The 57,671-nt window shown below is 36.4% G+C and carries 56 protein-coding genes (1 of these 56 running past the window's edge); 22 read left to right on the top strand and 34 right to left on the bottom strand.

All coding sequences use genetic code 11. The features are described from left to right. Nucleotides 1-878, bottom strand: the 5' portion of a protein-coding gene (locus IO90_RS17975; RefSeq protein WP_034970751.1) for a LacI family DNA-binding transcriptional regulator. It extends 130 nt beyond the left edge of the window; the window shows 878 of its 1,008 coding nt (coding positions 1-878); the start codon lies at nt 876-878; its stop codon lies off the left edge, out of view. A 391-nt stretch (nt 879-1,269) separates the two neighbouring features. Between IO90_RS17975 and IO90_RS17970 the strand changes: the two genes are divergently transcribed. The 4 genes from IO90_RS17970 to IO90_RS17955 are packed head-to-tail and all read left to right on the top strand — an operon-like array spanning nt 1,270 to nt 4,682. Further along, nucleotides 1,270-2,178: a universal stress protein gene (locus IO90_RS17970; RefSeq protein WP_034970749.1), complete on the top strand. Its 909-nt coding sequence runs from the start codon at nt 1,270-1,272 to the stop codon at nt 2,176-2,178. Nucleotides 2,179-2,187: 9 nt separating this feature from the next. Further along, nucleotides 2,188-2,634 carry a GNAT family N-acetyltransferase gene (locus tag IO90_RS17965; protein ID WP_034970747.1) on the top strand — a complete coding sequence of 149 codons (447 nt, stop codon included), beginning with the start codon at nt 2,188-2,190 and terminating at the stop codon, nt 2,632-2,634. A gap of 1 nt (nt 2,635) precedes the next feature. Further along, nucleotides 2,636-3,751, top strand: coding sequence for an alanine racemase (locus tag IO90_RS17960; protein ID WP_034970744.1), 1,116 nt, complete (start codon nt 2,636-2,638; stop codon nt 3,749-3,751). A 37-nt stretch (nt 3,752-3,788) separates the two neighbouring features. Beyond that, entirely contained in the window at nt 3,789-4,682 is an 894-nt protein-coding gene (locus IO90_RS17955; RefSeq protein WP_131450917.1) for a helix-turn-helix domain-containing protein, read from the top strand. A 53-nt stretch (nt 4,683-4,735) separates the two neighbouring features. On the opposite strand, the gene IO90_RS17950 is transcribed toward IO90_RS17955, so the two are convergent. The 5 genes from IO90_RS17950 to IO90_RS17930 all read right to left on the bottom strand — a co-directional run bounded on the left by IO90_RS17950 (nt 4,736) and on the right by IO90_RS17930 (nt 8,126). Continuing rightward, the gene (locus tag IO90_RS17950; protein WP_034970739.1) at nt 4,736-5,176 is read right to left on the bottom strand and encodes a hypothetical protein; all 441 of its coding nucleotides are present in this window, start codon (nt 5,174-5,176) and stop codon (nt 4,736-4,738) included. A 124-nt stretch (nt 5,177-5,300) separates the two neighbouring features. Then, entirely contained in the window at nt 5,301-6,044 is a 744-nt protein-coding gene (locus IO90_RS17945; RefSeq protein ID WP_034970737.1) for a porin family protein, read from the bottom strand. A 3-nt stretch (nt 6,045-6,047) separates the two neighbouring features. Next, entirely contained in the window at nt 6,048-7,094 is a 1,047-nt protein-coding gene (locus tag IO90_RS17940) for a PCMD domain-containing protein (protein WP_081871851.1), read from the bottom strand. Nucleotides 7,095-7,113: 19 nt separating this feature from the next. After that, the gene (locus tag IO90_RS17935) at nt 7,114-7,620 is read right to left on the bottom strand and encodes a hypothetical protein (protein WP_034970732.1); all 507 of its coding nucleotides are present in this window, start codon (nt 7,618-7,620) and stop codon (nt 7,114-7,116) included. A 236-nt stretch (nt 7,621-7,856) separates the two neighbouring features. Beyond that, nucleotides 7,857-8,126, bottom strand: coding sequence for a DUF1294 domain-containing protein (locus tag IO90_RS17930; protein ID WP_034970730.1), 270 nt, complete (start codon nt 8,124-8,126; stop codon nt 7,857-7,859). A gap of 224 nt (nt 8,127-8,350) precedes the next feature. Between IO90_RS17930 and IO90_RS17925 the strand changes: the two genes are divergently transcribed. Further along, nucleotides 8,351-8,998, top strand: a complete 648-nt coding sequence (locus IO90_RS17925) for a response regulator transcription factor (protein ID WP_034970728.1) — start codon at nt 8,351-8,353, stop codon at nt 8,996-8,998. Between the two features lie 430 nt (nt 8,999-9,428). Then, entirely contained in the window at nt 9,429-10,073 is a 645-nt protein-coding gene (locus tag IO90_RS17920) for a response regulator transcription factor (RefSeq protein WP_034970724.1), read from the top strand. An 89-nt stretch (nt 10,074-10,162) separates the two neighbouring features. On the opposite strand, the gene IO90_RS17915 is transcribed toward IO90_RS17920, so the two are convergent. The 8 genes from IO90_RS17915 to IO90_RS17880 all read right to left on the bottom strand — a co-directional run bounded on the left by IO90_RS17915 (nt 10,163) and on the right by IO90_RS17880 (nt 17,385). Continuing rightward, a complete protein-coding gene (locus IO90_RS17915) occupies nt 10,163-11,668 on the bottom strand; it encodes a carboxypeptidase-like regulatory domain-containing protein (protein WP_034970721.1) in 1,506 nt (501 codons plus the stop codon). A gap of 11 nt (nt 11,669-11,679) precedes the next feature. Further along, entirely contained in the window at nt 11,680-13,044 is a 1,365-nt protein-coding gene (locus IO90_RS17910) for a CsgG/HfaB family protein (protein WP_034970719.1), read from the bottom strand. Nucleotides 13,045-13,062: 18 nt separating this feature from the next. Beyond that, nucleotides 13,063-13,476: a curli assembly protein CsgF gene (locus IO90_RS17905; RefSeq protein ID WP_034970716.1), complete on the bottom strand. Its 414-nt coding sequence runs from the start codon at nt 13,474-13,476 to the stop codon at nt 13,063-13,065. 12 nt (nt 13,477-13,488) lie between these two features. Then, complete coding sequence (gene csgH, locus IO90_RS17900) at nt 13,489-14,220, bottom strand: curli-like amyloid fiber formation chaperone CsgH (RefSeq protein ID WP_051878934.1); 732 nt, start codon at nt 14,218-14,220, stop codon at nt 13,489-13,491. 11 nt (nt 14,221-14,231) lie between these two features. Further along, the gene (locus IO90_RS17895) at nt 14,232-14,639 is read right to left on the bottom strand and encodes a hypothetical protein (protein ID WP_228374717.1); all 408 of its coding nucleotides are present in this window, start codon (nt 14,637-14,639) and stop codon (nt 14,232-14,234) included. A 155-nt stretch (nt 14,640-14,794) separates the two neighbouring features. After that, a complete protein-coding gene (locus tag IO90_RS17890) occupies nt 14,795-15,613 on the bottom strand; it encodes a hypothetical protein (protein WP_034970713.1) in 819 nt (272 codons plus the stop codon). 247 nt (nt 15,614-15,860) lie between these two features. Continuing rightward, nucleotides 15,861-16,253 (bottom strand): lipocalin family protein, encoded by a 393-nt coding sequence (locus IO90_RS17885; RefSeq protein WP_165570290.1) that lies wholly within the window; start codon nt 16,251-16,253, stop codon nt 15,861-15,863. Between the two features lie 97 nt (nt 16,254-16,350). Then, entirely contained in the window at nt 16,351-17,385 is a 1,035-nt protein-coding gene (locus IO90_RS17880; protein WP_034970707.1) for an acyl-CoA reductase, read from the bottom strand. Nucleotides 17,386-17,434: 49 nt separating this feature from the next. Between IO90_RS17880 and IO90_RS17875 the strand changes: the two genes are divergently transcribed. The 6 genes from IO90_RS17875 (at nt 17,435) to IO90_RS17850 (ending at nt 24,216) form a co-directional block, all read left to right on the top strand. Then, the gene (locus IO90_RS17875; RefSeq protein ID WP_034970704.1) at nt 17,435-17,785 is read left to right on the top strand and encodes a 4Fe-4S binding protein; all 351 of its coding nucleotides are present in this window, start codon (nt 17,435-17,437) and stop codon (nt 17,783-17,785) included. Nucleotides 17,786-17,878: 93 nt separating this feature from the next. Continuing rightward, entirely contained in the window at nt 17,879-18,934 is a 1,056-nt protein-coding gene (gene serC / locus IO90_RS17870) for a 3-phosphoserine/phosphohydroxythreonine transaminase (protein ID WP_034970700.1), read from the top strand. Nucleotides 18,935-19,126: 192 nt separating this feature from the next. Next, nucleotides 19,127-20,083 (top strand): D-2-hydroxyacid dehydrogenase, encoded by a 957-nt coding sequence (locus tag IO90_RS17865; RefSeq protein ID WP_034970697.1) that lies wholly within the window; start codon nt 19,127-19,129, stop codon nt 20,081-20,083. A 2-nt stretch (nt 20,084-20,085) separates the two neighbouring features. Continuing rightward, on the top strand, nt 20,086-21,327 hold the full coding sequence (locus IO90_RS17860; protein WP_034970693.1) for a DUF1015 domain-containing protein: 1,242 nt from the start codon (nt 20,086-20,088) through the stop codon (nt 21,325-21,327). A gap of 167 nt (nt 21,328-21,494) precedes the next feature. After that, nucleotides 21,495-23,699: an ATP-binding protein gene (locus IO90_RS17855; RefSeq protein WP_034970691.1), complete on the top strand. Its 2,205-nt coding sequence runs from the start codon at nt 21,495-21,497 to the stop codon at nt 23,697-23,699. Beyond that, complete coding sequence (locus IO90_RS17850; protein WP_034970688.1) at nt 23,680-24,216, top strand: biliverdin-producing heme oxygenase; 537 nt, start codon at nt 23,680-23,682, stop codon at nt 24,214-24,216. The genes IO90_RS17855 and IO90_RS17850 overlap by 20 nt, the downstream gene beginning before the upstream one ends. A 79-nt stretch (nt 24,217-24,295) precedes the next feature. Here the strand turns inward: IO90_RS17850 and IO90_RS17845 are convergent, their stop codons facing one another. From IO90_RS17845 to IO90_RS17835, 3 genes are all read right to left on the bottom strand, one after another. Next, on the bottom strand, nt 24,296-25,198 hold the full coding sequence (locus tag IO90_RS17845; RefSeq protein ID WP_034970685.1) for a TIGR01777 family oxidoreductase: 903 nt from the start codon (nt 25,196-25,198) through the stop codon (nt 24,296-24,298). 98 nt (nt 25,199-25,296) lie between these two features. Next, a complete protein-coding gene (locus IO90_RS17840) occupies nt 25,297-26,121 on the bottom strand; it encodes a S1 RNA-binding domain-containing protein (protein ID WP_034970682.1) in 825 nt (274 codons plus the stop codon). Nucleotides 26,122-26,528: 407 nt separating this feature from the next. Continuing rightward, nucleotides 26,529-26,783 carry a hypothetical protein gene (locus tag IO90_RS17835; protein WP_034970679.1) on the bottom strand — a complete coding sequence of 85 codons (255 nt, stop codon included), beginning with the start codon at nt 26,781-26,783 and terminating at the stop codon, nt 26,529-26,531. A 294-nt stretch (nt 26,784-27,077) separates the two neighbouring features. Here IO90_RS17835 and IO90_RS17830 point away from each other — a divergent pair, with 294 nt between their 5' ends. Further along, nucleotides 27,078-28,826: a helix-turn-helix domain-containing protein gene (locus IO90_RS17830; protein WP_034970676.1), complete on the top strand. Its 1,749-nt coding sequence runs from the start codon at nt 27,078-27,080 to the stop codon at nt 28,824-28,826. Here IO90_RS17830 and hisS read toward each other — a convergent pair. Further along, nucleotides 28,823-30,178 (bottom strand): histidine--tRNA ligase, encoded by a 1,356-nt coding sequence (gene hisS, locus IO90_RS17825; RefSeq protein ID WP_034970673.1) that lies wholly within the window; start codon nt 30,176-30,178, stop codon nt 28,823-28,825. The two genes, IO90_RS17830 and hisS, sit on opposite strands and share 4 nt — an antisense overlap. A gap of 147 nt (nt 30,179-30,325) precedes the next feature. Here hisS and IO90_RS17820 point away from each other — a divergent pair, with 147 nt between their 5' ends. Then, nucleotides 30,326-30,781 (top strand): nuclear transport factor 2 family protein, encoded by a 456-nt coding sequence (locus IO90_RS17820; RefSeq protein WP_034970670.1) that lies wholly within the window; start codon nt 30,326-30,328, stop codon nt 30,779-30,781. Further along, the gene (locus IO90_RS17815) at nt 30,781-31,398 is read left to right on the top strand and encodes an alpha-ketoglutarate-dependent dioxygenase AlkB family protein (protein WP_034970668.1); all 618 of its coding nucleotides are present in this window, start codon (nt 30,781-30,783) and stop codon (nt 31,396-31,398) included. The genes IO90_RS17820 and IO90_RS17815 overlap by 1 nt, the downstream gene beginning before the upstream one ends. Before the next feature lie 42 nt (nt 31,399-31,440). On the opposite strand, the gene IO90_RS17810 is transcribed toward IO90_RS17815, so the two are convergent. The 3 genes from IO90_RS17810 to IO90_RS17800 form a co-directional block, all read right to left on the bottom strand. Continuing rightward, nucleotides 31,441-32,592 (bottom strand): MFS transporter, encoded by a 1,152-nt coding sequence (locus IO90_RS17810; RefSeq protein WP_034970665.1) that lies wholly within the window; start codon nt 32,590-32,592, stop codon nt 31,441-31,443. Nucleotides 32,593-32,822: 230 nt separating this feature from the next. Further along, a complete protein-coding gene (locus IO90_RS17805) occupies nt 32,823-35,240 on the bottom strand; it encodes a DUF5916 domain-containing protein (RefSeq protein ID WP_034970662.1) in 2,418 nt (805 codons plus the stop codon). 144 nt (nt 35,241-35,384) lie between these two features. Further along, nucleotides 35,385-37,058 carry a glutamine--tRNA ligase/YqeY domain fusion protein gene (locus IO90_RS17800; RefSeq protein ID WP_034970659.1) on the bottom strand — a complete coding sequence of 558 codons (1,674 nt, stop codon included), beginning with the start codon at nt 37,056-37,058 and terminating at the stop codon, nt 35,385-35,387. A gap of 203 nt (nt 37,059-37,261) precedes the next feature. Between IO90_RS17800 and IO90_RS17795 the strand changes: the two genes are divergently transcribed. The 6 genes from IO90_RS17795 (at nt 37,262) to IO90_RS17770 (ending at nt 43,338) form a co-directional block, all read left to right on the top strand. After that, nucleotides 37,262-37,939: a response regulator transcription factor gene (locus IO90_RS17795; protein WP_034970657.1), complete on the top strand. Its 678-nt coding sequence runs from the start codon at nt 37,262-37,264 to the stop codon at nt 37,937-37,939. A 31-nt stretch (nt 37,940-37,970) separates the two neighbouring features. Beyond that, nucleotides 37,971-39,053 (top strand): sensor histidine kinase, encoded by a 1,083-nt coding sequence (locus IO90_RS17790; RefSeq protein WP_051878932.1) that lies wholly within the window; start codon nt 37,971-37,973, stop codon nt 39,051-39,053. 273 nt (nt 39,054-39,326) lie between these two features. Then, nucleotides 39,327-39,914, top strand: coding sequence for an IS1096 element passenger TnpR family protein (locus IO90_RS17785; RefSeq protein ID WP_034970655.1), 588 nt, complete (start codon nt 39,327-39,329; stop codon nt 39,912-39,914). Nucleotides 39,915-40,181: 267 nt separating this feature from the next. Continuing rightward, nucleotides 40,182-41,936 carry an AMP-dependent synthetase/ligase gene (locus tag IO90_RS17780; RefSeq protein WP_034970652.1) on the top strand — a complete coding sequence of 585 codons (1,755 nt, stop codon included), beginning with the start codon at nt 40,182-40,184 and terminating at the stop codon, nt 41,934-41,936. A 70-nt stretch (nt 41,937-42,006) separates the two neighbouring features. Beyond that, on the top strand, nt 42,007-43,059 hold the full coding sequence (locus tag IO90_RS17775; RefSeq protein ID WP_034970649.1) for a transglutaminase domain-containing protein: 1,053 nt from the start codon (nt 42,007-42,009) through the stop codon (nt 43,057-43,059). A gap of 36 nt (nt 43,060-43,095) precedes the next feature. Beyond that, nucleotides 43,096-43,338 carry a hypothetical protein gene (locus IO90_RS17770; protein ID WP_034970644.1) on the top strand — a complete coding sequence of 81 codons (243 nt, stop codon included), beginning with the start codon at nt 43,096-43,098 and terminating at the stop codon, nt 43,336-43,338. A 35-nt stretch (nt 43,339-43,373) separates the two neighbouring features. Here the strand turns inward: IO90_RS17770 and IO90_RS17765 are convergent, their stop codons facing one another. The 7 genes from IO90_RS17765 to IO90_RS17735 all read right to left on the bottom strand — a co-directional run bounded on the left by IO90_RS17765 (nt 43,374) and on the right by IO90_RS17735 (nt 49,713). Continuing rightward, the gene (locus IO90_RS17765) at nt 43,374-43,568 is read right to left on the bottom strand and encodes a hypothetical protein (protein ID WP_034970641.1); all 195 of its coding nucleotides are present in this window, start codon (nt 43,566-43,568) and stop codon (nt 43,374-43,376) included. Nucleotides 43,569-43,579: 11 nt separating this feature from the next. Further along, nucleotides 43,580-44,182 carry a MarC family protein gene (locus IO90_RS17760; RefSeq protein WP_034970638.1) on the bottom strand — a complete coding sequence of 201 codons (603 nt, stop codon included), beginning with the start codon at nt 44,180-44,182 and terminating at the stop codon, nt 43,580-43,582. Between the two features lie 51 nt (nt 44,183-44,233). Further along, entirely contained in the window at nt 44,234-45,967 is a 1,734-nt protein-coding gene (locus tag IO90_RS17755) for a BatD family protein (protein ID WP_034970635.1), read from the bottom strand. After that, entirely contained in the window at nt 45,968-46,696 is a 729-nt protein-coding gene (locus tag IO90_RS17750; RefSeq protein WP_051878930.1) for a tetratricopeptide repeat protein, read from the bottom strand. It abuts the gene before it with no gap. A 264-nt stretch (nt 46,697-46,960) separates the two neighbouring features. Further along, the gene (locus IO90_RS17745) at nt 46,961-47,806 is read right to left on the bottom strand and encodes an ABC transporter permease (protein WP_034970632.1); all 846 of its coding nucleotides are present in this window, start codon (nt 47,804-47,806) and stop codon (nt 46,961-46,963) included. Beyond that, nucleotides 47,803-48,702 carry an ABC transporter ATP-binding protein gene (locus tag IO90_RS17740; protein ID WP_034970629.1) on the bottom strand — a complete coding sequence of 300 codons (900 nt, stop codon included), beginning with the start codon at nt 48,700-48,702 and terminating at the stop codon, nt 47,803-47,805. Before IO90_RS17740 ends, IO90_RS17745 begins: the two co-directional genes overlap by 4 nt. 105 nt (nt 48,703-48,807) lie before the next feature. Then, nucleotides 48,808-49,713, bottom strand: coding sequence for an SPFH domain-containing protein (locus IO90_RS17735; protein WP_410492600.1), 906 nt, complete (start codon nt 49,711-49,713; stop codon nt 48,808-48,810). 161 nt (nt 49,714-49,874) lie between these two features. Here IO90_RS17735 and IO90_RS18545 point away from each other — a divergent pair, with 161 nt between their 5' ends. After that, nucleotides 49,875-51,518 carry a peptide-N-glycosidase F-related protein gene (locus IO90_RS18545; protein WP_051878928.1) on the top strand — a complete coding sequence of 548 codons (1,644 nt, stop codon included), beginning with the start codon at nt 49,875-49,877 and terminating at the stop codon, nt 51,516-51,518. A gap of 71 nt (nt 51,519-51,589) precedes the next feature. Here IO90_RS18545 and dacB read toward each other — a convergent pair whose 3' ends face one another. The 6 genes from dacB to IO90_RS18740 all read right to left on the bottom strand — a co-directional run. Next, nucleotides 51,590-53,041, bottom strand: coding sequence for a D-alanyl-D-alanine carboxypeptidase/D-alanyl-D-alanine-endopeptidase (gene dacB / locus IO90_RS17725; protein WP_034970623.1), 1,452 nt, complete (start codon nt 53,039-53,041; stop codon nt 51,590-51,592). 149 nt (nt 53,042-53,190) lie between these two features. Continuing rightward, complete coding sequence (gene priA / locus IO90_RS17720) at nt 53,191-55,638, bottom strand: primosomal protein N' (protein ID WP_034970620.1); 2,448 nt, start codon at nt 55,636-55,638, stop codon at nt 53,191-53,193. 86 nt (nt 55,639-55,724) lie between these two features. Next, nucleotides 55,725-56,003, bottom strand: a complete 279-nt coding sequence (locus tag IO90_RS17715) for a Txe/YoeB family addiction module toxin (protein WP_228374716.1) — start codon at nt 56,001-56,003, stop codon at nt 55,725-55,727. Next, nucleotides 56,000-56,254, bottom strand: a complete 255-nt coding sequence (locus IO90_RS17710; protein ID WP_034970618.1) for a hypothetical protein — start codon at nt 56,252-56,254, stop codon at nt 56,000-56,002. The genes IO90_RS17715 and IO90_RS17710 overlap by 4 nt, the downstream gene beginning before the upstream one ends. Nucleotides 56,255-56,335: 81 nt before the next feature. Next, on the bottom strand, nt 56,336-57,031 hold the full coding sequence (locus tag IO90_RS17705; protein ID WP_034970615.1) for an ABC transporter ATP-binding protein: 696 nt from the start codon (nt 57,029-57,031) through the stop codon (nt 56,336-56,338). A gap of 364 nt (nt 57,032-57,395) precedes the next feature. Beyond that, nucleotides 57,396-57,671, bottom strand: a 276-nt coding sequence (locus IO90_RS18740) for a transposase (RefSeq protein WP_034965284.1), incomplete at its 5' end; no start/stop codon positions are given.

Genomic DNA, 57,671 nt, shown 5'->3' with positions numbered 1-57,671 from the left:
ACATAAGTGATATCAGCAGGAAATAACTGATATGCATCTATCTCATCAAATGCCACAACCGAAACATCAGTCGGAACTTTGATATTATTTTTTACCAGATAAGAAAGACCAGCCACAGCAAGCTTGTTACTTGAGAAAAACAGTGCAGTGTTAGCGGGATGTCCACCTAAAACATCTTTAAGTTTCGATTGAATTTCCCCTGCGATATTTTCTAAGCCAACCAAAATATGTTTGGTTGAAACCATTTTTCCTGACTCCGCAATTGTTGATTCGAAACCGTTTTGACGGTCTAGAAGATGGGGCAATTTCGTATCATAACCAACATAGATTATTTGATCAAAGTCTTTGTTGATCAAATAATTGGTCGTGTTTTCCGTAATTTCTCTATTATTTAAAATAATCCCTGGAATGTTAACACCTTTCAAATACCTGTCGATGGTCACCAATGGATAATTTTTTTCTACCAATTTCTGTAGAATTTCTTCCGAGCCTGCGACTGGTGCTACGATCATCCCGTCAACTTGTTGTTGCGAAAAAAGTTCTATCAATTTTTTAAATTTCTCTAGATTCTCGTCAGAACTTCCAATGATCAAAGTATATCCTAATTTCAAAGCTTTGTCTTCCAAATGCCTTGCAATGCTGGAATAAAAATCGTTTGAAATATCCGCTACAATCAAGCCTAATAATTTGGTTTTATTATTTTGAAGGCTTTTCGCAATTCTATTTGGAACGTAGTTAATCGTTTCAGCAATTTCAAAGATTTTTTTCTTTGTGTCTTCACTGATTCTTTGTCCCTCTTTGCGGTTGAGCACATAAGATACAGTTGCCACGGAAACTCCGGCAATTCTGGCAATATCTTTAATCGATGCTCTTTTCATTAATCTTATTTACAATGCAAAGTATTTAATAATAAATTTAATAAACAATAGTGATAATCTTTTCCCTAATTCAGAAAAAAGTGTAATTTGGGAAATTTTTCAACCATCAGATTTAGTTTCACATATTATTGAATATCAGTAATTTAATATTAAATATCATTTCTAAATTAATTTTATAATAATAAATCAATGCAGTGATGTTAAGTTTTGGTTAAACGTTTAATCCAAATTATTTTGCTTTTTAAAAATTTATATTTGAAAAATAATGATTACATTCCATTTGATGATAAAAAAAAATAGATAAAATATACCATCATCACAGTCTTTTCTAACATCAATTTTAAGGGTTTTGATAGATCTTTGCAGATTAATATATCTCACAGAAATCACTATGCAAAATTCTATCAATACAATTCTAGTAACCACTGACTTCACGGAAAAATCACAAAATGCTTTGGTGATGGCATTGAACATTGCGTCAAGGCATCATTCCCGAGTAATTGTGCTTCACAATATCGATAATTTTTTCGTGATTGACAAGACGGGAAAACAATTATTGGGAGCTGATATTGTGCAAGATAATGTAGAAAAAGCTGAGAAGGCATTGCTACTATTAGAATCATCATTAAAAACAAAATATCCGAAATTATTCATTGAATCAATTCTTAAAAATGACAGCTTGATTCACGGTATCAATGAAGTGATTGAAAATGAAGATGTCGATCTGGTGGTTTGTGGAACTTCTGGTCAGCAGAATTTTTTGCAAGTTATTATCGGTTCGCTGTCGTACGAGATTCTGACTGGTTCAAATGCATCTGTACTTTTGGTTCCAGAAAGTTGTGTGAAATATAACTTTGACAAAATACTTGTACCAGTCAGGGTTTTGGATGATTTATTAGATAAAATAGACTTATCACTTACCATTGCAGAAAAAAATAAAGGTGTCATCAGTCTTTTGGGAATCAGTGGTAAAGATGATGTGCGCGAAATCAGAAATGCTTACATAGAAGTACGAAAAACCCTCGAAGAAAGTTCTCAAGAATATCAATCTCAGTTTGTACAGACTGGCGAAAAGGCGATACAAATTTCAGAGTATTCCAAGGATGACGAGGCCGATATTATCATTCTCAACTACCGAGATGAAAACAGCTGGAAATCATTTTTCCTTGAAAACTTTTTCAAACAAATTATTAACAACACGGATATTCCTTTGTTCTTTCTTAAGAATAAATATACCAAAAAGGAAAGTGAACCAATTACCAATAACGGCTACGACATTACCCTTCCAAATCCGGGATAAGAACAATTTATGATTACATTAAAAACCTATTCAGAACAAAATACAATAGAAGAAAACCAAAAAGAAGAAATCATTCAATTTCTCTTTGAACATTTGGATCAATACGGCGATCCGCAAAACGATATTGCTGATGCGGTCGACTATTCTCAGGGCAATCAAAACAAACCAGGCGGAATCATCGTCACGGCTACAGACCAAGACAATCAGAAACTTGTCGGTGCAGTTGTTGTGAACAAAACTGGAATGGGCGGTTATATTCCTGAAAACATTCTTGTCTACATTGCCACCGACAAAACCGTGCGTGGACAAGGTATTGGAAAACTTCTGATGCAAAACGCCATTGACTCTTCTGATGGAGACATCGCACTCCATTGTGAACCGGAAAATCCGGCAATGCACCTTTACAAAAAACTTGGTTTTACAAACAAGTATCTTGAAATGCGATTAAAAAAATAAAATGTCATACATTACATTAAATTCTCATAAACTAAAATACAACTACAATTATCTCAACCAACTTTTCGAAGAAAACCATATTGAATGGGCAGTCGTCGCCAAATTACTTTGCGGAAACGAAGATTTTTTGGAATGTCTGCTGGAATTCTCTGACAAAGAAATCTGTGACTCCAGACTGACGAATCTGAAACACATCAAAAAAATTTCTCCCGAAACACAAACTGTTTACATAAAACCGCCCGCAAAAAGATTGGCGAAAAGCATTATAAAATATGCCGATGTGAGTTTTAACAGTGAGATTGACACGGTGAAAGTTCTATCGGAAGAAGCGGTTTTGCAAAACAAAATCCACAAAATTGTGATAATGGTGGAGATGGGCGAATTGCGAGAAGGCATTATGGTAAAGAATCTCTCCCGTTTCTTTGGCGAGGTGAAGACGTTACCAAACATCGATGTGGTGGGAATCGGCACTAATCTTAATTGTCTGAATGGGATTTTGCCTGACGAGAAAAAATTATTGAAACTCAATAGCTTCAAAGAAATCATTGAAGAATCTCATCAAACCAGAATTCCTTTTATTTCTGCAGGTTCATCTGTCACAATTCCTTTGATTTTTAAGAACAAAATTCATCCTGGAATCAACCATTTCCGCGTTGGCGAATCATTGTTTTTCGGAACCGATGTTTACAGCGACTCGACCATCAGCGGAATGTATCAGGATGTTTTCAAACTGACAGCAGAAATCATCGAAATCGCAGAAAAACCAATGGTTCCGGCTGGCGACGCGGGAACAAATTTGACTGGCGAAAAACCACAACACGATTTGGCCAACAAAGGGAAAACTTCTTTGAGAGCCATCGTGGATATTGGCATTTTGGATGTTGACCCGAAACAAATTGCACCGTTATCCGAAGATATCAAAATCATTGGAGCGAGTTCCGATATGATGATCTTGGACCTTTCCGATAACCACCGACATTTGAGCGTTGGTGACACTGTGGATTTTAGTATGAATTATATGGCTGTTTTGCGTGCGATGAATTCTGAATATGTTGATAAATTAATCGATCACGAAATCAGTCCGAAAGAACTTAAGATATTGGAATTTAAGAATTAGACTCTCAAAAAGATGATTTTGTTTAATATTCCTATATTTGAGTATAAATAATGAAATCCTGACTCCAAATATCCTTTCACTGACCTTAAGCAAACTCAACTTTCATTCTCCAACGAGGAATGAGTTTTTGATGATGCCCTACTCGACGTTTCGTGAGAAGTTAAATTCGGATTCACATTACAAAAATAAATTCTTTGCTGTTTTGCTTTTTAAAGACGCAGGTGGATATTTAATTGTTGATGACCAGGAATATGAACTGAAATCGCAGACATTTTTTTTCATTAATTATAATCAGGTTTATTATTTCAAGGACTACGAGGCTGAAGGCGACGTCATTCTCTTCACCAAATCATTTTACAACCACGTTTACACAGGAAACAAAATGATAAAAAGTGACACTGCACTTCACAATGTTTCTCCATTTATTTCATTGAAATCCGAAAGTTTAAAAGATATCAATCAAACATTCAAAGAACTTTCTGCCGAATACAAATCAAATCAAATATCAAGAAAAGAAATTTTGTGTCTACTCTTGAAAGTTTTTATGTTGAAATATATTAGAAACTCTGCAAAAAAAGACCTTTTAAATCGTTCCGTGGACCATAAGAAAAAACTGGTTGACGACTTTAATGAACTTGTGAACTTGCATTACAAAGAATTGAAAACCACCTCAAAATACGCAGAGAAACTCAATCTGACAGCCAATTACCTCAATGCTCTGGTGAAAGAAACAATCGATATCACTGCAGGCCAAGTCATCAAAAACCGGGTTATTCTGGAAGCTGAAAGATTGTTGCTTCACACGACTTTGTCTATTATTGAGATTTCCTATGAGTTGGGTTTCAATGACAATTCACATTTTGGAAAATATTTCAAATCTGCAAAGGAGATATCTCCCAATGATTTCAGAATAAAGCAGTTAAAGGGATAACAGGAAAACTCCTACTTCTTTAATCTAAAATTTCTACAAGAATTTCCCAAGAATCAGCTTTCCAAGGCCACTTGAATCTCTTTTGCATCCGTCCGGGACGTTTCCAAATCTTGGTAGAAAACGACTGTGCCATCGGATTTCTTTGTGATTGCCAAAGTGTGGAATATTTTTCGGAAAAGAGAAAACAGAGGTCGTTCTTTCAAAGGTAAATATCGTTCTGTAATAGCAAAATCATATTCTGACCTTGGAAAGTCTGTTTTGTTTATTTGGACATTTGAACCTGTCACCACCACTCTATTTCGAAGATAAGTTGAGATCAGTAAAATAGGCAAGACCACAAATCCAAGCAGACTGAACACGCCGATTCTCACTGTGGGTTTTTCTCCCAACATTAGTCCATATACCAAATTGTAAAGCGAACCACCAATGATAAAAGGCGCAATGAAAGCATAGAAAACAAGCGTTGATTTGGCAAGGTTGAATGTCTTTTTCATAAGTATGTATTTGATTAAAAGAATTACAATCCGTATAAAAATAGCAATTTTATATTAATTCGAAATCAAAAAGACGGGATCAATTGGTCCCGTCTTTTATACATGATTAATGATTTTCATTAAGCTAAAATCTATAAGCCGTTCCAATCTGCGCGTAAATGTTGTACATCGGGAAACTAATTCCTGTAAATGATGATGGGAAAGCCGAGCGCAAACCCCATTGCAGACTAAGATCCACCGAAAATCTCTCACCTACATTTCTGCTGACGCCGGCATAAGCTCCATAATCTAACTTTCTGACTTTATCGGAAAAATCAAAGCTGGCAGAATTCACTTCCACTTTTTCGCCAAGTGAGCCGCCATTCCGAATATAGCCGTCTGAAACAGTTCCTTTGAATCTGGAATCGAGTAAAAATGCCAAATAACCGCCCAATCTGTAATGCCATTTTTCACCAGGTGTAAACTGGATAAATACTGGTGCACCGAGATAGAGATTTTTTGATTCTGTGTAATTGATTCCACTGAAGTCGCCTTCAAACGAAGCAGTCTCCGCACCCTCGCCCATTTGTATCATCGTGTGAAAATATATCACGCGGTCTCTCACTTTCATTCCCTTATACTCCACTCTCGGACTTATTCCTACACTCCATTTCGGTCGAAATTGATAAAGAGCTTCTACACCCAAAGAAGGATTGAAACCAGGATCGTAGCTTTTGATCTCTCGAATGTTATCTGGCAAAGGAATCGGTGACAATCCTCCGATATTAAGTCCAGCAGTGACCTTAAACTCGAACTTTTCACTACTCTTTTGAGCAAATGTAAAAATCGAAAATACGATTGACAATAAGCTGTATGTATATTTTTTCATCTTTTATTTTGCTATGATCCTAAGACTATCAACCACTAATCTACTTCCAATCGCACCCCGATAAGTATCACCTTGATAACTGGATGACGCCACAATTGCAACCATCACATTATTTCCAGCTGTCCTTCCTGGAATGAATGTAAAAGGCACTTCAAACCGTTTGAAACCTGTCGTGTTTGGAACGTCGTTTGGAACTTCTGCTCTCGCAATGATTTTGTCTGAGGTGTTGATATTGGTTCCGTTCAGCCTTTCTGGTCCATTAAACATCACCGCATACAAAGAAAATCGGTCTGTTGCACCAGAAACCGGATTTCCCGCCTGATCCTGAAAGGTTGCGCCAGGTTTATAGGTGTAATACCCTGTGAATTTATCAGGCGTATCAAAATAAGGTTGCCCAAATTCTGTGGCCGCCAGCGGATTTGCCAACGCCTGTTCGGAATTGAAATCGCCTAGGAAGAAAGATCCCGGAAATAATTTGATCCCCAAAAACTCAGAAAGCTCATTGCCAGGAATTGTAGTGAGTTGTGCGCCTTTGGTTCCATTTAGCCCATCGGTTGTAGAACGTGTTGGATAAGCATCTGCCTGCGGAGGAACGCCAGACAAAGCTACACCTGGATTTCCGGAAGACCAGATTTGGATATTGTTGTCGAGTGGAAATTCGTATCCGCTTTCTTTGTTAGCAGACCAAGTTTCGAAGTTGAAAGTCCACGTGCCAATCTCCACCACTTCTATCTCATATCTTTTTTGATTTGCGCCAGACTCTGAACTAATTGTATAAAAAACTGGCTGATCAAATTTGATCAATGATCCAGATGCAGGCGATGACGTTGCTCCTTTTGACAATTTCAAAATCGGTGAAATTCCGTTTTGGTAAGCTTCGGGTTTTAGATAGATCAATATCTTGCTGTTGGCCTGATCTATGACGGTTTTGGATGTCACAAGTTGTGGGTCTATTGTGAATTCTTCCACATCAGCTTCCGGATTCAAAGGTTCATCTCCAATGCAGGAGACCATGAAAAGCATTAGGAAGAGATATACTATCTTTCTCATCTAAATAATATTTTTATTACTACTGTAGCTTCCTAACCGAAACATTCGGCTGTTCGCCTGCAGGCACTATGAAAATCGCATTGTCATTCACAGAATCTCCAATGTCCAAATAGTATGAAGCGATGATCGGGATGATGGAACTTTCATACTTGCCGTCCTTATTGTAAGCCCAATATGTGACATTCACAGTCTGAGGCTTCAGTTTCAAATCGATTTTTTTAGAAGTCAGTTTGGCGCCTGTTGCGTTGAGGCAATTGAGTTCCACAAGAGCTGTGTTGGTAACGATTTGAGGCGCATTGCTCATTCGGATGCTGTAGGCTTTTTGGGAGTTGTTCACCAGATTTGCAGAGACTTTGTAACGATCGAAGTTTTTTCCGCCGACGTTTACAGATTCTTTGTTTAAAATACTGAAAGTGACAGCCAATCCATTCACATCCACAGTTTCACCATCAGCAATTTTTTGAGCCTTCGTGAAGGAGAGGGAAACCAGCAAAATCAAGATTGCCAGAGAAGTTAGATTTTTCATACTTTATTTTATTTTTTTGTTAGAAGTTATAAATTTTGGAGTCATTTTGATCTTTGAAAAACCAGAGTATGATTAAAAAGCTAATCTTTTAAAAATCTTATTACGATAACCAAATTTTGATAACTAAATTAATTATAAAATTCAATATGATTATTATTTTCACAAAATTAATTTTAGTAATCATCTTATTAATGAATTATAAAATCTTTCAAAGTAGTTTTTATTAATGATCAGATTTATCGTGACGAATACATATCAGGTAAAAGATAAATCAGCGCAAGAATTTGAACGATGACAACCACCATCAACCTCAACCAAAAACCAGGTTTCGAAATCTTATGATTAAAGATTAACATTCCCAAAACAGAACCTAAACTTGCCCCTAAAAAACTTATCAGTAAAAGCATGGACTCAGAAATGCGACGTTGATGTTTTTTGGCTTTCCACTTATCAATTCCAAATAGAATAATACTGATGACTGAAATCGTGATGAGATAAAATATCATATTCAAAAATAACAAAATTGAACTGTAATAAAGAAGCCGACCTCGTTTGATGGTTATTAATACGTTACCTCAACAACGATTTCACCAGTATGAAAATAAAACAAGGAAACATTCATATCTTAAATGAATCGATAAGAATATTACAGTATTTGATTAAATAATTTTAATATATATAACTATTATTTATTATATTTGAGTTAGAGACAAATGACAACACAAATTTTATGAAAAAAAAATTGATAATTTACGATGCGCCCGTATTTTACACCCAAGGACTCTCCAAACTCCTTACAGACGGGCAAATCTTTGACTTAGTCTACATCTGCAACTCGAACCAGGAACTCTACGAAAACCTTAGCTACCAACCTCCCGAATTCTTAATGCTTGGAAACAATTGCCTTGGATTATCAGAAATGTACATCTTGATACAAGATTTGGTAAATAAACACCCGAATATCAAAATTATCGTCATTGGTAATTTTTTGGAAATGTCCGAAATTAGAAAACTTTTCGATAAAGGCATCAAAAGCTACCTGGACACCAATTGCGGATATGCTGAGCTAGTAAAGTCCATCACTGCACTCAACTCGGGTCTTGTTTATATTTGTGATTTCGCAAAAGAACGAATGATGGATTTTCTCAGCTACACCAAGAACCCACATCAAAACAACCTCAAAGAAACTCTCACCAAACGAGAATTGGAAGTCCTACAGCTGATATGCGATGGACTGAGTAGCAAAAATATCTGTGAAAAGCTTTTTATCAGCATCAATACCGTGGAAAGTCATCGAAAAAAAATCCTGTTAAAATTCAATGTGAAAAACTCTGCAGGCGTTGTGAAATATGCGATGGATAATCATATTTTAAGATAAAAAACTTTGGACGAGAATTTCAAGGACCTTTGCTCCGGCTCAGAAATTCTTTTTCGAATCCAAAAAACATAAGATCTTTATTTAATCCAGCATTTTCTTGCTTTTCAAAAGGATTATTAGTTTAAACCCATTGACTTTTTAGCATAACCATTATTTTAATTTCATTTAATTTATGATTACTTCGATTCAATATTTTATTAGTAGGCTTATCATTCTTTATAAAGATAAAATTCCCGAATAATTTCAACAACTACCAAAGTCCTAATTACTGTCAGAATCATTTCTATCAATAAATTAAACAGTTATTTAGTAATTATTTAGAATTAAAAAAAAATCAATGATAATCATATATTTTAAGAAAATATCTTATGGCAATTATTGTTTTTTTCATTATATTTGAGTTAAGACCAACTATAGAAAAACGAATCCTATGAAACCAAAATTAATCATTTTCGACGAGCCGATATTTTACGCAGAAGGCCTCTCGAAACTACTTACAGATGGGGAAATCTTCGAATCTGTACACATCTGTAATTCCAATGAAAAACTCTACGAACAACTGAGCTACCAACCACCGGAATTCCTAATGTTGGGTTCTGATTGCCTTGTACGAACGGAAATGTACAATTTGGTGCAAAATCTGGTTTGTAAACATGAGAATATCAAGATCATTGTCATCGGAAATTTTTTCGAAGTTGCAGAAATCAGAAAGCTTTTTGAGAAAGGCATCAAAAGTTACCTGGACATCAATTGTGGATATGAAGAGTTTGTAAAATCCATTGAGGCCTTGAGGTCTGACCTTATTTACATCTGCGATTTTGCAAAAGAACGGATGATGAATTTCCTAAGCCACATCGAAAATGACCACAAACAAAACGACCATTGTCTTACAAAACGTGAAATGGAAGTTCTGAAACTGATCTGCGACGGGATGAGTAGCAAGCAAATCTCTGAAACGCTCTTCATCAGCATCAACACGGTGGAAACCCATCGAAAAAAAATCTTATTGAAATTGAATGTGAAAAATTCTGCAGGCGTTGTGAAGTACGCCATGGAAAATCACATTTTGCAGTAAGAAAACATTAAACAAAAAAAAAAAGAATTTCAAAAACCTTTTGCTCCGGCCCAGAAATTCTTTCCTATTACAAAAATCGTAATATATTTTTACTCATAATCCGGCATTTCTGCATTACTAAAAAGGGTTGTTCTTTCCAGATCAGATTCTGAGCTACTTAAATCTATCATCATTATTGTTTTTTGCGAGATACCATCATTAGATGTGTTTGTGAAAATTACCTGTGCATTGTTTGGCGAGAATCTCGGGTCCAGATCATTGGTTCCATTTGTTTTTTCACTTTCTGCGGAAATATCGCGAACAGAATTATCCGTCAAATTGTAAATAAAAATATGAGAATCCAATTGTCTGTAATTACCATCTTGATAACCCGAAACATCGTGTGAATAGAGCAAAAGATTACCATCTACAGAAAAATCCAGCCCGCCACTTCCACCAGAAACACCCGCCAAAACTGTTTTGAGCGTATTGCCGAGCATATCGATCACATAAATCTTGGTGTTGTAACCATTGAAGTCATTTGTTTTGATTGCAATCTTACTGCTGTCGTAGCTCCAATCACATTCTGAAATAATGCTTCCATCGGGCGTTGTGTAGATCAATTCTTGTCCGCTTCCGTCTTTGTTGATTCTGTAAAGCTTATCAAAATTGGCGTAGATCAATTCTTTCCCATTCGTTTTCCACGCAAAATCCAATTCGTAATTATTGAAACCCGAAACAGGAACAGTTGTCACTTTGAAAACTTCCGATCCATCTGGCTTGGCTGTGAAAATATGCGTGTTTCCACCTTCCGTTCTGAGGAAAGCGATGATGCCGGCGTTGTTATTTTTTCTTGGTCGCCAGCTGTTGTAGGAAAGCGCCGTGAAGCCAAAGCTTGTTCCAGCTTCGTTTGTCGAAACGATATATAAATTCCCAGATTGTTTTCTTACAAAATGAAATCTGTTTGCAGGCGTTGTGTTTGTCGTAAATTTACTCACAGCGCTGAAAACCTCCGGATGAATCCCATCTGAAACAGCAACTTGCCAAAAATAGCTGACACCGAATTTGAGATCTTTCAAAGTGTAATGTTTATCCAGAAGATCTTTCACTTCCAGAACATTGGTGTTGAGATTATTTTTAACGATCAATCTGTATTTCAAAACATCAAGACTGTCTGGATCTGTCGTATTCCAAGTCAACTCCACTTCCAAAGGTTGATTTTCCGAATTATCTGTAGGACTAAGCAAAGTCGGGACGGATGGTGCTGTGTTAAGAGATTCGTCATCATCCATTTCAAATACGACCGTCACAACTTGATCTTGTGATTGCATATTGACACTTAGGAAATTGGTGAGAAATCCAGTCAGTTCGGCTTTTAAGGAATAATTACCAATCGGCATATCTTTGATTTCAAAAGTTCCATCTTGTGCACTGAAAACCGTGTTCGTTGTAGGTGTTGTAAATATTTTGACATTTGCCAGCGGTTCATTGCTTCCTCTTCTCACGACTTTCCCTTTGAGAATGCCGGATTGCGTTTCCTCTACCAACTCTTCATTACACGAAATCAGGAAGATCGAGAAAATAAAGAAGACTGTGATTTTTATAATAGTTTTCATAATTGTAGTTTTTATTTTTTTCCGAGATAAAAAATGATTCCCAGTGCCACACGGATTGCTTGATCTTTCTGTTTGCCGTTGACCAATCCATCCCAATTGTCTGTGAAGCCAAGGTCATATTGAGAGGAAAGTCTAATGGCAAAGTTCTTGTCCATCAGATATTCCAGTCCACCACCGAATTGAGCTTTGAAGAAATTTTGGTTTTCAGAAAACATAGATCCGCCACCTGCGTAGAGGAATGGTGATAATTTATATTTTGGGAGCATCAGATATTCCAGATTGACCTCAGAAACAAGAAATGTTCTGGCAAGGATGTTTTGATTCCGAAGTGTCAAGACATTGGCGTTGAGTTCCACATTGATGTGATCGCTTAGAAAATATTTCAAGCCCAATTTGAAACCGACGCTTGCCTTGGGATTTACATAATCACCTTTGATCTGCTGTCCTTCCAGATTGGCAAACAGCGCTACTTTTTGACGGTAGTTGTTCGGATATTTGTTTCCGATGATCCGCTTGTCATTATCTTCTTGTTCAGTTTCATATTTTTCAATCAAAGCTTTGTAAGTTGTCGGATCCTGAATGGCACTTCCCCAGATTTTATCGCGAACACCTTCTACGATGAGTGATTTCACGGCTTTCTCAATCGCTTCTGTCACCGCCAATTGCACCGGCTCATTTTGGGTAACACCAACTTCTGATTCCAAAAGTCTTTCTGTATCGATATATCTGAAAAAGTTTCCATTCACGCTTGTCGAGAGAATTGTTTTTGAAGTGTAAACGGTTTTCAGGATTTCGCCATTCAGCGTAGAGACCGCTCTCAGATAAATCGTGATCCGATCCTGACGATATTGCGACGACAAACCAATTCCGAAATATCTGGCGCCAATTCCGCCCGTCATCACATTGCTGTCATAAGAAATCACACCACCTTCCAGCAAAATACCAGCGTACAAAAGTGGCGGAAGTGATTGCACATTTTTGTCGGCTTCTTTCAAATATTCCTGTCTTGTGGATCTGATGATTTGTCTTTCATTAAGGAGATTCGCGATATTTTCTCTTTCTATTGGGACAAACCATTTGCTGTCTTCCAGAGCTTTTATGAGGATCGTTGTCGTGCCCTGTGGAACTGCCGTACTCCAATTGCTTCCGTTTTCCGAAGGTTTGTATTGCCCTGTTTGATCTCGGAACTTGTAAACACCGATGACAATTTTCTCTTTTGGTGGAGGCAGTTTTTTGAGTTCCGTGGTGTAGGAAGTCACTTCGCCCATTGTAGATTTCTCACTATTGGATGGCAAGTTGAAAAGCGAACTGCAACTCTGCATCAGTGAAAACAGAATCACACCTGCAAAGTTTCTATGGTTAATAATTGATTTCATTGGATTGGTTTTTAGTTTTTACTTCGGAATGACAATCTCTGTCTGCTGACCAGTATTGGTGTCCAAAATGTTGATCAGCAAACCTTGTGAAGTCTGATTGACCTCCAGAAACAAGGATCCAAATGTGTAATTCCCCGCAGTGAGCGGTCTATCTCCAAATTGGTCTTCAAAAAGTTTTTGAGAAAGCTGACTTAGAATCTGCCTATTAAGACTGTCTGTAAAACTGCCCAGAGAGTTCATATCATCCAGAAGGCTTCTGTAATCATCTTTCCCATCATCAAACTGATTCTGAGCATTAGCGGAACTCAACAACCATTGGTAATTGAAAGTATCGCCTCCAAATGCCGGATTGATAGGTTTGTAAACCAGTTGTTGCGCCGAGAGGGAAAGCGAACCGAAAACGGTTATCATCAAAATAAATATTGTTTTCATAGCATTAGATTTTTAGTATAGAAATTCATTTTTAATGAGATTCTTTTTGGCGTTGTAGTCTTTGATATTTCGGAACGTCATTGCCAATTGTTCTTTCAGATATTCCTCATTTGGATTGGTGAAAAAACTATAAATCTGCTTATCATCTATGGTTACGATGATTTGACCTGTGGTTCCTCTGGACGGTAACTCGCTGATGGCAATGGTATAATTGCCTTTTTCCGTCAGTTGACTGTATTGCATATAAAAGGCGTCATAGAAATCCTTCCCTATTTTGCTTTTGGTCTCATCAATCGTAAGACCTTTCAGTTCTGAATATTTTTCCTCTTCCACTTTTCTTGCAGTTTGCTGGAAATCATTGGAATTAACGACAAGGCTATCTTTTGAAATGAGCGTTTTGGTTTGCTCGTCTCGGATGTAGAGAAAGGTTTTCAGCGCATCTTTACTATTGAGATTCACGCTGATCTCAGAAAGTTTTTTCGTTTCGGATGGACTGATGGAAAACTTGCCACTTTGTTTGTTGTTGGAAAGATTTCCGCCGTTGCCTTTTTTAATGGAAATCAAAAGATAGTTGAGTTCTTGATAGGTATCAGAATTGTTTGTCACGACAGCGCTCAGCTTCATCTGACCTTCTGTGTTTTTACTTTCGATTTTCGCCACAATCTTTTTATCGTCCTGAGCTTTCATTTTGAGAAAAGGAAATAATATAAAAGCGGAAAACATCAGAGTATATAGATTTTTCATTTTTAATGATTTTAATAGTTTCTCATAAAGATGGTCACGTTGTCACCTTTCACATTGATTTTCATATCATCCGAAATGCTATTGCTTCCCGTGATGTCTATGATGTTGTTATGACCTTGCGTCGTGATGCTGTTGTTGACCTTGGTCTCGGTGAAGGAATTATTAAAAAGAAGTTTGTTATAATCACCGATTTGTGCGACGGAAAGTTTAGTTCTTTCATTGATGAGAAGTTCCGCGCTGTTGTGATTACCAATTTGGACGGTTGCATCGTAAGATCCAATATCCGGATTTTGAATATTGATGATGTTGAACGCATTATTGCCATTGATCTGTCCCCAGTCGATCTCCTGAGACTTGATGGATATTGAAAAAAGCAACAATGCTACATAAGGTAATATGTAAAATATTTTTTTCATCATTTTTTTATAAAGTTACACTCACGGGTTGTTGCGCAAAACACCAGTAGCCGTTAGAAATCAAAAATCACGGTTTTCCGTTAGATTGATATTTAAACAAAAAAAAGATGAGAGAAACCAAGTTCTCCCATCTGAAGGTTAAAGGTAAACTGTTACTTTTAGTTAGATTGATTTACAACCAATGAGTTGTTATTACCTGCTTGCATTCCCATATGCAAATGAGAAGTTCCTGTTTGTGTTACATCTGTGTAGTTAGAATCGCCCATTTGAATGTCCATCGCAGTGTTGCCATTTCCATATTGATATTGATACAGTTCGTTTCCATTACCTACTTGTAATCCAGCAGTCGTGTTGTCATTACCATATTGGTGAGAATCTGCATAGTTGGAATCTCCAAATTGTAAATGTGTAGCACTGTTGTCATTACCATCTTGCAATTGATGAATGTAATTATCAGATCCTGCTTGGAAAGCGTAGGCAACATTTCTTCTGCCATATTGATCTTGCCAAATTGTGTTATCAACACCTACTTGGATTGCAGTTGCAGAATTTCTTCTACCATCTTGATATTGCCCGATTGTATTTCCCATTCCAAATTGAGTTGCAGAAGCATCATTTCTTCTACCAATTTGAACCTGGTCTACGTCATTGAACAAACCAACTTGCAAAGTCTGAGAAGAGTTTCTGTTTCCGTATTGGCTTGTAGTGTTTGAGTTTCCGATTCCCCATTGGTCAACATCAATAGAGTTACGATTCCCTTGACTCAATGCCAAATTGCTGTTTCCCCAACCTACTTGGTCGATGTCCGCATCGTTACGATTACCATCTTGTAACAAGGCGTTGAAATTCATAAAACCTGTTTGATCCACAGTTGCTGTGTTTAGATTTCCGATTTGTGCACTTAGATCCACATTAGATTGTGCAAATGAGAAGTTCATGGTCAATAGCGCAATAGCACCGATAATAATTGTTTTCATAATAAAAATATTTAATTGGTTAATTGTTTAGCAAATGTAGAATCACAGGCAATGCGAGAAACCACCATTAACCCGTAAATTTCAAAAATCACGGTTTGTAGTTAGTTGATAATCAATTATCAAAAAATGTTTCCAAACTTCTATTTTCATTATTAAAATGTAATACCAGATGGGGATTTATAATGTTTCAGGCATAAAAAAAAACGGAAACTTTCGAGTCCGTTTTATATTTTAGGAATTGGGGATTTTATTTTACGAATACCGTTATGATTTTCTCTTCTACACCATCACCATCTACGTCATCATAATCGGATACGAACTGCAGTTCATTATAGGTTCGGCTTACTATCTCCACATCTTCTCCATCTATTACGAGTTTTTTTGCATTGTGGTCATAAGAATAAGGCACGGTTTCAGACCCATAATTTTCACAATCCTGAACGGCATTGAGGTCAAAAATATGAGAAGTCATTGTATTGTTCGTGCTGAAGCTAAAAGTACTTGATTTGTAACAACCAGAATAATCTGTGTTTGACATAGTAACACCATTACTGCCTACAACAATTTGTCTTGAAGGTTTCCAAACACCTATGATAGAAAACTGCTCTGGTTCTTTATCATCATTACAAGAATTAAACAATACTATTGCAGAACATACTGCGATTAAAATTTTTTTATTCATTATATATCATTTCTATTACTTTGAAAATTCTCTTAATTATTTTAAGCAGGAAATACTAAATCACACTCAAAAAAGCCATCGTATCCACATCATCCGCATAAGTATCCAAAGACGGATTCTGTGTTTCCCCAAAACTAATAGATTCCAATCCCAACTCGGGTTTCGCAACAATTGCTTGGATTTCTTCCCTGTTATCCTCCACAAATTGTTTCGCGTCTTCCAAAGTTTCATAACGTGAGAAATTGACAACTGACAAAGGACTGAACAACTTCTCATCTTCTCTCAGCATCACAAAATTACTATCCCAGAATAAGTCTTGATTTAAAAGATAAACCGCACGATTGTAATCGTAATTGTTAGCGTATTTATTATGATTAATGACATCTTGATATTTAACAAAGTTTTCAAATAATCCATCAACCTTCATCTCTTTTGGAAGCAAAAGTTTGGTTACATTTCTGCAACCCAATCCGAAATATCTGAAAATATCATCCGCCAAAAGCTGAAGTTCTTCTACTGTTTCATCACCTTTCAAAACCGCGATGGATGTTCGATTTTTTCTAATAATACTCAAATGATTTTTGAAATAATATTCCAAGTATCTCGCAGTATTATTACTTCCGGTCGCAATCACCGCATCGAAGTTTTCAAGTCTATCAACAATTTCAAATTCAATTTCATTATTAGAAAATTCTTTCCAGAGTTCTAATAGAAAGGGCAACATCAATTTGTCTTTAGAAGATAATTTGATAATTGGAATATGATTGCTTAAAACCACAGAGATGATATCGTGAAATCCAACAATCGGAATATTTCCTGCCAAGATGAGTCCCACTCTCTTTGGCGTTTCGGACAATTGATATTTTGAAAGCCAATTTTCAATATTCTCTTTTGTGAAAAGTCCTGCCCACTGTTTCAGGTTGTAACGTTGATTCTCAATGGTAAACCAAGGATTTTCGATTTCGGAACGTCTTATGAGCGCGTTGAGTTTCGCTTCTTTTTCAATGTAATTCTCTTCTGTTTTTTCAAGAAACTCAGTGATGAAATTTCCCAATTTTTCGAGTCCCAAAATTTTGTTTTCGTTCAGCATAGCTGGCTTTTTTTTTGTAATTTTGCACAAAATTAAAAATAAAATAGCAATGGCTATCAAGATAACTGATGAATGTATCAATTGTGGCGCGTGCGAACCGGAATGTCCGAACACCGCTATCTATGAAGGAGCAGTAGATTGGAAAGCATCCGAAGGCACAGAACTGAAAGGAATGGTGGTTCTATCATCCGGACTTTCCGTGAGCGCAGATGCCGCACAACAACCAGTTGCAGACGATTACTACTTCATCGTAACAGACAAATGTACAGAGTGCAAAGGTTTCCACGAGGAACCTCAGTGTGCCGCTGTGTGCCCGGTTGACTGTTGTGTTCCAGACGAAGACAATGTGGAGACCGAAGAACAACTTTTGGCGAAAAAAGCATTCCTTCATAATGAGTAGCAATTAGCGAATCGCTTTTAGCTAATGGCTTCGTGCTAGTTTGATTATTTTACAATCTAATTTCTAAACTCTAACTTCTAATTTCTATCAATAATGAAAAAACATAATTTCAGCGCAGGTCCAAGTATTTTACCTCAGGAAGTTTTCCAGAAGGCTTCAGAAGCGATTCTTAATTTTAATGATTCAGGATTATCGCTTTTGGAAATTTCGCACAGAAGCAAAGATTTTGTTGCAGTAATGGACGAGGCTCGTGCTATCGTAAAAAGATTGATGAATCTGGGCGATGATTATGAAGTTTTGTATTTGCAAGGTGGCGCAAGTCTTCAGTTTTTGATGGTTCCTTACAACCTTCTTTCTGTGGACGGAAAAGCAGCTTACACAAACACTGGAACTTGGGCGGCAGGCGCAATCAAGGAAGCGAAGATGATTGGAAATGTAGATGTTGTCGCGACTTCCAAAGAAGCTAACTATTCTTACATCCCGAAAGAATTTAAAGTAGGTTCGGAATATGATTATTTTCATTGCACTTCCAACAATACGATTTTTGGAACGCAGATGAAGGAATTTCCGAAAGTTGATACGCTTTTGGTTTGCGACATGTCTTCTGATATTTTCAGTAGAGAATTGGATTTTTCTCAGTTCGACTTGATTTATGCAGGGGCACAGAAAAATATGGGTCCAGCTGGTGCAACCTTAGTAGTTGTTAAAAAATCGATTCTTGGAAAAACAGGAAGAACGATTCCGACTTATTTGGATTACGCCGTTCACATCGATAAAGAATCAATGTCCAACACACCGCCTGTTTTTGCAGTTTATGCGTCTTATTTGACCTTAAAACATCTTGAAGAAAATGGCGGAATTGCAGCTGCTGAAGCAAGAAATAATGCAAAAGCGAAATTATTATATGACGAGATCGACAGCAATCCAAACTTCCAAGGCGTTTCTGCAATCGAAGACCGTTCTTTTATGAATGTCACTTTCACTTTGACAGACGAATCGAAGCAAGAAGCTTTTGATGCAGCCTGGAAAGCAGCAGGAATTAGCGGACTGAATGGCCACAGAAGTGTCGGCGGTTACAGAGCGAGCATCTACAACGCAATGCCGATCGAAAGCGTGCAGGTTTTGGTGGATGTGATGAAAAGCATCTAAACGTAATTAGAAAATAATTCTTTCAATATTATAATTAAAGTAGAAATGTACAGAAACGTCTTCATTTATTTGAAGACGTTTTTTTTGTTAAGTGAATGTTAATTAGAAGAATTATTGTATCTTAGCACACCTTGAATTTGACCTCAAACAAATCAAGTAAACTCAATTATTAAAGCATTTTTGAATTAAACAATGATTGTATTAGCCAATGATGGGATCTCCGAATCAGGGATTGCGCTTTTGAAAAATGCCGACATTACGGTTTTGGAAAGTCGCGTTTCTCCGGAGCATCTCAGCAAGTTCATTAATGAAAATAATGTGGACGTGCTCCTCGTCAGAAGCGCAACACAAGTCAGACAAAACCTGATCGACGACTGTCCCAATCTAAAGATTGTAGGACGTGGTGGCATCGGGATGGACAATATTGATGTAGAATATGCCATCGATAAAGGCCTGTACATTATCAATACACCCAAAGCGTCTTGCAAATCTGTTGCAGAATTGGTTTTTGCCCATTTCTTTTCATTGGCAAGATTCCTTCACGAGAGCAATCGATTGATGCCACTTGAAGGTGAAACACACTTTAATGCGCTCAAGAAATCCTTTAACAATGCTTCTGAACTTTCCGGAAAAACCCTTGGTGTCGTCGGGATGGGAAACATAGGAATGGAAGTTATCAAGATTGGTATTTCTTTGGGAATGAAAATCTTAGCTTACAACAGAACGCCGAAAACCAATAATGTAGAAATCTGTTTCTTCGATGGACAATCTGTGAATTTTGAAATAAAATCCGTAACTTTAAATGAAGTTTTAGAAAATTCGGATTTCATAAGCCTCAATACGGGAAGAACCGACAAATATATCATTGACACCAATGAGTTTGCAATGATGAAAGACGGCGTGTTCATCGTGAATACCGCAAGAGGTGGCGTCATCAACGAAGTATCTATGATTGATGCCATTGAAGATGGAAAATTAGCCGGCGCCGCGCTGGATGTGTTCGAAAAGGAGCCAACACCCGAAGTAGAAATCCTGATGAATCCAGCAATGTCCCTTTCTCCACACGTTGGTGGAAACACGATAGATGCACAAAACAGAATTGGAGAAGAATTAGCCATTCAAATTATTAAACTGAAAGATCAAATATAAATATGCCAGTATTTAAACCCTTTAAAGGAATCAGACCAAACCACGATTTCGTTGATATTTTCCCGACTTATTCTTTGGATAATTTTACTCAGGAAGAGATCAATAAAAAAGCCCAGCTAGACCACTCATATATCCAAATGATAAAACCTGCTGTCGTGAGTAAATCCAAAGATATTGACAGAAATCTCAGAAAAATAAGATCCAACTACGAAGAATTGTTGGAAGAGAAAAAACTGACGCAAGACGATTCCGCTTATTACTTGTACGAGCAGACGTTGGCAGACAAAACCTCTTTCCGAGGATTGATGGGATTGGTAAGTGTGGATGATTTCTGGGATGGAAAAATTAAAAAACACGAATCCACGATTACAGAACGCCGTATGAAAATGGCGCACTATCTTGAAAAGGTCAACATCCAAGCTGAGCCGGTTCTTTTGACTTATCACGCCAATTCCAAAGTGGAACTACTGATGAACCACGAGCAAAAAAATGTCCCAATTATCAATTACAAAGATGAAAAAGGCATCAAACATAAAATCTGGAGAATCGATAACCGATTGAAACTTCAACAGTTCAAAGAGGTTTTGGATCCGATTGATTCTTTCTACATCGCTGACGGACACCACAGAATTGGATCTGTTGCTGAGTACGCAAAAAAACAGAGAGACAAGTACAAAAGATCGCACGGAACAGAGCATTACAACTTTGTTTACAGCTTCATTGTTTCCAACCAATCAATCAAAATCAACGACTACAACCGTCTTTTGAATGACTTGAATGGATTATCTACCGAAGAAATCCTTGAAAAACTACAAGAAGATTTTCAAATCCACGACAAAGGTGAAGCACCATATTTCCCTTCTCAAAAATTCCACATCAGTATGTATTTGGGTGGAAAATTCTACAGTTTGCACGTGAAGCACAACATTCGTGAGGATCTTAAAGATGGAAATGACCTGGATCATCACTTAGTCGATAAATACATTTTCGAAAAGATCTTTGGGATTGAAAATGCGAAACATACAGACAAAATTACTTATCTAAAAGGAACTTCTGACACAAAAGGAATCACCGAGATCAAGGAAAAAGTAGATTCTGGGGAATTCAAAGTTGGTTTTGGAATCTATCCAATCAGTTTCAATGACTTATTGAAAATCTCTGACAAGGAAATCAAAATGCCACCAAAATGTACATTGATCGAACCAAAACTAATTACAGCTTTGATTATGTACGATATGAAATAAAATCTTAATAATTGATTATCTTTATCTTAATTGCTTAAGAAAAGACATTATGGAAAAATAAATAATCATTTTAATTAATTATTATTATTTATATATTTACATAATTAACATAAGTATATTTTTTACTTTGTTTGAATTGATTATAATAAAAATACAGTAAAAAAATTATGTATCCTAAGGAATATGTAAACTGCGATCAGGAGCCGATTCATATTTGTGGAGCGGTTCAGGAGTACGGATTTTTGATTGGAACCAAAGATTCTAAAATCACTTTCTACAGTGATAATATTTTAGAGTTCTTCTCTCAAGATTTCAAAACTTTGCTGGGAAAAGATATTAAAGTTTTGTTTGATGAGCAGAATTTGGATATTAACTGGAACAACGTTTCTGACAGTCAGGAGCTGGCCATTCAGCATATTCATTTTCAGGACGAAGAATATACGCTTGCCATCCACGCAAACAACGGTTTCACTTTCTATGAAATTGAAAAAGTAATTCCGCATCACAAAATCAACAAGGAATATCAGGCGATCCAGAATATTCTGAGAATGTCGAATGATGAAAATATCTGGAAAGTCCTTTTGACGGAGATCCAGAACATCATAGATTACGACCGCGCAATGATCTACCAGTTTTTGTACGACGGTAGTGGCGAAGTAGTAGAAGAGTCTGTGAAAGAAGGTTTGGACAGCTATCTTCATCTCCACTATCCAGAATCCGATATTCCGGCTCAAGCAAGGGCTTTGTATCTAAAGAATCCTGTCAGAATTACATCTCACGCCTCAGGGAAAACCTATCCTATTTTAGGAACTTCAAAAGAACAAATTGATCTTACGTACAGTGTGACAAGAGCCACGTCACCAGTTCACGTGCAGTACATCAAAAATTCCGGGATGGAAGCCAGTTTCAGCACATCCATCATCATCAATGGTGTTTTGTGGGGAATTGTTGCTTGTCAAAATGCGAAACCAAAACACTTGGATCTGCAATCCCGTCTCCTGGTTGAAACCTTGACCAGAACGTCGGCAAATGCTTTTGCAACCTTTAAGTCAAGAGAAACGCTGGAGGATTATCAAAGAATCAATCTCAACAATATATCTCTGCGCCAAAATCTTCTAAGTGAAGAGAATTTCGCAAAAGCACTGGAAAATAATATAGATGATGTTATGAAAACTTGCGGTGCAGAAGGAATGATCATTAAAATTAATAATGAGATCCTAACGCACGGCAACGTCCCGAATCTTTCTGACATTGAGAAAATCATTAATTGGAGCAAAGACAACAACCAAGATTTCGAGGAGAATATCTTTATCTCAAATACTTTTTGCAAAACCAGCAATCTGGAATTGGACAACTCCGAGCTAAGTTGTGGCATCATCATCAGCGTTCTCGGAAACAACACGTCCGATATGCTGATATGGATGAGAAAAGAACAAGGACAAAAAATAAAATGGGCCGGAAATCCTGAAAAAGAAATAGTTTCGGAAATCAAAGATGGCGTAGAAATCATCAAATTCTCTCCAAGACAATCCTTCGAGGTTTGGAAGGAATATGTGAAAGACACTGCTCTGCCCTGGAAAATCAAAGAAATCGAATCGGCGAAATGGATTACATCTGTCATCTTAAAAGCGTCTCACACAAAGTCTTCACAGATTTTGGATTTGAATAATCAGTTGAAGGAACTCAACCAAGAATTAGATTCTTTTTCTTACACGATTTCGCACGATCTCAATACACCGTTGACCGTCATCAAGCTGAATGCACAGCTTATGAAAAGGCTTATCACACAAGAGGACAACACGCATAAATACTTGGATAATATTGTAAACCAAGTAGACACAATGAGTGATATGATTAAAAACGTTTTAGAACTCAGCAAAATTAAAAAATCAGAGATTGAACTCAAGAAAATTGAAGTTGATGCTTTGATCAATAAATTGGCAGAGGAGTCCAAAGTGAGTTTTGATTCACCTGACACCAAAATCATTATCGAAAATACGCCAGAAGTTTTGGGCGATCCTACAATGGTTTACCAAGTCTTCGGAAATGTGATTGGAAATGCCATCAAATATTCTTCAAAATCATCCAAACCAACCGTGAAAATCATTGGCGAAGTCTATGAAAATGAAGTAATGTACAAGATCTCCGACAACGGAATTGGTATCGACAAACAAGATGCGGGCAAAATGTTCAAAATATTCAGCCGAATGAGCAATGCAACGGCTTTCCACGGCAACGGCGTTGGACTCAACATCGTGCAACATCTGATGGAAAAAATGGGTGGCGAAATCACTTACGAAAGTGAAAGTGGCATCGGAACTACATTTATATTAAAATTTCAAAAACCTGACTATGATTTCAGTATATCTTAAAGAACAAACCAAACAACAACACGACGACACAGAAGCAAAACTACAATCTCAGAAGATTTTTGACAAATCCTACACCTTGGATGACTACAAAACGCTTTTGATTCACAATTATAAATTAATCAATCGCTACGAGCCTCAAATTCACAATCAATTGAAAGATTATCCCGAATTGAAATTGGAATTGAGAAGCAAGATCAATGCGCTTAAAACTGACCTCGATAATTTAAATATATCAACAGAAAACGAAGCTCCAACACAAAATTTGGAAAATGAAGCTGAAGCTTTTGGTGCTTTGTATGTGATGGAAGGTTCTACGCTTGGTGGAAATGTGATTGCAAAACAACTTAAAAGAAATCCAGAATTCGAAAATGTGGAGTTTAATTACTTCGGCGTTTACGGTGAAAATACTGGACCTTTTTGGCAGGAATTCAAATCTATTATTGATGAGAAAATCTCAGAGAATCAATATGAAGATTGCGTAACAGGAGCGAAGAAAGCTTATCAGTTACTAGCTTAAGATTTTAAATCTCTAAAACATTAAAGTTTTGTTTTGATATTCATTAATTAAATTTAAAAATATCAAGACAAAACTTTTTTTAATTAATGACATCGCTCAAGGCTTCATCTAATTTCTCATATGAAAATTTAAATCCCGAATCGAGGATTTTCTTTGAAGAAATTCGACTTCCTTCTAATGCTAAAACTGACATCTCGCCAAGAACCGTTTTGATTACAAACTTTGGAATATTAGGCAACCAAATCTTTTTGTCGAGTTGTTTGGCTATTTTTTTTGTTAGTTCCTCATTGTTGACAAAATCCGGTGCAACGGCATTGTAAGCTCCATTCATAGAGACATCTTCAACGGCTTTGAAATAAATATTAACCAAATCATCGATGTGAATCCAAGGAAAATATTGTTTTCCATCGCCTAAAACGGCGCCAAAATTCAGTTCAATTGGTTTTTTGAGAACTTCCAATGCACCACCATTTTCGGAAAGTACCGTTGAAGTTCGAACACGCACTACCCGACTTCCAAGATCCTGAAACTGAATTGCTTTTAGTTCCCAATCTGTACAGACATTCCCAAGGAAATCTTCTGCTGGGGCGTCGTCTTCAGAAAAAATTTGTTGTGAAGTTATTTGTCCATAAAAGCCAACTGCAGAGGATGCAATTACTGATTCCGGATGAATATTTTGTTTCCGCATCTGCTCATAAATGAATTGCGCAGAATTGACTCGACTTTTGTAAATCTCCTGTTTATAAGATTTTGTCCAGCGTTCGCTGATAGATGCGCCTGCAAGATAGATGAAAATGTAAGTATTATCCAGGGCTCCTTCTTCCAAAAACTGATTTTCATAATCCCAAACGTAAGATTTGAAATTAGATTTGCTTGATTTTGAGCGAACCAATATTTCTACTTGATAACCTCTTTCGTATAATTTTTTGGAAAGTTTTTTTCCGACAAGTCCCGTGGCTCCGCTGATGAGAATCTTTTTCATTGAGGAATTTCTTTTCGGAAATCAAAAACGAGTCCAATAGAAATTAAACTCGCACTAAGTTTCGGAAAAATGATAATTAACATTGTTAAAATCGAAATTTACAGAAGTTTGATTCTGTCTTCGGCGATTTCTATGACTTTTTCTCGGTACAAACTTCCGATGGCTTTCTTGAAATTCTTTTTGCTCATCTGCAATTCGTCTTTGATTTCGTCTGGTGACGATTTATCGGAAAGATAGAGCAAACCGTAATTGTCATTCAGTTTGTCGAGGATTTTTTGTTTGAATTCGTCTACGTTTTCGAAACCTTGAGGCTGAAGCGTAACATCAATCTTTCCGTCTTCACGGATGGTTTTGATGTAACCGGATTCTTCGGAAAGTGGATATAATTTCTTGAAAACATCAGATTCATAAACCAATCCGATGTATTGTTTGTTTATGACCACGTTCCAACCCAGCTCAGACTCATTCATCATAATCAAATCCACTTTATCTCCAATTCGTAGTGGAAGATCTTCGTACTGCGGATTACGCTTGAATTTGGTCGTTCCTGTCGTTAAACTAGTCGCTTCGTCTTCATAAACGTAAACGATGTAACGTTTCCCCTCGATGATTTTTGACTTCTGCTGTTTGTAAGGGACAAAAAGGTCTTTGATGATTCCCCAATCCATAAAAGCACCGGTTGGCAGACTTTGTACGCAGGTCATTACTGCAAACTCTCCTATTTCTGCATTTGCTTTTTCTGTGGTGGCTTTTAGATTGCCATCATCTTGATAAACAAACACGTCCACTTCGCCCCCAATTTCCCAAGATTCATCTGCAAAAATTTTTTGGATAAATGCTTTTTCGCCATTTTCGTCATTCAAGATATAGCCTGAAGAGATTTGATCTGCGATTTTGAGAGTTTGGGTTTGACCAGGTTTCATAGAATTGAATTTGATGCAAAAGTAGAGAAACTTTTTCTAATTTGGCTTCTTGCGGAAAACGCTGTCGCCAAAACAAAGTTTCAACACATGCAAAATCATATTTTCTATTTTTATAAGCAATAGTTTAGTCATAATGTTATCGTTTTTAGTAAATTGAAATTTGTAATCTGAATAATTCCCAATAGAGAGAACTATTCCATTGCGAACAATCCTAAGTTGCTTCTAAATTTCTTTCCTAATTGTGTGTTTTTAATGCCCGCTAATGGAGCTAACGATGTACAAAATGTACTATATGATTGAGAATAAACATTCTTGGAATCATTATCAAAAACCTGCCCCAATCTGATTAAAAATTGGGGCAGTAACATAAATGTTTAGAATGAATGTTTCTTTCTCTTATTTTGTGACTACCATCTGGTTCTATCTCTTGGTGGATCTTTCTCTGGATCTAATTCTTCTTTGTTTGCTGTATTTGCTGTATTTGTTTTTATCGTATCAGCAACAATACTATCCGTAAATTTACTATCAGTGGCTTTGCTGTTGGGTGCTTTCCTACTTTGAGGAATAGCATTTTCAATTTCAGCTTCCATACTGTCCTCCCTACAAGAAGTAAAAACTAAAGACACTAATGAAAATGTTAGAACTGTGAAGATTTTTTTCATGATAATATAATTTTGTATCTATTTAAAATAATTTGCAAAATAATTTTTTTTGATTATTTCGTAATGCGAAAGTATGGTCAAAATTTCATTAATTCAAACTTTTATAGTCTTCATTGGGAAATCTTGACGTCCTAATTCGCAAATTAGGACTTACATAAACACCTAAAATACAGACATTTATAATCATCGATACTATATTTTCAATCATAACCTATTCCTCCTAATTATTTGTCAATCATTTGCAAGTTTTCCGTATTTTTGTGAACACAAATGATGAAGATTTAAACTTTTTTAATGAGATTATTCTTCTTTATCATATCATTTTTTTTCTATGGGGTTGCTTTTTCCAAAGACAGCGACCCCAAAACTTTCGAGTTCTACAGAAAAAAATATGAATATTTCGGCGAAGATGATGGGCGTGCATTTTTGTATTTGAAACCTTATATTAAAAAAGCCAAGGCTGAGAAACAAAATGAAGAACTTTTCCAAGCTTATAAAGATGCTGTCTACTTTTCCAAATCTATCAATCAAAAACTTCAGTATGCAGACAGTTGCATAGACGCCGCTTACAAATCCAATAGCGACGAAAACATATCTTCTTCCTACGTCTTGCGAGGAAGTGTTTATTATGGTAATCAGAAAAAATTCAAGTCAGCTCTAGATGAATATTTGATGGCTTACAAATATTCCAAAAATTCTAATGATCTCTATCTAAAAAATAAAATAGCATATCACCTAGGTGTTGTCAAAAATTATCTCGGTTATCACGAAGAAGCGTTGGAGCTTTTTAAGAACTGTGTGAACTATTTCGAGATAGGCGCAAATAAAACAGATCCAAAAAATGAAAACAAGATCTATAACAATCAAAAGGGATATCTGAATAGTTTGCACCAAATGACAATATGTTACAGAAATCTCAAAGATTATAAAAAAGCAGATTCTCTTATCAACATTGGATTGCTCAAAACTTTCAACAACAAAGACTTTTCACAAGAAAGAAGTTATTTCCTGAAGTGTAAAGGAATTGCAGAATATAACAACACAAAATACAGATCTGCAATCACTTATCTAGATGAATCATTAGAATTACTTAAAGATGATTTTTCTTGGGAATCTTTGAATTACTTCTACATTGGAAAGAGTTACATGGCTCTTAATGATGAGCAAGTGGCGATTTCAAATTTCAAAAAAATTGATTCTATCTTTAACAAGCACGAGTTTATTCTGCCGGAATTGAGAGAAAATTATGAGATACTCATCAATTACTACAAGAAAAACAACGATCGGGAAAAACAGCTCTACTATACAACTCAACTTCTTAAAGCAGACAGCATTATCTCGAGAGATTTTGCTTATATTTCCCTGAAAATTCATCGCGAATATGACACCAATACCTTGATAGAGGAAAAAGGAAAACTGGAGAAAGCCAATACTTGGGGTGGGTTTCTGATTCTTTGCTTGGTGATGATTGCTGGCGGATTAGTAATAGTTTTAGTTAAGAGACATAAAAAAGAGAAGACTACAACCGAGCGATACATCGAGCTCGAGGAAAAACTACGAACTGCAAATTACAACAACCCAAACAGCGCAACTAATTCAAAATCAGAATCAAATGACGATAAAAAAAGCCAGATCACGCAATCTCTGAAGCAAGATCTACTCCGAAAATTGAAACATTTTGAAGACAAAAACCTGTTTATCCAAAAAGGTCTGACGATTCAAAAATTGGCAATCCAGTTTGAGACCAATTCAAATTATCTCTCGCACGTTATCAACGAACAAAAAGGGATGAACTTCAATAAATATATTGGCGATCTCAGAATCCGCTACATCACGCGTCTGTTGTTCGAGAAAAACATGTACATCAATTACACGATCGACAGCCTTGCGAAAGAATGTGGAATAGCGTCACGACAGAATTTTTCCGATTTGTTTTATGAGATCAACGGAATCCGACCGACAGATTTCATCAAAAATAGAAAAAAAGAACTCCATAACATTGAAAGTTCTTCCGAGGATGATACTCCAACAGTCAAAGCCTAATTAATTTCTAAAAAGGAATCAAAACTAATAGTTTGTTGTTCGCCAGCTTGCAGATTTTTGATTGTCACAGTTTGATCTTTAATTTCCTGTTCGCCAAGAAAAACCAGATTTTCGATGCCTTTTTTCTCAGCGTAAGTAAATTGTTTTTTCAGTTTCGAAGCTTCGGGATAGAGTTCTGCGGAGATATTTTTTTCTCTCAATTTCGAAATTAACTTTAAAGCTTCGATGGATTCTGCTTCGCCGTAATTGGCAAAAAGATATTTCACTTTGATGTCAGAATCTTCTGGGAAAATTCCTAATTCTTCCATTACAAGATAGATTCTGTCAAGTCCAAAAGAAATCCCGATTCCAGGAACATCTTTCACACCGAACACCTCGGTCAAGTTATCATAACGTCCGCCACCGCCGATGGATCCCATCGCAACATCTTTCGCTTTCACTTCGAAAATCGCACCCGTGTAATAATCCAAACCTCTTGCAAGCGTGATGTCAAAAACCAGATCTTCAGAATTGATTCCAAGCTTCAGAGCATTTTTGATGACAAATTCCAATTCTTCAACACCTTTCAGTCCAGTTTCGTTGCCTTGGAATTTTTCTTTTAGGTTCGATAGATTTTCCAGCGCATCATTGGTTTGATTAAAGAGAAAATCCAATTTTGAGATGGCTTCTTCAGAAATCCCTTTTTCCAACATTTCTTTCGTCACGCCATCTTTTCCGATTTTATCTAATTTGTCAAGTGCAACTGTGAAATCAATCAACTGGTCTGCAATTCCTGCATATCCTGCAATTCCGGAAAGGATCTTTCTATTATTAATGTGAACTGAAACCGCTAAGTTTAAGTTATTGAACGATTTAAAATACAATTGCAACAACTCTACTTCCTGCCAAATACTTGTACTTCCCACAACATCCGCATCACATTGGTAAAACTCTCTGAACCTTCCTTTCTGAGGACGATCTGCACGCCAAACCGGCTGGATCTGATAACGTTTGTAAGGAAAAGCCAATTGTCCTTGATTCATTGCAACAAATCTTGCGAATGGAACTGTAAGATCGTAGCGAAGGGCTTTTTCTGAGATTTGAGAAATTAATTTTTGAGAATTTTTATTTTCCCAATCTTCATCATTTGTTTTTGAAGCATAATCGCCGGAATTCAGGATTTTGAAGATCAATCTATCACCTTCTTCACCATATTTTCCCGTCAATGTAGAAAGGTTTTCGAAGCTTGGCGTTTCCAAAGGCTGGAATCCGAACAGTTCGAAATTATTCTGTAAAACATTGATGATGTATTTTCTTCTGGAAACTTCTTTCGCTGTAAAATCTCTCGTTCCTTTTGCTAAGCTTGGCTTCATTATAATAGATAAATGATGATTGATAAATGATAATCGACTGCAAAAATAAGGATTATAGAATAAGGACAGAAAATTTGGATGGCGAAACTTTGTCAATTATCATTAATTGAAAACTTAATTGTATTTTAGAACCTTAAACCAGATCAAATGAAAGCCATCAAAATTCTAATTTCGGGAATGATTTTCTGTTCGATGTTAATTTCCTGTAGTAATTCCAATGATAAGATTCAAGCTGAGAATGAAAAATTCATTGAAAATTATTTTAAACTGTTCAATGAGCACAAATGGAAAGAACTTTCTGAACTTTACGTTGAAAATGCAGAATTCAAAGATCCAACTTTCGGAAACGGAATCGTGAAACAATCTAAAGCTGAATTTATTAAAAAATATACGGAGCTGAATCAAGTTCTTCCTGATTTGAAAGATAAAGTGATTCAGATTTATCCTTCTGGAGATAAAAATATGATTGTGGAATTTGTTTCCACTGGAACTGCGCCAGATCAATCAAAATTTGAGCTTCCAATCTCCACCATTTTCACCATCGAGAATGGAAAGATTACGAAAGATTTTACATATTACGACAATTTTGAAGAAGCAAAATAATGGGCCTTTTCGACGACCAATTTCAATTAATAGAAAATATTTTACCTTACGACGGGGTGACTTCTTACTACGGAAAAGTTTTTTCTGAGGAAGAAGCGAACGATTATTTCAACAAACTAATGACCGAGATAGAATGGAAAAGTGATGAAGCCGTCATCTTCGGAAAACTCATCGAGACCAAACGAAAAGTCGCTTGGTACGGAAACGAGCCATTCAGTTACACTTATTCCGGACGAACAAAAACCGCTTTAACGTGGAATAAAACATTATTGGAAATCAAAGAAAAAATAGAATCTGTAAGTGGCGAAAACTTCAATTCCTGCTTACTTAATCTATATCACGATGGTTCAGAAGGAATGGCCTATCACAGTGATGGTGAAAAAGATTTGAAGGAAAATGGTGCTATCAGTTCGGTCAGTTTTGGAGCTGAACGCAAATTCAATTTCAAACATAAAACCACGAAAGAACTAGTTTCATTAATCTTGGAAAACGGAAGTCTCTTGATGATGAAAGATACAACTCAAAAATTCTGGCTTCACCGATTGCCAACGACCACGAGAATCATTAAACCGAGGATCAGCTTGACTTTCCGAACGATTGATAAATCAAAAAATTAAAATTATTTCCCCAACCCTAAAGGGAGAATTTTAATTTTGAATCTAAATAACTGCTTTATATTTTCTCATAAATCCAAGACACAGAATTAATCCTATAATAGATAATCCTGCGCCAACCAACGATGGATAATTGTAAGTCAATCCAAATTCCAAAGGCAATCCACCGAAAAATGCACCAAGAGAATTCGCAATATTGAAAGCGGCCTGCATAATTGCCGCGGCCATCATTTCAGAATTTTTGGCAGTTCGCAACATAATGATGTTGATCGGCGTTCCGACAGACATCGACAAAACCCCACAAACAAAGGTGAGAACCAAAGAAATGATTTTGTTTTCTGAGAAGAAAAAGACACAGATCAAAGCTAAAACCATTGCTGTAAAAAGAATAGCGGCTGCTAAAGCTGGTCGCATTTTGTCTGACATAATGCCACCTAAAAAATTACCTACAACCATTCCGGAACCTGCCAAAACCATAATGTAAGCGATGGAATCTGTTGGAAATTTTGAAACATTGGTCATCAAAGGTGTGATATAACTGAACCATGCAAACAAACCACCAAATCCAATCGCCGAAATCGAAATGATGTGCCAAGCTTTGATGGTTTTGAAAAACTCCAACTCATCTTTCAAACCGACAGTTCGCAGACTGTTCATATAAGGAAGCAGAAATTTAAGCGCAAGAATCGTGACCAATCCTATCAAAGAAACGACGCCAAAAGCATATCGCCACGAGAGCTGATGTCCGAGCCAAGTGACAAATGGAACCATTGCGAGATTAGCAAGCGTGAGTCCAGCAAACATCATTGCAATACTTTGCGCCTGCTTTCCAGGTTTTGCCAATCGTGATGAAACCACAATCCCGACACCGAAAAACGCACCGTGAGGTAATCCAGATAGGAATCTCAGGATCATCATCGTGTAATAATCATTGGACAAAGCCGACAATCCGTTGAAGATGGTGAAGGCAATCATCAGGAAAATCAAGATTCTTTTCGGCGGAAACTTCGCTGCATAAGCAACCAAGATCGGTGCGCCAACGACTACACCCGCTGCATAAGAAGAAATAAAATGTCCAGCTTGGGGAATCGAGATGTTCAAAGATTTTGCTACGTCGGGCAAAAGTGCCATGATTACAAATTCTGTAGTCCCAATTGCCAATCCGCCAAGTGTCAGCGGAAGTATTCTCTTATCCATTTTGCAAAAGTCTTTATTTTAAAATGGAAAGCCAAGTTTTGTGGATTTAAAATATCGAATGGTATTATTAAATTAAACTATTGTTTAAATTGGGTTAATAATAAATACGAAATAGTCTATTTGTATGACAAAATGTAAAATATATTTTTAATTTGCAGTCCGACTTGTTTGGACTCTTCGAGCCTCAAAGTGACAACTGGAAATGGAAGCGGAAAGAGTTGCCCAAAATCTTAAAACCAATTCTTGATCCTGTTGTAATCGAGGAAATATGTAATGCGAAGCGAAATATTGTTGATCATCGGCGTATCAAAAAGTTCGTTGAAATTATTTTTGAATCGCATTCTTGAAACTTCCAGATAGTTACTGGTCGCATTTCTGTACAACAAAGTCAGCTGACTTCCCGGCGCAAACCACCACGAATAGCGCAAATCCACATTCCAAGAATTGTAGGTTCCAGCGAGATTTGGATTGTAGATTGTGTTCTCGTTCAGGCTTCCATCGTTTTCCAAACTGTAAAATTGTTTGTAAGTGACATCGGAAAAATAATGACGAAAAGCCAGTGACAGCGCCATTTTGTTGTTGAAAGTATATTGTCCCGTCACCGAGTTTTCATAAGTATTTCGCTGACGTCTTCCCATATAAATCTGATTGCCATCTCTTCCCGCAAAACCAACTTCGTTATTACTAAATACCGGATTGAATTTCCAAATGAGATTCAGTTTGTCGGACGCTCTATATCGCAGATACAATGACGGAATCACCTGATTTCTGCCCTTTTGGTCGTAAGCATAATAATCGATGGATACATTGTATTGAAGCTTCTTTCGGCTGTCACTTTCGAAAAATAACCAACTGTCAAAATAACCTGGAACATTGAGATGCTTTCCGAAAATTCGAGGCTCATAGATATCTTTTTCTCCGTACGGCGTGAACTCTACTCCACCTCCGAAGCTTTGGAACTTTTTGTTTGTGAATGAATTATTGTTGTTAAAAATTAATTTTTGATTCAGAAATGGTTCCAATCTGTGATAATAATTCAGATTGAAATTCAGATACATATTGTTGAGTTTTCCTTTTGGTTGGAGAATTCTGTAACCGTACCAAGCGTTGTGATTTCCATAATTTGTAAGTGTTGAGAATCCCAAATCATTGATGTCCCAATTTTTATCTACAGCATTGGCATTGACTTCGAAACGATGATTTCCTGAAAATTTCCCCAAACCAATACTTCCACGCGCTCCAAAAGTAGTTCCGTTTTCTTTTACCCAACTTCCCTTCAGGTTTCCATAATAATTGTAAGTATTCTTTTTGTTGGCGATATTCCAAAGTAATCCCGTCGCGTTGGCATCACGAAAATTCCCCATTCTCATTGTGCTTGTGTTTACCAAAGTGATGGAAGAATTCCCTCCAAATCTCTGATCGAAAACCAAAACATTATAATTGGTCCAAGGTTCAACGGTTTCTTTTCTTGTTTGTCCAGTCATATTATCTTGGATCGTCGCTTCCATTTTCTCTGTCACACCATTGAAGATTCCAATTCCCAAACCTTTCTTAGTTCTTCCAGAAATTTTGAAAGCGTTGAATAATTTCACTTTTCCGGGATAGTCTGTCATGGTTTCATTTTCGCTGACGTTCGGATAAACGGACGGACTTCCGCCAACTCTTCGCGAATAAAACATATCACCTTTGCTAAAAAGTTCCGTGCCTTCCATAAAAAATGAACGTTGCTCGGAAAATTGTTGTTCGAATGGTGTTAAATTTAAAATCGAATTATCAAAATTCGCCTGACCAAAATCCGGAACCAAAGTCATATCGAATGTGAAAGCGTCATTGATTCCGTATTTCAAATCCATTCCACCATTGACATTCATCTCGGTTTTACCATCAAAATTGTTGACATAAGTTGAAAAATATGGCGTGAAAGAAAGTCTGGTTGGGGTTCTTACATTTTCAATCCCGTTGAGAATTCCGTCGTAAAGCGTGGAGCTTCCTTTCGTATTATCGATGTGATTCCAAGCGATTTTTTTGCGTTGTCGTTGAATATTTCGGAAGAAATTAACACCCCATTTTTGAATATTGTCTTTTGGAAATCTCAGTTCGAAATAGGGAATTTTCATTTCAACATTCCACCCTTCATCTGTGATTTTCACTGCGCTGTACCAGATTCCGTTCCAAGTTTCATCTTCCCCATTGTCGTTGGTTGCTTTTGCATCAAACTGAACGCCGGCTGCAGTAACGATAAATTCGTAACTCTGCTGTTTATCGTTATAACCATTGACGAAAACGCCGAAAAAATCATCATTATTAATAACATCTCTTTCTGTCAATTGCTTAGCAATTTTGTCAGGTTCATTATCATAAAGCGTTGCGCCGATGTAGATTCCAGTGTCGTCGTACAAAACCCTCACTATACTTTTTTGATTTTCCGATTCGGGTTTTCCATTCGCTGGCTGAAATTCTATAAATTGGTTCGCAATGCTTGCCGTTGCCCAAGCTTCCTCGTCTATGATTCCATCGATTTTTATAGATTTATCGGTACGTACAGCATTCATCATTCGTCTTACAATGCTGTCTGAAGCGATTACTTTTTGAGCAGAAATCTGTCCGAAAAAAAGAATTAATGTAAGAATGCCAAGTTTAGTTTTCATAGTAGAGCTTATTCTTGAGATTAGACAAAGCTCACAACAACTCTATTACATCAAAAACAAAAAAAATCAGACAAACGCCTGATTTTCAATTAATTATTTATTTAAAATAAACTTTATACATTTTACAGTGTACTTCTTACAATTTTAAGGTTTGTAACCATCCTTCAAAGTCACCGTTCTATTGAACACCAAAGTCTCATCAGAAGAATCTCTATCTTTCATATAGTAACCAATTCTTTGGAACTGGAAATGGTCGTCCAAAGTGGCATCTTTCAAGCTTGGTTCAGCGAATCCGTGCGTCACTCTTAATGATTGAGGATTGATGAACTGGATGAAATCAACTTCCTTCTCCGCATCCGGCTGTTCTGTAGTAAACAATCTTTCGTAAGTTCTGATCTCGATTGGCAAAGCGTGTTTTGCAGAAACCCAGTGTAGCGTTCCTTTCACTTTTCTAAGACTTGCCTCAGTGCCACTACCCGATTTTGAATCTTCATCATAAGTTGCAAAAATTGTCGTGATCTCGCCATTCGCATCTTTCTCAACACGTTCTGCTTTGATGATGTAACCAGCTTTCAAACGCACTTCGCCATCCAATTTCAGACGGAAGAATTTTTTGTCCGCTTCTTCTTTGAAATCTTCTCTTTCGATGTAGATCTCTCTGGAGAAAGGCACTTGTCTTGTTCCTGCGTTTTCATCTTCCGGATTGTTTTCCGTTTCCAACCATTCTTCTTTATCTTCCGGATAATTTTCGATGATCAGTTTCACAGGATTTACAACCGCCATTACACGAGTTGCCACTTTGTTCAGGTCTTCTCTTACACAGAATTCCAATAACTGAATGTCAATCAAGTTTTCACGTTTTGCAACACCCACTTTTTCAATGAAATTTTTGATGGCAGTCGGTGTGTAACCTTTTCTTCTCAATCCGGAAATGGTTGGCATTCTTGGATCATCCCAACCTGTGGTGATATTCTCCTGAACCAATCTTTGAAGTTTTCTTTTGGAGGTTACCATGTAAGAAACGTTCATCCTTGCAAATTCTCTCTGCTTTGGCGCAACACTTTCGTTATCATAAACTTGATCCAAATACCATTCATACAACGGACGGTGATTTTCAAATTCTAACGAACAGAGAGAATGCGAGATTTGCTCGATATAATCAGATTCTCCATGTGCCCAATCGTACATCGGATAGATTTTCCATTTCTCTCCGGTTCTATGGTGCGGTTTTTTCAGGATTCTGTACATCACAGGATCACGCATATTCATATTCGGGGAAGCCATATCGATTTTTGCACGCAAACTCATTGCACCTTCTTCGAATTCCCCGTTCTTCATTTTTTCGAAAAGTTCCAGACTTTCTTCTGTTGGACGATTGCGGAAAGGCGATTCAACTCCAACCTCAAAAGGATTTTTTCTTTGTGCTGTGATGTCTTCCGAAGATTGTTCATCCACATAAGCTTTACCTTGCTTGATGAGTTCTACAGCCCAATTATACAATTGCTCAAAATAATCGGAAGTGTACAATTCCTGATCATATTTGAAACCCAACCAATCGATATCAGCCTTGATGGAATCTACAAATTCCTGCTCTTCTTTAGCCGGATTAGTATCATCAAAACGAAGGTTAACGGGCGCACCATATTTCTGCCCCAAACCGAAGTTGATGCAAATTGCTTTTGTATGACCAATGTGCAGATAACCGTTTGGTTCCGGCGGAAATCTGAAACGCAACTTAGACGCATCCAATCCGTTTTCCAAATCGTCTTCTATAATTTGCTCAATAAAATTGAGTGATTTTTTATCTTCTTCTTCCATAATTTGAACGTGAGGATGCAAATTTAACTTAATTTCCTCAAAAATAAAACGAATACTGCTTATAAAAATCGATGAATATTGATGTTGAAAATTCTTCTAAAAGTGCGATTATTTGTTTTGTAAATGTTAAATTTGTGTGAACTTTAAACATTTGGTCATATAGCGTTCAATTTTTTTTAATTTTGACATATTAATAAATCGAAATGAGTCGTAAAAAAATCCTTTTAATTGATGATGAACAGGACATCTTGGAAATCATCTCTTATAATTTGGAAAAAGAAGGTTATCAGGTTTTCACCGCTGGTAACGGTAATGAAGGAATCGCAAAAGCAAAAGAGATTTTGCCAGATTTAATTTTATTAGACGTTATGATGCCGGAAAAAGACGGTATCGAAACTTGCCAAGACCTTCGCAAAATCAAAGAATTGCAAAAAACGCTGATTGTATTCTTATCTGCAAGAAGCGAGGAATTCTCCCAATTAGCTGGTTATCAAGCTGGAGCAAATGATTACATTGTGAAATTAATCAAACCAAAAGTTCTGATCTCCAAAGTGGCCGCTCTGCTACAATTGGGCGCCAATTCTCAGGAAAATTCCAATTACATCGAAATCGGTGACTTGATCATTGATAAAGACAACTTCAAAGTTTCAAAAGCGAAAGAAGAGTTTCTGCTTCCTAAGAAAGAATTTGATTTGCTTTATCTATTGGCTTCCAACACAGAAAAGGTTTTCAAAAGAGAAGAAATTTTGGAAAGAGTTTGGGGCAACGACGTGATTGTCGGGGAAAGAACAATCGATGTTCACATCCGAAGACTGAGAGAGAAATTGGGCATCAATACCATACAGACACTCAAGGGAATAGGATATAAATTAGTAGTATAAGATTTTCTGAAAAGAAAATCTTTTTTTTGAAATGAGATTTAGAAATTCGTTAAAAATAAATTGGTTATCTGCAGGGGCATCATTATTATTAGTTGCTGTTGTGGGATTTGTGGTATTGCTATTTGAAGTTTATACCGATGATATATATTTCAAAACCAGAAATTTTAATTATTTTCTGATTCTCACGCTTTGCTTTTTATTTATCCTCAATTATTTCGTGCTGGAATTTTTGTTCAGTTTCTACAGCAAAAATCAAATCAGACGAATCACGAACATCCTTCCAGAAGACATCATCCACGATTACGACACAGACCTCAGCTTCAAAGAGCTCGGCGAAAAGATGCACGAGATGAACCAGAGAAATGCCGAAATGGATATGATGAAGGAAATGGAAGATTACCGAAAAGAATACATCGGAAACGTATCACACGAACTGAAAACGCCACTTTTCTCCATCCAAGGTTACATAGAAACGCTTCGTGATGGCGGTGTAGAAGACCTCAACATCCGAGACAAATACCTTCAAAGAATTGATAATTCTGTAGAGCGATTATTGAATATCGTAAAGGATCTGGATATGATCAATCGTTTCGAATCCGGACAGATCAACCTAAAATACACCACTTTTGACATCAATCATTTGATTCAGGAAGTTTTTGATCTTTTGGATCTGGAAGCGGAAAGAGAATCGATGACGATGCAATTGCAAACCACGCAATCTCAATTATTCGTGTTTGCAGACAAGCAAAAAATTTCGCAGGTTTTGATCAATCTGATTTCCAATGCTGTGAAATATGCTAACCGGGAAGAAGCGCAAATCATCGTTTCGACAAGAGAAGGCACGAAAAGCATCCACATTTCTGTGGAGGACAACGGAATGGGAATCAAACCGGAAAATCTGCCAAGAATCTTCGAACGTTTTTACCGTGTAGAATCCAGTAGAAATAGAAAAGATGGCGGATCCGGACTTGGACTTGCAATTGTAAAACACATCTTGGAAGCTCATAAACAAACGATAAATGTGGAAAGCGTTTATCTATCAGGAACCAAATTCAAGTTCAAATTGGAGAAATCCTCGATTGATAAAATCAAAAAACCGAAGCCTATTTTGTAAATGGAATTTTAACGTAAACTAGGCACATAGTTTTTAGTGGAAATTAAGATTAAACTAGCTTAAATATTGATCTATTTAATCTTTTCAAAAAGCATTTTTTAGATTTTTATATGTATCTATGTGGTTCAGATTAATTTGTGAAAGTCATCATCAGAATCGCTGAATTTATAAAAATATTTTTTGAAAAAAAATTTACAAGAAATTTTTATGGAATTTCATTTGTTTTATATTTGCAACATTAATCAAGCTAATAAAAGTTAAAGTAAAACAACAATGGTTTATAAGATAAGAGTAATTCTAGACGCCAAGGATACGATTTTCCGAGACGTAGAAGTCAAAGCGAAACAAACACTTTGGAATCTGCATTTGGGCATCAAAAGTGCGTTCAGTCTGCCTGGCGAGGAGTTGTCTTCTTTTTATTTTTCAGATGATGAATGGAATGAAGGTCGCGCAGTTCCTTTGGAGGATATGAGTGATGATGGTGACGGCGAGATAATGTCGGATGTGTATTTGCCAGAAGGTTTCCCTGCAGTTGGCGAAAAGATGAGATTCCAATACGGTTTTATCGAGCTTTGGGATTTCTACTGTGAACTTTTGGAAATCATAGATGAGAAGCCGGCGGTCAACTATCCAATCACGGTTTACAGATTTGGAAATGTTCCTTTGAAAGCGCCTAGCAAAACTGGCTCTTCTCTCAATGGAAAAAGCAAAAACTCTGCAATGCCGTTGATGGATGATGATTTTGGAGATTTCGAATCTGAATTCAAAGCTTCCAGTTTTGAAGATGAGGATGATGACTACAACGATGATGAGGAAGAAGATGGCTACAACGACGTTTTCGAAGAAGACGATGAAGATTAAGATTCATTTTGTACAATATTCTAAAAGCCCGATTTTTTCGGGCTTTTTTGATTTAAAATCAAAGAAATTTCCCATCATTTTCTTATTCTTATTTCTTTCTGAAAATCTGCAACGGTACAATTCTCAACATATTAGTGGGTAATATTTTCAGATTTTGGATTGTTGATAGAATTTGAATTATCTGAAAAGAAGCTTTTTTTATAGAATTATTAACAGTCGGTAGTGGCATATTTATTTATATTTGCTTTCAACGTAAGCTGAAACACTATGGAAGTAAAAAGGATTTTCGACATTCCTTATTATTCGAAAGCCAATTTCGAAAAAGATGATTTTGTCTGTGACAAAAGAAACGGAGGATGGGAAAAGGTATCAACTGATCAATATATCGATATTACAAATCAGCTTTCAAGAGCTCTTTTGAAATATGGTCTCAATAGAGGTGATAAAATTGCGCTCATCACTTCTACAAATCGTGTGGAATGGTGTTTTTTTGATCAGGCCTCTTTGCAAATCGGGCTGGTGACGGTTCCGATCTACCCTTCAATTTCAAGCGAAGATTGCGTTTATAATCTTGATAATTCTGATTCCATAATTTGTATAGTTTCCGATGAGAAATTATTTGAAAAAATAAGTTCCGTTAAGGATCAGCTTCCGGATTTGAAGGAAATCATCACGTTTGATGAAGTTTCCGGCGCCAAAAACTGGAAAGAATTATTCGATCTTGGAAAAGATAGGGATAATCAAAAAGAAGTTGATGATATTAAAAACTCAATTTCCGAGGATGAATTAGCGTCCATTATTTATACATCCGGAACAACTGGCCGACCAAAAGGTGTGATGTTGACACACAAAAATATCGTTTCTGACGTGATCGGCTGTGAAGATAGAATCCCTCACAAAGATCCCAAAAATCGAGCTTTGAGTTTTCTTCCGCTTTGTCACGTTTACGAGAGAATGATTCTTTATCTCTTTACAACCAACGGAATTTCCATCTATTTTGCTGAAAGTAATGATAAACTAAGTGAAAACCTTAAGGAAGTGAAACCTCAATATCTGACTGTTGTTCCGAGAATGATCGAAAAAGTCTTTGATGCTATCAACAAAAGAGGAACAGAATCAGGTGGTATCAAATCAAAAATATTTCGTTGGTCCCTGAAAGTAGCTGAAAATTACAAATTGGGAACTTCAAAATCGCTTTCACAAATCATTGCAGACAAACTCGTATTCAGCAAATGGAGAGAAGGCTTGGGAGGAAATTTGATTACTTTGGTTTCGGGATCTGCCGCTTTATCCAAACGATTGAATACGATGTTCCACGCTGCAGGAATTCCTATTTTGGAAGGTTATGGTTTGACGGAAACTTCACCGGTGATTGCAGTTAATAGTTTTGGATACACCAAAATCGGATCGGTTGGACGACCTATTGAAAATATTGATGTGAAGATCCAAGAAGATGGTGAAATCACCGTGAAAGGACCGACCGTGACACAAGGCTATTACAAAGACGATGAAAAAACGAAAGAAGCTTTTACCGATGATGGCTATTTCCGAACTGGCGATATTGGAATGTTGGATGAAGATAATTTCCTTTTCATTACCGACAGAAAAAAGGAAATGTTCAAAACTTCTGGCGGAAAATATATTGCACCACAAATGATTGAAAATCTAGCCAAATCATCGCAATTCATTGAACAAATTATGGTTGTGGGTGACGGCGAAAAAATGCCGACCGCACTTGTTCAACCGGATTTTGAATATGCAAAAAACTGGGCTTCAAAGAACAAGATCAACATTGGAACTTCAACAGAAGAAATCGCCAAATCCAAAGAGCTGAAAGACGAAATCCAAAAAGAAATTGAAAAAGTAAATCTACATCTTGGAAAATGGGAACAAATCAAAAAGATTGAATTGACGCCCAAAATATGGACAGAAAACAATGGTCTTTTAACGCCAACTTTGAAACTTAAAAGGAAAGTAATCAAAGCAGAATTCCAAGATTTGTATGACAATCTTTATAAATAAAATCTAAAGCTATCTGAAAGGATGGCTTTTTTGTTTTTTAATTATTAGTTTTATGAATTAGAAATACAATATGAAGTTTCCTGAGAAATTAATTCATCTAACTTTCATACTTTTTTTCGCATTTTCATTTGGTCAAAACAATTTTCAAAAAATTGATAGCATTGCTCATACAGCCAATTACAAGGGCGATTTGAATCAACTTGTTTTTCACTTAACTGAAAATTTGCAGAATGAAATTGATAAAACAAGAGCAATTTATTCCTGGATTATTGACAACATTAGTTATGATTATAAACTTTTTAATGAGGCAAGAAAAAGCATCAAGATAAAATGTAAAAACAAAAATGACTGCAATATCAAAAAGAAAGAATACGAAAATAAAATTATAGAAAAGGTTTTGCGGAAAAGAAAGGGGATCTGCTCTGGATATTCACTCCTTTTCAAAAGAATGTGTGAACTAGCAAAAATCACCTGCATCAGTATTGATGGTTATGTGAAGACAAACTCTCGTCACGTCGGAAATACGGGGATTTTGGATCACGCCTGGAATGCCGTAATCATCGATGGGCAAACTTATTTTTTAGACCTAACTTGGGCTTCTGGATATTGCGAAAAAGGTGAAAACAAAAAATTGAAGAATTTTGTCAAAAAGAAAAATGATTTCTATTGGTTTACGCCAACGGACAAATTCACCATTGACCATTTCCCAAAAAATCCTGAAAAAGTTCTAAATTTTGACATCGAAAAAGACGATTATAAAAATCAACCTTACATCGAAAATAGCATTATTCCCTTCATCGAAATTGAAAATCCCGAACAAGGTATCATTGTAACAAAGGTTAACGATCCGATTGTCTTTAAGTTCAAATATTCTAAGGAAATCAAGAAACTTCAAATCAATACCAATTTAAAAAGAAATCCCAAATTCTATTCGACTAATAAAAAAGGAGAAAAAGTATTCAATCAGAAAGCTTTTGACAAGCAAGAGTATATCAACTTTGATAAGATTAATGACGATTACACCTTCTCTTATAAAATTGAAAAAGACAATCTTAAATACATCGAAATTTGGTTTGATTACAATCTGAAATTAAAATATCTGATAAAAATTGAACAAAATTAGAAACATCTATCTTTGTCTGTAATTTTATTTGAAGATATGAATATCACCCGCAGAGAATTAATAAACATTTGCAATCGATTTTTGGACGACAAGATCAGTAAAGAGGAGATCATTCACTTTGCTACGTCTGTGATGTTTGATGACGAGGACAAATATGAATGCGAAGATGAGATTGTAGAAGAGATTCTCGCGCAATGGGACAACGTTCATACCCAATCCAAAATCAATACTAATAGCATTAAATTGCTCAGAAATGCACTTCTAAAAATGGAACTATAAAGCAAAAAAAGTCCCGAGATCATCGGGACTTTTTTTTATTTTTTCTCTGCCAACTTGCTCCACGAATGGAGAATGTAAACGACAATGATTCCTAAAATCCCTGCCGAAATAGAGAAGATATGTTGCGTATTTTCATCATTCAAAAAGCCTACATACCAATTGATCGCATAAAAATTGATGGCGATAAAAATGATAAAAAGGACTAAAAATACTTTATAAAATGTTTTCATTCTGAGGAAATTTAAAAATGTACGTAATTCTGAAATAGCTGTGCAAAGTTAGCGGTAAATAATTTAATAGAGATGGCCAAAAGTATAATTCCGAAAACTTTTTGCAAAACCTGCAAAGAACCCTCCCCCATTTTTCTCTCTATCCACGGCGCTAATCTAAGAACGATGTAAACTAATATTGTATTAAGTACGATCCCACAAATAATGTTGATATCGTGATATTCTGCTCGTAAAGATAAAGTCGTAGTCAAAGTTCCAGCTCCGGCAATCAAAGGAAATGCGATTGGAACAATGGATGCGGCCTGAGGTTGATTGGTCTTATGGATTTCGATTCCCAAAATCATCTCGATGGCTATTATAAAAATAACAAAAGCTCCAGCTATAGCGAAAGAATTGACATCTACACCGATAAACTTCAGAATATTATTACCAATGAACAGAAACGAAATCATCAAGATTCCAGCAACAATCGCCGCTTTCTCTGACTCGATTTTTCCAAACTTTTGACGCAGTGACACAATGATTGGGACAGATCCCAATATGTCAATCACCGCAAATAAAACCATAAAGGCCGTCATTGTTTCCTTGATTGAAAATTCTTCTAAAAATTCCATAACTTTGATTTTAAAGATTTCGCAAAAATATGAAATATTCTTGACAATTCTCTAAATCAAATTATAGACTTCTTCTATTTCTCTTAAAATCTCTTTTTGTTTGTCTTGTGAAGAAAAAGGCGAGAATTTTTCTATATTGACTTTGGTAATCAATTGGTTGTATTTTTCAACCGATGCTAAGCCAAAATTAGTTTTAAGATAGTCAGCAAAACCAAGTACATTCTTGGATTTAAAATATTGATCTGCATCCGATTTCAATGCTTCGAATCCTTCAAAAAAACGAGTTGTGTCACCTTCATCAATCACTTTCTGTAAATAATTGAAATGGGAATTCAAATCAAAGTTATTTTTATTCCTCAACAAAGCTTCTGTCTCGGCAATCGTGACAATTGGTCTGGAATTGATTTGTTCCTTCTCCAGATTCTGTTTCTTTTTTTCTTTAATTTTTCTATTAAAATAAATAAATGCAAAAGCTCCAACGCAAATTATCATAAGATTTCCGACGATAATCAGCCAGCTCATATTTTTATGTTCTTTCACTTTCAGCTTCTCTGTGTTCATCACTGGAGAATCCACTTTTTCCAAAACAGTGTTGGTATATTCGTTCACTTTTTGCAAAGTCGTTTTGGCATTGGCAATGTCTTGAGCATTCACAGCATTTAGCGTCAATGTCTTTGATCCAAGCGTCACGTACTTTTCTTCTTTCGGATCGAAATATGAAAAAACCTCTGTCGAAATCTTCAAATCACCTCTTTTTTTCGGAATTATGACGTACTGCGCTTCTACCTCACCTTCTATTCCTTTGGCTGTTGCAACTGAATTATTTACTATTTTCGGTTCGAATATTTCATAATCCGGAGAAGGTAAAATTTTCGGAACTATTGCTGGCGAAAGATTTCCGCTTCCGATAACTTTAACAGAAATATTAAAGGCTTTATTGATTTCAAAATTCTCTTTGCCTTTGTCAATCATTTCAACCTTAACATCATACTTTCCAACCGCATCATTGAAGTTTTTTGGCGCACCCTCAGGCAATTTTTTTACATTGAGTTTCACCTTATTGGAAACCAGCGTGTTTCTATGATTGCCAAAAGGAACTTCCAACGGCGGAACATCCATTACTCCAGCTACTTTTGGAACGACGACAAACATCCCAATGATTTGCGAAGAGTAGTTATTTTCAGAATCTTCTATGGATTCGTCAAAGTTAGCAATGGAACGTATGGAAAGATTTTTTGCAGGTTCAAACTTCGCAGGTTCAAGATTACGAAAATTCGAAATACTTCTGGAAAAAGCCTTTAGAACCACCACAGTTGGCTCATTTTTATAAACCTCTTTCTCTTTGACCTGCATATTGAGGTACATATTTTTCGCAGGATTGATAGCGACAGCTTTTTTATCAGCTTCTTTTACAAAAATATCAATGGGTTCTGTTTTGTACATTTTCCCGTTGACCTGAACCAATGCGGAACCAATTTTAATATTGCCTACCTGTTTTGGATCGAGTATGAACTGATAAACAAACTGATTGATCCTAATTTTTTTAATCGGATCTATAAACGTGTTTTGCTCAGATGCATAATCATAATTGAATTTTGAAAAATCTGGAAGCTTGACTGGCGTTTCTTGAATCAGGTCTTCGCCAAAGATTTCCAACACAACTGTAAAGACAATTGGCCTGTTCATCTTCACCTCAGTGGTATTGACCTCTGAGTAAAGATTAACCTGAGCAAAGGTAAAGCCCGATGCTAAAAGGAATAATATGTATAAATTTTTCTTTATCATTTACCAATCCTTTTCTTTGCTCTGTGGCATCGAATTGGATTTTTTGTTTAAAATTCTTCGTGCAGTTTCTTTCTCCTGATTTTCGATGTCTTTCAGGATCATTTTTTCTGCTTCTTCAGGGATTTTATTTTCTTCTTTCTTCGGCTGATTCGGCTTTCCTTGGTCTTTGCCTTTTTGATCATTTCCTTTGCCGTCTTGCTGATTTTTCTTTTGGTTGCCTTTGTCAGAATCGTCTTTGTTCTTCTGATCTTTGTCGCCACCTTTTCCCTGCTTCTGTTTCTCCTTCTCTTTTTTCTCCTTGTCCTTCAGCATTGCGATTTCGTAATTCTTTCGGATGGCTTCGTTGTAAGGATCTTGTTTCAAAGCTTTTTTGTAAAGCTCGGCCGCTTTTTCAGGATTGTTGGATTGGATCGAAACATTTCCCATATTGTAAAGCGCCGCCGCCTTTTCAAAATTGCTTTTGGTATACTTTGTCGCTTTTTCGTATTCAGAGGTTGCCTCTTCGTATTTTTTGCTTTTGTAAAGCGCATTTCCTAAATTGTAATGCGCGGTGTAACTGCTATTTTTTTCAGCGATTGCTTCCAGATATTTGCTTGATGCGGCATCATATTCCTTTGCATCGAATTTCTTATTACCTTCGTAAACCGATGCATTATAACTCTTCTGCGCAACAAGAAATTGCGAGGAGATTATTATAAAAATTAGGGTGAGAGTAATCTTAAAATTCATTGATACAAAATTATTCGATTTAATGTTAAAACGAACACATCAAAAGTTAAAGTTCGGTTAAAAATTTATCCACGGAAAAGCCTTTGAACAAAGCAGTTATTAACAATTTAGTTATCAATTTAACATAATAAAACCACTGAAAATGATCTCAATGGTTTTATATTTTATCGATGTTGATGAAATTTCGTATTAAATATAGCTTTATATAAATTAATATAAACAATTAATATTTAAATATTTACATACTTTAATTTAAATTCAATTCTACCAGTCTTTTTTCTTTAAAATCAAATAACTTCCTGCGACAAAAACAATTGACCACACGATACAAGCAACAACACTTTCCCACGGATATTCAAATTTGAACTGAACACCAAACATCTCTGCCATCTTGGTTCTCACTAATGGATTTGGAATCAGTTTCGACATACTTTCCAAGGGTAAAAAATCTGTAATGTAAGTTTTATTTACTGCAATAGTTGATTTGTCTTTTGGATCAAAATTCTTCATCACAGCAAATTTTTCTATGCCAGACAAAACACCTTCTACAAACCAAACCATAAAAAATCCAAGAAATACAAAAATCGATTTTCTAAACAAAATAGAAAGAAACATCAGAAATGAAAAGAATGTAAAAAGCTTCAAAAAGTAATTGAATATAAAATAAATCTCTTTGAAAACCAATTCATTTTCCTGCGTCGCCGAATAACTTTTCCCCAAAATAAAAGCAATCACAAAAACAAACAATGTCGAAAATCCAGTGAAAACCAAAATCGTCAAAAGTTTCGAAGCAATAAATTCTTCCCTACTCAATCCATCAATCAAATTTTGTTTGAACATTCTATTGCTAAACTCCTGACAAATCGAGAAAACAATTATACAACCAAGAAATATTTTCAACAGCCCAACTATCCAAGTCGTAAAATTCCAAACACCTGGAAAATTGTACATTCCTTGTTCTTTCAAATTGACCTTCATTCCCAAAAGATCAAAATCTACCAAACCTATGAACAACAAAGCAATCAAAATAACAAAATAAATCCCTGCAAATATTTTGAACGGACTGTAATTCAAGTTTTTGAGATATTCTAATTTTAATAATCTGATCATGAGTTGGATTGTTTTACAAGTTCTAGGAATTGGGTTTCGAGGCTTTCTTTTTTCTTGAACAAATGAGATAGGAAAATCCCTTTTTCAAATAGTTTTTTATTAAGTTCTGATGCCGAAATATCTTCAGAAATCTGTGCAATCACCAGCTGGTCTTTTTCTTTGACGCTGGAAAAAATATTCAAATTATTAAGTGCATTGATCAAGGCATTTTTGTCATCAGACTTCAATTCGAAGAAACCTTTTGTGTTGCTCATCGCATCTACAGAACCAGAATAGATGGCTGTTCCGTGCTTCAAAACGATCACGTGGCTACAGATTTTCTCGATCTCGTCCAGGAGGTGACTTGCAACGATAATCGTGGTTCCGGATTTCGCAATTGTGTTTATAATGTCCCGAATTTGGATGATTCCTTCCGGATCCAGTCCATTTGTAGGCTCATCTAGAATCAAAACCTCAGGATTTGCCAACAATGCCGAAGCAATCGCCAAACGCTGTTTCATCCCCAAAGAATAGGTTTTGAAAGCATCTTTTTTCCTTGCTAGAAGATTGACGGTTTCCAAAACCTGATCAATTCTTTGACTAGCAACACCTTTGATCTTCGCTACGATTTCAAGATTTTTCTCTGCTGACAAATACGGATAGAAATTCGGTTGCTCGATAATTGCCCCGATTTTTTTGAGAGTATCCGTATCCGTTCCATCCTTCCCAAACCACTTCCAACTTCCAGAAGTTGGATTGATCGTAGAAAGCAACATCCCAAATGTCGTGGACTTTCCGCTTCCGTTTGGTCCCAAAAGACCGTAAACATTTCCTTTCTCTACGTCGAAGGAAATATTATTAACCGCAATCTGCTTGAATTTTTTGGTTAAATTTTTGACTTCCAAGATTTTATCCATCTATTATTTTTTTTAAATAGTCTATTAATATAGTTTTTAGTTACAAACCAAACATTAAAAAAAGCCCGACGAATCGGACTCTAATTTATTTAATTTTCTAAACTGTTAACGGCGAGGCGCAGTGTCTGTATCATCTAATTTCTTGGAAACAGCCATTGCTGCTACCAAATCATTTAACATAGAACTTGCTGCGGTCGGCGTATTTGGCAACAAGACAAGATTTGAACGGTTGTTTGCACCAATTGACTGCAATGTATCATAATGCTGAGTCACCACGATCAAGGCGGAAGCTTCGTGCGCATCGATCTGCACGCTGTTTAGCATTTTTACAGATTCTTCAAGACCTTTTGCAATCTCTCTTCTTTGGTCTGCAATACCTTGTCCTTGTAGTTTTTTTGATTCTGCTTCTGCTTTTGCAACGGCAACGATTCTGATTCTTTGCGCTTCGGATTCATATTCTGCAGCTGTTTTTTCCCGTTCGGCCGCATTGATTCTATTCATCGCGTGTTTCACTTGATCGTCGGGATCAATGTCTGTTACCAAGGCTTTGATGATATCATAACCATAACTTTGCATCGCTTCTTGAAGTTCTGCCTTTACAGCAACAGCTATATCATCTTTCTTCAAGAAAACATCATCTAATTTCAATTTTGGAACTTCTGCTCTTACAACGTCAAAAACGTAAGACGTAATCTGGTCGTGTGGACTTTCCAAACGATAAAATGCATCTGCAACTTGTGTTCTAATCACTTGAAACTGTACAGAAATTTTCATTTTAACAAAAACGTTATCAAGCGTTTTGGTATCAATCATAACATCCAATTGCTGAATACGAAGATTCATTCTTTTGGAAATCTGATCGATAAACGGAATTTTCAAATGTAAACCAGCATGTCTTGCAGAATGGAATTTGCCCAAGCGTTCTACGAGTGCTGCGGTTTCTTGCTTGACAGTAAAAAAAGAAGCAAATAGAACTATAAGTCCAAAAAATGCGGCAATCCAAATAAACATCATAATATAAATTTTTCTAAAGATAAGATTTTTAAAAGGAAATTCAAAGTGATTTTGGAATTTCGTTAATTATCATCAATACTATTTTTTGTTATAAAAGTTACAATAAAAGTTTATTATTAATAAACATTTTTTAAATTTGTTATGAAATTAAATCTTATATGAAGAAAAAACTATTCTTTGCAGTTGCAGGACTTTTTACAAGTTCTCTTTTTTTCGCACAAAACGTTTCTGTTTTCAATGACGTTCCGTTTTACAGCATGTACCATTATTTAGGCGAAGGGCAAACCATGCCACCGGAAGCCTATTCTCAAATTCCAGCTGGAGCAATCAGACTTCACGCCTACGAGCAGGATATCATTTCCAGAAGATTGACAGAGGCGGAAATCGCAACTATGGGAAGCAGCGTCAAGATGAACATTACCTTGATTGCGGCTTGCGACAATTATGACAGAATTGCGGGAGTGAATTTGGTTCTTGTCCCAAAAGGAAGTACTACTTACACGTTCAATCAATCAGATATCAAAAGAATCGAGATTGGGCGTTTCATCACTCCATTTATGAACAAGAATGCAGCGATAAAAGAAGTTCCTTACAGTTACCAAATTGATAATATTTCAAATATCCTGCATGATACTGCTTTATCCGCGACTTATGATTTTTGGATCGAGTTCCGTGCAGATGGATATTCTGCGGCAGCAAATACGGAAGTTGCAGGTTGCGCAGACAGAACGGATGTTTTCCGTGGAAATTTGGAATTTGTGACCAGTGGCACAGCAACACCAGCAGAAAATTTCTTTTTACCAATCTCTTATCGTGACAACCTGAACAATTACAACGCGACAGATGTTCCGGGGCAAACAATTAGAATTGTCACTTTCAGTCTTAACCAACCTGTAAATGACGCAATTCTTTATCTTTCCACTTCCAATCACGGTTCTAATGCAGGTGGTGAGGAATATGTAAGAAGAGAACATTACGTGTATTTGGACAACCAATTGGTTCATCAATACAAACCTGGCGGAAAATCTTGCGAAGATTATAGAAAATATAATACACAAGGAAACGGTATATATGGCAGCACTGCACAACCGCTTAGAAGATGGATCTCATGGAACAACTGGTGCCCTGGCGACGCTATCCCAAATCGTGAGGTGAAGCTAGGGAATCTTTCTGCGGGAACACATACTATCAAATTGGATGTTCCTACTGCAGTTTTCGCAGCACAACAAGGTTACTTTCCGATTTCTATGTATATTCAAAATAATGAAAGCGGACAAATCATCTGTGCCAATCCAGCAGATTTTACTGTAAACAGCCAGCAAGGAACCACGGTAAGCCTAGGATGGAAAGAAAAAGGAACTGCAACAGATTGGGAAGTTCTCTGGGGCAGAAGAAATTATTACGCCTTATCCAGTGAGTTTTATCAACAAGTAAGTGAAAATCCAACTGCAACCAGAAATGACCTAACAAATAATTGGACTTATGAAATGTATGTAAAATCCAAATGTACAAATGACGTCAACAGTCTTTGGGTTGGTCCTATTTTCTCTAGTCAAATCTTATCAACAGGAGAAACTTCTCTTGAAAAAGTAGCTGTTTATCCAAATCCTACTAAAGATTTTGTAAACATCAATACAACTTCTAAAGTCTCCAAAGTGACCGTTTTTAGCACGGATGGAAAACAAATGCTGGAGGATTCAACTTCAAAAATCAATGTTTCAAAATTGCCAGCAGGTGTTTACTTGTTGAAAATAGATTTTGCTGATGGAAAATCATCGACTCAAAAAATCGTGAAGCAATAGACTAAAAGATTCTATTATAAATAAAAGCCAGCATGATTCATAATTATGCTGGCTTCTATTTTAATAATTTGTTACAAATCTAAGGTCGGGTCCAGCAATTGCTCCATCCTGTCTTTCACCTGCGCTACGGAACCTGAGAATCTATTAATTAAAAGGGAAAAAGCAAGCGTTCTGTTGCTTCTGGTTTTGATGTAGCCAGCCAAACATTTCACCCCATTCAAAGTTCCAGTTTTCGCGAAAATCTGTCCATTGGAGTTGACCAAAAACATATGTTTCAATGTTCCGGTTTGTCCCGCGATTGGCAAAGATTCCAAATACTCTTTATAATAAGGCGTTTTCATCATCGCCGTCAAGAACTTAACTTGCGAAATTGGCGTCACCGTATGCGCTTTGGAAAGTCCGCTTCCGTCCATAAAATTGAGTCCAACGGTATCAAAATTAATATCTTTCAAATGGTCTGTCACAACGATTCTTCCAGATTCTGTGGTTTGGTCGCCCAATTTCATAAAACCATTCGATTTCAAGATAGCTTCAGCATAACCGTTGTCACTTCTTTGATTCGTGTAATTCACGATTTCTGCTAAAGTCGGTGATTTGTAAGTCGTCAGGATTTCTCTTGGTTCTGGTTCCCTATCAACTATTTTCGGCGTTACTTTTCCAACGATTGAAATCTTACTTTTCACCAAGCCTTCTCTTAATTTGTTAGCCAAAAAAGCAGGTGGTTCTGCGACTTTCGTCGTCACCCAAGCGCCATCAAATTGGTCTGCAAAAACCATCTTGTTGGAGTAAGGCGAAACGTAAAAATATTTTTTTACCTGATTGAAAGGATTGTTGGACTGGCTTACAATCAGTTTTTCATTTCTTGGATTGATGTCTTTTGTAGTGCCGACTGGCAGGAAATAATTGGCTTGTTCCAACCAAACGATGTTCTGCGGAAGGTCGGTTTTATTTTCTTTGAAAATCGCTGTTTGGATGATGATATCGCCCGTGATTTTCTTGATTCCTTTATCTCTTATCGCGTCCAGATATTGATTCACGATTTGACCGTAACTCGATGCGCCACCTCTGTTTCCGCCCAAAGACGGGTCGCCACTTCCTACGACGTAAAGATTTCCGGTCAAAACACCTTCTTCATCGATGCTTCCAGAATATTCCAACTGCGTGTTCCATCTGTATTTGGTTCCCAACAGTGCAAAAGCGGTTTCCGTAGTCAACAGTTTTGTGGTCGAAGCTGGAACCAATGGTGCATTTTCGTTATAAGAAGTGACGATTTTTCCAGTTTTGGTATCATAAACCACAAATCCCCAATTCGCATTTCGGAGAACTGGGTCGGTGAACATTTTGTTGATGTTGAATTCGATTTGCTCTTTTGGAGACAGCAACGCCTTCTCCGCGGTGATGTCTTTTACGAGAAGTTGTTGGTCTGCAACCTGAGGTAAAGTTCCTGCAGATGTGCCTTGTGAAAAAATAAAAGAGGAAAGCCCTAAGCCTAAAATCGAAAAATAATTTTTGAATTTATTCATTCTCAAAAGAATTACATTTTTTATTGAATTATTTTTAATTAAGATTTTGAAGAAATTAATCTAATTTCAAAACGTAGTAAATTTAGAGAATATTGCCAAGGAAGTTACGGGAACCCGTAATAAAAGATTCAAAATTTTGTTAATTATAGTTAAAAATCAACCAGAAAATCTTTTTTGATAGATTTGTATGCGGTAATTTCATCAAATTCTTCCAAAGATTTCGCAAGCAATTCTTTGTAGATTTTGTAGTTTTTATTCTTCGGAAACTTCAGTAGAATCTGATATTGATAAAGATTGTTGATTCGGGCAATGGGGGATTTTTCTGGTCCTAGAATGCATTCTTCGGGAATATATTTTCTCAAAACCGAACCCAGAAATTGCGAAGCTCTGTTCAATTTGTCTTCTTTTCTGTGTTTCAGCTCAATCATTATCAATTTCACAAATGGCGGATAGAGAAATTTCTTTCGTTCATCTAGGAAATAATCGTAAATTTCTTTAACATTCTGATTTTTAATCAATTTAAAAATCGAATGTGATGGATTGTAAGTTTGAATCAAGATTTTTCCTTCTCCAGAAACCCTTCCCGCTCTTCCTGCAACTTGCGTAATTAATTGATAAGCTCTTTCCTCAGCCCGAAAATCCTGGACATAAATCAAAGCGTCCGCTTTAGGAATCACGACCAATTCTATGTTTTCAAAATCTAAACCTTTAGAAATCATCTGCGTTCCGACCAAAATATCAGTTTCGCCATTTTCCAGTTTTTCGTAGAGTTTTTCGTACGCAAACTTCTTGCGCATCGCATCTACATCCATTCGGTCAACTTCGGCTTCGGAAAAAATCTTTTGAGTTTCCTCCTCGATTTGCTCCACGCCAACACCTTTTGTGTTCAGATTGGTACCGTGACAACTCGGGCAAGCCGTCGGTTTTCCGGCTCTGTGTCCGCAATAATGGCATTTCAGTTCATTCGCAGATTTGTGATAGGTCATCACGACGTCGCAATTGCTACAATAAGTTACGTGTCCGCAAGTTTCACACTCAATGACATTGGCGTATCCACGGCGGTTGTGGAGAATGATGCTTTGTTTTTTGTGCTTAAGTTGAAGATTGATTTCGTCAACCATTTTCTGGCTGAAATTTCCAATGATTTTCTTCTGACTCTGCGCTTCCTTAACATCGATGATTTCAAATTTGGGAACATCCACATTCCCAAACCTCTCATTCAAAGGCACATAGCGTAGTTTGTCCTTCATCGCCAAATCATAGCTTTCCAACGATGGTGTTGCTGAACCTAGAATCAGTTTTGAATTGTAAAATTCTGTCAACATCATCGCTGAATCTTTCGCATTGAAAAAGAAATTGGAATCTCTAGATTTATATGCAGAATCGTGTTCTTCATCAACGATTATCAATCCTAAATTTTCAAATGGCAGAAACAAAGAATTCCGAGTTCCAATCAGGATTTGAAGTTCATTTTTTTTGATTTTCCGCCAGACTTCTACCCTTTCAAAATCCGTTAATTTGTTGTGATAAAATCCGAGTTTTTTACCGTATTTTTTTTCGAGACGAATGGTGATTTGTTTTGTCAAAGCAATTTCTGGCAAAAGCAAAAGCACATTTTTTCCTGAATTGACACAATCTTCGATTTTTTCTAAATAGATATGCGTTTTTCCGGAAGATGTGATGCCGTGGAGCAAAACATTTTTGTCTTCTTCAAAGGCTTTATTAATTTCCGAAACCGCCAACTTTTGATTTTCAGTCAATTGCTCAATTTCCTCCAACTCGCCTTCATAAGAATCGATTCTGTCTTTTTCGAGATAATATTCTGAAACCCAACCTTTTTCTATCAAAGATTTGAGTTGCTGATTGACAAAATTGCCTTCATCAAAAACCAAGGATTTCCGAATCGGTGTTTTAGGTTCATCAATTTGTTTAGATAAAATATTGAGAAATAAATCTTTCTGTTTCTTGGCTTTATCCAATTTCAAAAGAATCTTCGCCAGATTTTCCGAAACCAAAGCTTCATCATTCACTTTCACGTAAGCGATTTCCTTGGCCTTATATTTCTCCGTGATTTTTTCATCGACCGAAATATATCGTTCATCAATCAAAGCATTGATGGTTTTGATAATTTCTTTTTTTGGAATGAAAGCTTCAATTTCCTGCAAATTTAACATTTGACGCACTTCCAAAGCTTGAAGAAGATAGGTTTCATTCGCATCCAGATTTTGCCAATCGATTGTCCTTTCTGATAATAATCGGACGTAAGTTTCACTTTCCAATTTCAGTGAAGACGGAAATGCAAAACGGTAGATTTCGCCGAGATTGCAGAGATAATAGGAACTCATCCAATTCCAGAATTCCAATTGTTGTTTTGGAACAATCGGTTGATTGTCCAGCAAATTGATGATTTCTTTCGGAACAAAACTATCCTCGAATTCATCAAATAATTCGGCGACAATTCCAGTGTAGATTTTCTTTCCGCCAAACGGAATCAGAACGCGCATTCCAACTTCAATGTTATCCAAAAAATCCTCTGGAACTTTGTAGGTGAAAGTTCCTTTGAGATTGAGCGGAAGAATGATTTGAGCGAAGTTCATTTTTTGTCAGAAGTCGGAAGTCTGAGGTCAGAAGATATTAAAAATATGGTATTAAGATAAATTGTTTTATTTCAGGATTAGAATTCTTACTTGTCGCCATAATGACCTTTTGCAGAAATGATTTCTACGGTTACAATATTTTCTTCGACACTATAGACCAAGCGGTTTTTGCTGTCGATTCGTCTTGACCAAATATTACCGTTTTTATGCTTTAGGCGTTCAGGTTTTCCCGTTCCAGAGTAAGGATTAATACGAAGTTCATCAATAAAAATATCAATTTTCTTCAAAGCCGATTTATTACCCGATTTTCTAAATGATAGGATGTCTTTTTCTGCTTCATCTGAAAGTTTTATTTGAAAAATCATAAACCCAATAATTCTTTCTGAGCTTCTACTGAAAGTATTTTAGATTTTGATTTCCCTGTCTTTAAGTTCTCTATTCTTCTTTCCAATTCCGCTACGTTCTCTGGAATATCAAAATATGGGTCGTTGCTGGGACTTAAGCTTTCCGATTTTCCTTCTTTAAAAACAAATTGCGCATCCAAAGCTTTCAAGACTTTTTTAAGTAATGATGCTTCTTTTCTGTTTCTTGGATGTATGATGATTGATGCTTCCATCGTATTTTATTTTATTAAACCTCTACGAATTTACAATTTTTAATTTTTGTTTAAAATATCATTTAGTAATCGTGACAATAATTAAATCGTATAACTCTGGAACGCTTCCTCCAAACTTCCAAATTTCCCCTTGAACTCAGAGATTGGTGAATCCTGGATGATGTTTCCTTGGTGAATCAAAATCACTCTGGAACAAAGCGCTTCTACTTCTTGCATAATATGCGTGGACAAAATCACGGTTTTTTCTTTCCCGATTTCTTTGATGACGTTTCGGATTTCGACGATTTGATTTGGGTCGAGGCCGTTGGTTGGTTCGTCTAGGATTAATAAATCCGGCTCGTGGAGAATGGCTTGAGCGAGTCCTACACGCTGTTTGTAGCCTTTGGAGAGTTGGGAAATTTGCTTGGATTTTTCTGGTGTGATTCCGACCAATTCTATCACTTCTTCTACTCTTTCTTTTTTGATGTTGTGAAGATTGGCTACGAATTGCAGATATTCTTTGACATACATCTCGTTGTAAAGCGGATTGTTCTCCGGCAGGAAACCGATGTTCTTTTTTGATTCGATTTCGTTTTCTTTGATGTTTTTGTCATTGAACAAAATTTCGCCTTCGTCGATTTTCAGGACGCCTGTGATGGATTTCATCAAGGTGGATTTTCCGGCGCCGTTTGGGCCGAGAAGTCCGATGATTTCGTTATTTGAAATGCTTATGTTGATATCGTTGAGCGCAATTTGCTCTCCGAATTTTTTTGTGAGTCCTGAAATTTTTAAAGACATTCTTTTTTGATTAAAAAATTAAAGAATTAAATGATTAAAAAATTAGCAACCGATTTGACTGACTAAAATTTCTCTAAATAATTTTGAGTACAAAGTTAAGAAATTGAAATAGTCTGCGAGATTATTTTAAACGCAAAGATTTTTTTGACATTATTGAAAATATTTTTAAGGCTCGCAAAGACGTAAAACTCATCAAAGAAAAAAGTTTAAAATTATTTTTGTCATTCCGTAGGAATCTCAACAGTTCAGATTCCTTCGGAATGACAATATTATGGATAAAAAAATTCGTTAGTTTCAAAGATTGAGAAAATGCTGATTTATAGACAAATGTTCGAACCTTGCGAAGCGCGCCCCGACTTGATTTCTATGGACAAACCAAATTATTTTGGTAGTTTTTCTCGTAATTTCTGCCGGAGTTCACCACTGCAAAAATACGGTGAATGATTTTGTTGCGTATATTGTTCAAAACCAACATCTTATTCTTTCCTTCAGACACTTTTCTCAAGTAATAGCTCCGCAAGTCATTCTCAGACCGTATCACACTCATCGAGGCAAGATGTAGAACACTTTTCAGAGATCTATCGCTGAACATCGATACTCGTGGCCTAAACCGTATCGAACTGCCTGACTGATGGTCAAA

Origin of the sequence: Chryseobacterium sp. FH1, from assembly GCF_000735135.1 — a bacterium.
Lineage (GTDB): Bacteria > Bacteroidota > Bacteroidia > Flavobacteriales > Weeksellaceae > Epilithonimonas.
Note: the sequence above shows the minus strand (reverse complement) of the source record. Positions and strands in the feature narration are given on the sequence as shown.

What these genes read in the sequence shown, in the direction of transcription:
- IO90_RS17970 (WP_034970749.1), top strand. Translation starts at nt 1,270, where the DNA reads ATGCAAAATTCTATCAATACAATTCTAGTAACCACTGACTTCACGGAA.
- IO90_RS17965 (WP_034970747.1), top strand. Translation starts at nt 2,188, where the DNA reads ATGATTACATTAAAAACCTATTCAGAACAAAATACAATAGAAGAAAAC.
- IO90_RS17960 (WP_034970744.1), top strand. Translation starts at nt 2,636, where the DNA reads ATGTCATACATTACATTAAATTCTCATAAACTAAAATACAACTACAAT.
- IO90_RS17950 (WP_034970739.1), bottom strand. Translation starts at nt 5,176, where the DNA reads ATGAAAAAGACATTCAACCTTGCCAAATCAACGCTTGTTTTCTATGCT.
- IO90_RS17945 (WP_034970737.1), bottom strand. Translation starts at nt 6,044, where the DNA reads ATGAAAAAATATACATACAGCTTATTGTCAATCGTATTTTCGATTTTT.
- IO90_RS17940 (WP_081871851.1), bottom strand. Translation starts at nt 7,094, where the DNA reads ATGAGAAAGATAGTATATCTCTTCCTAATGCTTTTCATGGTCTCCTGC.
- IO90_RS17935 (WP_034970732.1), bottom strand. Translation starts at nt 7,620, where the DNA reads ATGAAAAATCTAACTTCTCTGGCAATCTTGATTTTGCTGGTTTCCCTC.
- IO90_RS17930 (WP_034970730.1), bottom strand. Translation starts at nt 8,126, where the DNA reads ATGATATTTTATCTCATCACGATTTCAGTCATCAGTATTATTCTATTT.
- IO90_RS17925 (WP_034970728.1), top strand. Translation starts at nt 8,351, where the DNA reads ATGAAAAAAAAATTGATAATTTACGATGCGCCCGTATTTTACACCCAA.
- IO90_RS17920 (WP_034970724.1), top strand. Translation starts at nt 9,429, where the DNA reads ATGAAACCAAAATTAATCATTTTCGACGAGCCGATATTTTACGCAGAA.
- IO90_RS17915 (WP_034970721.1), bottom strand. Translation starts at nt 11,668, where the DNA reads ATGAAAACTATTATAAAAATCACAGTCTTCTTTATTTTCTCGATCTTC.
- IO90_RS17910 (WP_034970719.1), bottom strand. Translation starts at nt 13,044, where the DNA reads ATGAAATCAATTATTAACCATAGAAACTTTGCAGGTGTGATTCTGTTT.
- IO90_RS17905 (WP_034970716.1), bottom strand. Translation starts at nt 13,476, where the DNA reads ATGAAAACAATATTTATTTTGATGATAACCGTTTTCGGTTCGCTTTCC.
- csgH (WP_051878934.1), bottom strand. Translation starts at nt 14,220, where the DNA reads ATGAAAAATCTATATACTCTGATGTTTTCCGCTTTTATATTATTTCCT.
- IO90_RS17895 (WP_228374717.1), bottom strand. Translation starts at nt 14,639, where the DNA reads ATGATGAAAAAAATATTTTACATATTACCTTATGTAGCATTGTTGCTT.
- IO90_RS17890 (WP_034970713.1), bottom strand. Translation starts at nt 15,613, where the DNA reads ATGAAAACAATTATTATCGGTGCTATTGCGCTATTGACCATGAACTTC.
- IO90_RS17880 (WP_034970707.1), bottom strand. Translation starts at nt 17,385, where the DNA reads ATGCTGAACGAAAACAAAATTTTGGGACTCGAAAAATTGGGAAATTTC.
- IO90_RS17875 (WP_034970704.1), top strand. Translation starts at nt 17,435, where the DNA reads ATGGCTATCAAGATAACTGATGAATGTATCAATTGTGGCGCGTGCGAA.
- serC (WP_034970700.1), top strand. Translation starts at nt 17,879, where the DNA reads ATGAAAAAACATAATTTCAGCGCAGGTCCAAGTATTTTACCTCAGGAA.
- IO90_RS17865 (WP_034970697.1), top strand. Translation starts at nt 19,127, where the DNA reads ATGATTGTATTAGCCAATGATGGGATCTCCGAATCAGGGATTGCGCTT.
- IO90_RS17860 (WP_034970693.1), top strand. Translation starts at nt 20,086, where the DNA reads ATGCCAGTATTTAAACCCTTTAAAGGAATCAGACCAAACCACGATTTC.
- IO90_RS17855 (WP_034970691.1), top strand. Translation starts at nt 21,495, where the DNA reads ATGTATCCTAAGGAATATGTAAACTGCGATCAGGAGCCGATTCATATT.
- IO90_RS17850 (WP_034970688.1), top strand. Translation starts at nt 23,680, where the DNA reads ATGATTTCAGTATATCTTAAAGAACAAACCAAACAACAACACGACGAC.
- IO90_RS17845 (WP_034970685.1), bottom strand. Translation starts at nt 25,198, where the DNA reads ATGAAAAAGATTCTCATCAGCGGAGCCACGGGACTTGTCGGAAAAAAA.
- IO90_RS17840 (WP_034970682.1), bottom strand. Translation starts at nt 26,121, where the DNA reads ATGAAACCTGGTCAAACCCAAACTCTCAAAATCGCAGATCAAATCTCT.
- IO90_RS17835 (WP_034970679.1), bottom strand. Translation starts at nt 26,783, where the DNA reads ATGAAAAAAATCTTCACAGTTCTAACATTTTCATTAGTGTCTTTAGTT.
- IO90_RS17830 (WP_034970676.1), top strand. Translation starts at nt 27,078, where the DNA reads ATGAGATTATTCTTCTTTATCATATCATTTTTTTTCTATGGGGTTGCT.
- hisS (WP_034970673.1), bottom strand. Translation starts at nt 30,178, where the DNA reads ATGAAGCCAAGCTTAGCAAAAGGAACGAGAGATTTTACAGCGAAAGAA.
- IO90_RS17820 (WP_034970670.1), top strand. Translation starts at nt 30,326, where the DNA reads ATGAAAGCCATCAAAATTCTAATTTCGGGAATGATTTTCTGTTCGATG.
- IO90_RS17815 (WP_034970668.1), top strand. Translation starts at nt 30,781, where the DNA reads ATGGGCCTTTTCGACGACCAATTTCAATTAATAGAAAATATTTTACCT.
- IO90_RS17810 (WP_034970665.1), bottom strand. Translation starts at nt 32,592, where the DNA reads ATGGATAAGAGAATACTTCCGCTGACACTTGGCGGATTGGCAATTGGG.
- IO90_RS17805 (WP_034970662.1), bottom strand. Translation starts at nt 35,240, where the DNA reads ATGAAAACTAAACTTGGCATTCTTACATTAATTCTTTTTTTCGGACAG.
- IO90_RS17800 (WP_034970659.1), bottom strand. Translation starts at nt 37,058, where the DNA reads ATGGAAGAAGAAGATAAAAAATCACTCAATTTTATTGAGCAAATTATA.
- IO90_RS17795 (WP_034970657.1), top strand. Translation starts at nt 37,262, where the DNA reads ATGAGTCGTAAAAAAATCCTTTTAATTGATGATGAACAGGACATCTTG.
- IO90_RS17790 (WP_051878932.1), top strand. Translation starts at nt 37,971, where the DNA reads ATGAGATTTAGAAATTCGTTAAAAATAAATTGGTTATCTGCAGGGGCA.
- IO90_RS17785 (WP_034970655.1), top strand. Translation starts at nt 39,327, where the DNA reads ATGGTTTATAAGATAAGAGTAATTCTAGACGCCAAGGATACGATTTTC.
- IO90_RS17780 (WP_034970652.1), top strand. Translation starts at nt 40,182, where the DNA reads ATGGAAGTAAAAAGGATTTTCGACATTCCTTATTATTCGAAAGCCAAT.
- IO90_RS17775 (WP_034970649.1), top strand. Translation starts at nt 42,007, where the DNA reads ATGAAGTTTCCTGAGAAATTAATTCATCTAACTTTCATACTTTTTTTC.
- IO90_RS17770 (WP_034970644.1), top strand. Translation starts at nt 43,096, where the DNA reads ATGAATATCACCCGCAGAGAATTAATAAACATTTGCAATCGATTTTTG.
- IO90_RS17765 (WP_034970641.1), bottom strand. Translation starts at nt 43,568, where the DNA reads ATGAAAACATTTTATAAAGTATTTTTAGTCCTTTTTATCATTTTTATC.
- IO90_RS17760 (WP_034970638.1), bottom strand. Translation starts at nt 44,182, where the DNA reads ATGGAATTTTTAGAAGAATTTTCAATCAAGGAAACAATGACGGCCTTT.
- IO90_RS17755 (WP_034970635.1), bottom strand. Translation starts at nt 45,967, where the DNA reads ATGATAAAGAAAAATTTATACATATTATTCCTTTTAGCATCGGGCTTT.
- IO90_RS17750 (WP_051878930.1), bottom strand. Translation starts at nt 46,696, where the DNA reads ATGAATTTTAAGATTACTCTCACCCTAATTTTTATAATAATCTCCTCG.
- IO90_RS17745 (WP_034970632.1), bottom strand. Translation starts at nt 47,806, where the DNA reads ATGATCAGATTATTAAAATTAGAATATCTCAAAAACTTGAATTACAGT.
- IO90_RS17740 (WP_034970629.1), bottom strand. Translation starts at nt 48,702, where the DNA reads ATGGATAAAATCTTGGAAGTCAAAAATTTAACCAAAAAATTCAAGCAG.
- IO90_RS17735 (WP_410492600.1), bottom strand. Translation starts at nt 49,713, where the DNA reads ATGTTTATTTGGATTGCCGCATTTTTTGGACTTATAGTTCTATTTGCT.
- IO90_RS18545 (WP_051878928.1), top strand. Translation starts at nt 49,875, where the DNA reads ATGAAGAAAAAACTATTCTTTGCAGTTGCAGGACTTTTTACAAGTTCT.
- dacB (WP_034970623.1), bottom strand. Translation starts at nt 53,041, where the DNA reads ATGAATAAATTCAAAAATTATTTTTCGATTTTAGGCTTAGGGCTTTCC.
- priA (WP_034970620.1), bottom strand. Translation starts at nt 55,638, where the DNA reads ATGAACTTCGCTCAAATCATTCTTCCGCTCAATCTCAAAGGAACTTTC.
- IO90_RS17715 (WP_228374716.1), bottom strand. Translation starts at nt 56,003, where the DNA reads ATGATTTTTCAAATAAAACTTTCAGATGAAGCAGAAAAAGACATCCTA.
- IO90_RS17710 (WP_034970618.1), bottom strand. Translation starts at nt 56,254, where the DNA reads ATGGAAGCATCAATCATCATACATCCAAGAAACAGAAAAGAAGCATCA.
- IO90_RS17705 (WP_034970615.1), bottom strand. Translation starts at nt 57,031, where the DNA reads ATGTCTTTAAAAATTTCAGGACTCACAAAAAAATTCGGAGAGCAAATT.